This is a genomic window from Agreia sp. VKM Ac-1783 (genome assembly GCF_900177765.1).
In the GTDB taxonomy this organism is placed as follows: Bacteria; Actinomycetota; Actinomycetes; order Actinomycetales; family Microbacteriaceae; genus Agreia.
In genome coordinates this window covers 1-56,679 of the sequence record NZ_FXWI01000001.1, presented here as the reverse complement: position 1 = coordinate 56,679, position 56,679 = coordinate 1, and the positions used below count along the sequence as shown (strand labels likewise).

At 65.4% G+C, this 56,679-nt stretch carries 57 protein-coding genes (1 of these 57 only partly in view); 24 read left to right on the top strand and 33 right to left on the bottom strand.

The window, feature by feature from the left end:
• The 5 genes from CCK87_RS00280 to CCK87_RS00260 all read right to left on the bottom strand — a co-directional run.
• Positions 1-340 carry the 5' portion of an organic hydroperoxide resistance protein gene (locus CCK87_RS00280; RefSeq protein ID WP_086459532.1) on the bottom strand. 83 nt of this gene lie to the left of the window's left edge, so the window shows 340 of its 423 coding nt (coding positions 1-340); it begins with the start codon at positions 338-340; its stop codon lies off the left edge, out of view.
• An 11-nt stretch (positions 341-351) separates the two neighbouring features.
• Positions 352-864, bottom strand: coding sequence for a MarR family winged helix-turn-helix transcriptional regulator (locus CCK87_RS00275; RefSeq protein ID WP_086459531.1), 513 nt, complete (start codon positions 862-864; stop codon positions 352-354).
• A 70-nt stretch (positions 865-934) separates the two neighbouring features.
• The gene (locus tag CCK87_RS00270) at positions 935-1,855 is read right to left on the bottom strand and encodes a 1,4-dihydroxy-2-naphthoyl-CoA synthase (RefSeq protein ID WP_086459530.1); all 921 of its coding nucleotides are present in this window, start codon (positions 1,853-1,855) and stop codon (positions 935-937) included.
• Between the two features lie 131 nt (positions 1,856-1,986).
• On the bottom strand, positions 1,987-2,916 hold the full coding sequence (locus tag CCK87_RS00265) for a hypothetical protein (protein WP_086459529.1): 930 nt from the start codon (positions 2,914-2,916) through the stop codon (positions 1,987-1,989).
• A gap of 29 nt (positions 2,917-2,945) precedes the next feature.
• The gene (locus CCK87_RS00260) at positions 2,946-4,262 is read right to left on the bottom strand and encodes a hypothetical protein (protein ID WP_086459528.1); all 1,317 of its coding nucleotides are present in this window, start codon (positions 4,260-4,262) and stop codon (positions 2,946-2,948) included.
• 77 nt (positions 4,263-4,339) lie between these two features.
• Between CCK87_RS00260 and CCK87_RS00255 the strand changes: the two genes are divergently transcribed.
• Together CCK87_RS00255 and CCK87_RS00250 are read left to right on the top strand one after the other, a co-directional pair.
• Positions 4,340-4,867 carry a ribonuclease H gene (locus CCK87_RS00255; RefSeq protein WP_086459527.1) on the top strand — a complete coding sequence of 176 codons (528 nt, stop codon included), beginning with the start codon at positions 4,340-4,342 and terminating at the stop codon, positions 4,865-4,867.
• Between the two features lie 22 nt (positions 4,868-4,889).
• Positions 4,890-5,888, top strand: coding sequence for an o-succinylbenzoate synthase (locus CCK87_RS00250; RefSeq protein WP_086459526.1), 999 nt, complete (start codon positions 4,890-4,892; stop codon positions 5,886-5,888).
• 93 nt (positions 5,889-5,981) lie between these two features.
• Here the strand turns inward: CCK87_RS00250 and ccsB are convergent, their stop codons facing one another.
• The 5 genes from ccsB to CCK87_RS00225 are packed head-to-tail and all read right to left on the bottom strand — an operon-like array spanning position 5,982 to position 10,667.
• The gene (ccsB, locus tag CCK87_RS00245) at positions 5,982-6,986 is read right to left on the bottom strand and encodes a c-type cytochrome biogenesis protein CcsB (RefSeq protein ID WP_086459525.1); all 1,005 of its coding nucleotides are present in this window, start codon (positions 6,984-6,986) and stop codon (positions 5,982-5,984) included.
• Positions 6,987-6,999: 13 nt separating this feature from the next.
• Positions 7,000-8,670, bottom strand: coding sequence for a cytochrome c biogenesis protein ResB (locus CCK87_RS00240; protein WP_086459524.1), 1,671 nt, complete (start codon positions 8,668-8,670; stop codon positions 7,000-7,002).
• Positions 8,654-9,412, bottom strand: a complete 759-nt coding sequence (locus CCK87_RS00235; protein ID WP_086459523.1) for a cytochrome c biogenesis protein CcdA — start codon at positions 9,410-9,412, stop codon at positions 8,654-8,656. Before CCK87_RS00235 ends, CCK87_RS00240 begins: the two co-directional genes overlap by 17 nt.
• 2 nt (positions 9,413-9,414) lie before the next feature.
• Positions 9,415-10,026, bottom strand: a complete 612-nt coding sequence (locus tag CCK87_RS00230; RefSeq protein WP_086459522.1) for a TlpA disulfide reductase family protein — start codon at positions 10,024-10,026, stop codon at positions 9,415-9,417.
• Positions 10,023-10,667, bottom strand: coding sequence for a histidine phosphatase family protein (locus CCK87_RS00225; protein ID WP_086459521.1), 645 nt, complete (start codon positions 10,665-10,667; stop codon positions 10,023-10,025). The genes CCK87_RS00230 and CCK87_RS00225 overlap by 4 nt, the downstream gene beginning before the upstream one ends.
• A gap of 164 nt (positions 10,668-10,831) precedes the next feature.
• Here CCK87_RS00225 and CCK87_RS18630 point away from each other — a divergent pair, with 164 nt between their 5' ends.
• A complete protein-coding gene (locus CCK87_RS18630) occupies positions 10,832-10,960 on the top strand; it encodes a hypothetical protein (protein ID WP_283160421.1) in 129 nt (42 codons plus the stop codon).
• A gap of 96 nt (positions 10,961-11,056) precedes the next feature.
• Positions 11,057-11,377: a helix-turn-helix transcriptional regulator gene (locus CCK87_RS00220; RefSeq protein WP_086459520.1), complete on the top strand. Its 321-nt coding sequence runs from the start codon at positions 11,057-11,059 to the stop codon at positions 11,375-11,377.
• A gap of 31 nt (positions 11,378-11,408) precedes the next feature.
• On the opposite strand, the gene CCK87_RS00215 is transcribed toward CCK87_RS00220, so the two are convergent.
• From CCK87_RS00215 to CCK87_RS00205, 3 genes are read right to left on the bottom strand one after another with little or no spacing between them, the layout of a single operon-like run.
• Positions 11,409-11,978, bottom strand: coding sequence for a GNAT family protein (locus CCK87_RS00215; RefSeq protein ID WP_086459519.1), 570 nt, complete (start codon positions 11,976-11,978; stop codon positions 11,409-11,411).
• Between the two features lie 5 nt (positions 11,979-11,983).
• Complete coding sequence (locus CCK87_RS00210) at positions 11,984-12,283, bottom strand: Dabb family protein (protein WP_086459518.1); 300 nt, start codon at positions 12,281-12,283, stop codon at positions 11,984-11,986.
• The gene (locus CCK87_RS00205) at positions 12,280-12,561 is read right to left on the bottom strand and encodes a glutaredoxin family protein (protein WP_086459517.1); all 282 of its coding nucleotides are present in this window, start codon (positions 12,559-12,561) and stop codon (positions 12,280-12,282) included. The genes CCK87_RS00210 and CCK87_RS00205 overlap by 4 nt, the downstream gene beginning before the upstream one ends.
• Before the next feature lie 58 nt (positions 12,562-12,619).
• Between CCK87_RS00205 and CCK87_RS00200 the strand changes: the two genes are divergently transcribed.
• The gene (locus CCK87_RS00200) at positions 12,620-13,393 is read left to right on the top strand and encodes an HAD-IB family hydrolase (protein WP_086459516.1); all 774 of its coding nucleotides are present in this window, start codon (positions 12,620-12,622) and stop codon (positions 13,391-13,393) included.
• Positions 13,394-13,581: 188 nt separating this feature from the next.
• Here the strand turns inward: CCK87_RS00200 and CCK87_RS00195 are convergent, their stop codons facing one another.
• Entirely contained in the window at positions 13,582-13,680 is a 99-nt protein-coding gene (locus CCK87_RS00195) for an AURKAIP1/COX24 domain-containing protein (protein WP_003792170.1), read from the bottom strand.
• Positions 13,681-13,803: 123 nt separating this feature from the next.
• On the opposite strand from CCK87_RS00195, the gene gabT reads away from it, so the two are divergent.
• Entirely contained in the window at positions 13,804-15,135 is a 1,332-nt protein-coding gene (gene gabT / locus CCK87_RS00190) for a 4-aminobutyrate--2-oxoglutarate transaminase (RefSeq protein WP_086459515.1), read from the top strand.
• Between the two features lie 190 nt (positions 15,136-15,325).
• Here the strand turns inward: gabT and CCK87_RS00185 are convergent, their stop codons facing one another.
• Positions 15,326-15,523, bottom strand: coding sequence for a helix-turn-helix domain-containing protein (locus CCK87_RS00185; RefSeq protein ID WP_044442490.1), 198 nt, complete (start codon positions 15,521-15,523; stop codon positions 15,326-15,328).
• A 127-nt stretch (positions 15,524-15,650) separates the two neighbouring features.
• Complete coding sequence (locus CCK87_RS00180; RefSeq protein ID WP_086459514.1) at positions 15,651-16,151, bottom strand: metalloregulator ArsR/SmtB family transcription factor; 501 nt, start codon at positions 16,149-16,151, stop codon at positions 15,651-15,653.
• A 142-nt stretch (positions 16,152-16,293) separates the two neighbouring features.
• Between CCK87_RS00180 and CCK87_RS00175 the strand changes: the two genes are divergently transcribed.
• The 3 genes from CCK87_RS00175 (at position 16,294) to CCK87_RS18150 (ending at position 21,042) form a co-directional block, all read left to right on the top strand.
• Positions 16,294-17,736: a potassium transporter TrkG gene (locus CCK87_RS00175; protein ID WP_086459513.1), complete on the top strand. Its 1,443-nt coding sequence runs from the start codon at positions 16,294-16,296 to the stop codon at positions 17,734-17,736.
• Positions 17,729-18,397: a TrkA family potassium uptake protein gene (locus tag CCK87_RS00170; RefSeq protein ID WP_085483067.1), complete on the top strand. Its 669-nt coding sequence runs from the start codon at positions 17,729-17,731 to the stop codon at positions 18,395-18,397. The genes CCK87_RS00175 and CCK87_RS00170 overlap by 8 nt, the downstream gene beginning before the upstream one ends.
• A 143-nt stretch (positions 18,398-18,540) precedes the next feature.
• Complete coding sequence (locus tag CCK87_RS18150) at positions 18,541-21,042, top strand: hypothetical protein (RefSeq protein ID WP_170927082.1); 2,502 nt, start codon at positions 18,541-18,543, stop codon at positions 21,040-21,042.
• Here CCK87_RS18150 and CCK87_RS00160 read toward each other — a convergent pair.
• Together CCK87_RS00160 and proC are read right to left on the bottom strand one after the other, a co-directional pair.
• Complete coding sequence (locus tag CCK87_RS00160) at positions 21,036-21,767, bottom strand: SGNH/GDSL hydrolase family protein (RefSeq protein WP_140162729.1); 732 nt, start codon at positions 21,765-21,767, stop codon at positions 21,036-21,038. The genes CCK87_RS18150 and CCK87_RS00160 overlap by 7 nt on opposite strands.
• A gap of 127 nt (positions 21,768-21,894) precedes the next feature.
• On the bottom strand, positions 21,895-22,743 hold the full coding sequence (proC, locus tag CCK87_RS00155) for a pyrroline-5-carboxylate reductase (protein ID WP_086459511.1): 849 nt from the start codon (positions 22,741-22,743) through the stop codon (positions 21,895-21,897).
• Between the two features lie 22 nt (positions 22,744-22,765).
• Here proC and CCK87_RS00150 point away from each other — a divergent pair, with 22 nt between their 5' ends.
• Positions 22,766-23,719 carry a cation diffusion facilitator family transporter gene (locus CCK87_RS00150; protein ID WP_086459510.1) on the top strand — a complete coding sequence of 318 codons (954 nt, stop codon included), beginning with the start codon at positions 22,766-22,768 and terminating at the stop codon, positions 23,717-23,719.
• Here CCK87_RS00150 and tadA read toward each other — a convergent pair.
• On the bottom strand, positions 23,665-24,138 hold the full coding sequence (gene tadA, locus CCK87_RS00145; RefSeq protein WP_086460300.1) for a tRNA adenosine(34) deaminase TadA: 474 nt from the start codon (positions 24,136-24,138) through the stop codon (positions 23,665-23,667). The genes CCK87_RS00150 and tadA overlap by 55 nt on opposite strands.
• A 90-nt stretch (positions 24,139-24,228) precedes the next feature.
• Here tadA and upp point away from each other — a divergent pair, with 90 nt between their 5' ends.
• From upp to CCK87_RS00100, 9 genes are all read left to right on the top strand, one after another.
• Positions 24,229-24,861: a uracil phosphoribosyltransferase gene (gene upp / locus CCK87_RS00140; protein WP_085483075.1), complete on the top strand. Its 633-nt coding sequence runs from the start codon at positions 24,229-24,231 to the stop codon at positions 24,859-24,861.
• A gap of 397 nt (positions 24,862-25,258) precedes the next feature.
• Positions 25,259-25,966 (top strand): winged helix-turn-helix domain-containing protein, encoded by a 708-nt coding sequence (locus CCK87_RS00135; protein WP_086459509.1) that lies wholly within the window; start codon positions 25,259-25,261, stop codon positions 25,964-25,966.
• Positions 25,967-26,028: 62 nt separating this feature from the next.
• Positions 26,029-27,144: a glutamate--cysteine ligase gene (locus tag CCK87_RS00130; RefSeq protein ID WP_086460299.1), complete on the top strand. Its 1,116-nt coding sequence runs from the start codon at positions 26,029-26,031 to the stop codon at positions 27,142-27,144.
• A 138-nt stretch (positions 27,145-27,282) separates the two neighbouring features.
• Positions 27,283-28,662, top strand: a complete 1,380-nt coding sequence (locus CCK87_RS00125) for an NAD-dependent succinate-semialdehyde dehydrogenase (protein WP_086459508.1) — start codon at positions 27,283-27,285, stop codon at positions 28,660-28,662.
• 680 nt (positions 28,663-29,342) lie between these two features.
• Positions 29,343-30,350, top strand: coding sequence for an ABC transporter substrate-binding protein (locus tag CCK87_RS00120; protein WP_086459507.1), 1,008 nt, complete (start codon positions 29,343-29,345; stop codon positions 30,348-30,350).
• Between the two features lie 40 nt (positions 30,351-30,390).
• Positions 30,391-31,407, top strand: coding sequence for an iron ABC transporter permease (locus tag CCK87_RS00115; protein WP_249273639.1), 1,017 nt, complete (start codon positions 30,391-30,393; stop codon positions 31,405-31,407).
• Positions 31,404-32,144 (top strand): ABC transporter ATP-binding protein, encoded by a 741-nt coding sequence (locus CCK87_RS00110; RefSeq protein ID WP_086459505.1) that lies wholly within the window; start codon positions 31,404-31,406, stop codon positions 32,142-32,144. The genes CCK87_RS00115 and CCK87_RS00110 overlap by 4 nt, the downstream gene beginning before the upstream one ends.
• Positions 32,145-32,178: 34 nt before the next feature.
• On the top strand, positions 32,179-34,260 hold the full coding sequence (locus CCK87_RS00105; protein ID WP_086459504.1) for a cytochrome c oxidase assembly protein: 2,082 nt from the start codon (positions 32,179-32,181) through the stop codon (positions 34,258-34,260).
• A complete protein-coding gene (locus CCK87_RS00100; RefSeq protein WP_086459503.1) occupies positions 34,257-36,524 on the top strand; it encodes a heavy metal translocating P-type ATPase in 2,268 nt (755 codons plus the stop codon). Before CCK87_RS00105 ends, CCK87_RS00100 begins: the two co-directional genes overlap by 4 nt.
• Here CCK87_RS00100 and CCK87_RS00095 read toward each other — a convergent pair whose 3' ends face one another.
• The 7 genes from CCK87_RS00095 to CCK87_RS00065 all read right to left on the bottom strand — a co-directional run bounded on the left by CCK87_RS00095 (position 36,525) and on the right by CCK87_RS00065 (position 42,809).
• A complete protein-coding gene (locus tag CCK87_RS00095) occupies positions 36,525-37,364 on the bottom strand; it encodes a M56 family metallopeptidase (protein WP_086459502.1) in 840 nt (279 codons plus the stop codon).
• Complete coding sequence (locus CCK87_RS00090) at positions 37,361-37,735, bottom strand: BlaI/MecI/CopY family transcriptional regulator (RefSeq protein ID WP_170927081.1); 375 nt, start codon at positions 37,733-37,735, stop codon at positions 37,361-37,363. Before CCK87_RS00090 ends, CCK87_RS00095 begins: the two co-directional genes overlap by 4 nt.
• A gap of 83 nt (positions 37,736-37,818) precedes the next feature.
• Positions 37,819-38,964 (bottom strand): FAD-binding oxidoreductase, encoded by a 1,146-nt coding sequence (locus CCK87_RS00085; RefSeq protein WP_170927080.1) that lies wholly within the window; start codon positions 38,962-38,964, stop codon positions 37,819-37,821.
• 71 nt (positions 38,965-39,035) lie between these two features.
• Complete coding sequence (locus CCK87_RS00080; RefSeq protein ID WP_086459499.1) at positions 39,036-39,734, bottom strand: DJ-1/PfpI family protein; 699 nt, start codon at positions 39,732-39,734, stop codon at positions 39,036-39,038.
• 59 nt (positions 39,735-39,793) lie between these two features.
• The gene (locus CCK87_RS00075) at positions 39,794-41,320 is read right to left on the bottom strand and encodes an amidohydrolase family protein (RefSeq protein WP_212638173.1); all 1,527 of its coding nucleotides are present in this window, start codon (positions 41,318-41,320) and stop codon (positions 39,794-39,796) included.
• A gap of 63 nt (positions 41,321-41,383) precedes the next feature.
• On the bottom strand, positions 41,384-42,445 hold the full coding sequence (locus CCK87_RS00070) for a Glu/Leu/Phe/Val dehydrogenase family protein (protein WP_086459498.1): 1,062 nt from the start codon (positions 42,443-42,445) through the stop codon (positions 41,384-41,386).
• Positions 42,423-42,809 carry a hypothetical protein gene (locus CCK87_RS00065; protein WP_170927079.1) on the bottom strand — a complete coding sequence of 129 codons (387 nt, stop codon included), beginning with the start codon at positions 42,807-42,809 and terminating at the stop codon, positions 42,423-42,425. Before CCK87_RS00065 ends, CCK87_RS00070 begins: the two co-directional genes overlap by 23 nt.
• On the opposite strand from CCK87_RS00065, the gene CCK87_RS00060 reads away from it, so the two are divergent.
• From CCK87_RS00060 to CCK87_RS00050, 3 genes are all read left to right on the top strand, one after another.
• The gene (locus CCK87_RS00060) at positions 42,780-43,295 is read left to right on the top strand and encodes an Lrp/AsnC family transcriptional regulator (RefSeq protein WP_249273638.1); all 516 of its coding nucleotides are present in this window, start codon (positions 42,780-42,782) and stop codon (positions 43,293-43,295) included. The two genes, CCK87_RS00065 and CCK87_RS00060, sit on opposite strands and share 30 nt — an antisense overlap.
• 158 nt (positions 43,296-43,453) lie before the next feature.
• Entirely contained in the window at positions 43,454-44,566 is a 1,113-nt protein-coding gene (locus CCK87_RS00055; RefSeq protein WP_170927078.1) for an amidohydrolase family protein, read from the top strand.
• Positions 44,567-44,579: 13 nt separating this feature from the next.
• Positions 44,580-45,188, top strand: coding sequence for a cupin domain-containing protein (locus tag CCK87_RS00050; RefSeq protein ID WP_212638172.1), 609 nt, complete (start codon positions 44,580-44,582; stop codon positions 45,186-45,188).
• Between the two features lie 2 nt (positions 45,189-45,190).
• Here the strand turns inward: CCK87_RS00050 and CCK87_RS00045 are convergent, their stop codons facing one another.
• From CCK87_RS00045 to CCK87_RS00015, 7 genes are all read right to left on the bottom strand, one after another.
• Entirely contained in the window at positions 45,191-46,870 is a 1,680-nt protein-coding gene (locus CCK87_RS00045) for a thiamine pyrophosphate-binding protein (RefSeq protein ID WP_086459495.1), read from the bottom strand.
• Positions 46,871-46,987: 117 nt separating this feature from the next.
• Positions 46,988-47,953, bottom strand: coding sequence for an alpha/beta hydrolase (locus CCK87_RS00040; RefSeq protein ID WP_170927077.1), 966 nt, complete (start codon positions 47,951-47,953; stop codon positions 46,988-46,990).
• An 85-nt stretch (positions 47,954-48,038) separates the two neighbouring features.
• Positions 48,039-48,998 carry an alpha/beta hydrolase gene (locus CCK87_RS00035; RefSeq protein WP_086459493.1) on the bottom strand — a complete coding sequence of 320 codons (960 nt, stop codon included), beginning with the start codon at positions 48,996-48,998 and terminating at the stop codon, positions 48,039-48,041.
• The gene (locus CCK87_RS00030) at positions 48,995-49,810 is read right to left on the bottom strand and encodes an ATP-binding cassette domain-containing protein (protein ID WP_086459492.1); all 816 of its coding nucleotides are present in this window, start codon (positions 49,808-49,810) and stop codon (positions 48,995-48,997) included. The genes CCK87_RS00035 and CCK87_RS00030 overlap by 4 nt, the downstream gene beginning before the upstream one ends.
• A complete protein-coding gene (locus CCK87_RS00025; protein ID WP_086459491.1) occupies positions 49,807-51,672 on the bottom strand; it encodes a dipeptide/oligopeptide/nickel ABC transporter permease/ATP-binding protein in 1,866 nt (621 codons plus the stop codon). The genes CCK87_RS00030 and CCK87_RS00025 overlap by 4 nt, the downstream gene beginning before the upstream one ends.
• Positions 51,669-52,610, bottom strand: coding sequence for an ABC transporter permease (locus tag CCK87_RS00020; protein WP_086459490.1), 942 nt, complete (start codon positions 52,608-52,610; stop codon positions 51,669-51,671). The genes CCK87_RS00025 and CCK87_RS00020 overlap by 4 nt, the downstream gene beginning before the upstream one ends.
• Before the next feature lie 54 nt (positions 52,611-52,664).
• Positions 52,665-54,089 carry an ABC transporter substrate-binding protein gene (locus tag CCK87_RS00015; protein ID WP_170927076.1) on the bottom strand — a complete coding sequence of 475 codons (1,425 nt, stop codon included), beginning with the start codon at positions 54,087-54,089 and terminating at the stop codon, positions 52,665-52,667.
• A 381-nt stretch (positions 54,090-54,470) separates the two neighbouring features.
• Here CCK87_RS00015 and CCK87_RS00010 point away from each other — a divergent pair, with 381 nt between their 5' ends.
• Together CCK87_RS00010 and CCK87_RS00005 are read left to right on the top strand one after the other, a co-directional pair.
• Positions 54,471-56,066 (top strand): PucR family transcriptional regulator, encoded by a 1,596-nt coding sequence (locus CCK87_RS00010; protein ID WP_140162728.1) that lies wholly within the window; start codon positions 54,471-54,473, stop codon positions 56,064-56,066.
• A 239-nt stretch (positions 56,067-56,305) separates the two neighbouring features.
• A partial coding sequence (locus tag CCK87_RS00005) for an MFS transporter (protein ID WP_249273637.1) occupies positions 56,306-56,679 on the top strand: 374 nt, incomplete at its 3' end.

Below are 56,679 nucleotides of genomic sequence, written 5' to 3'. Positions count from 1 at the left end.
CCAGCTCCTGTGCGTCCGCGAGCGCGAGACCGGGGAGGACGACCTCGAGGAGGACAGCGAGCTGGAATCCGCCTTCGCCGTTCGGGCCAATGTGCACGCGGCCGCCGACGCTCGAGTCGGAGATCTTCACCTTGCGGGCGCGGGCGACGCTCTGCAGTGCGGAGTGGAAGCAGGCCGCGTAGCCGGCGGCGAAGAGGTCTTCGGGGTTCGCTCCGTTGCCCGATCCGCCCATCTCCTTGGGGATGGCGAGGTCGAGGTCGACCTGTCCGTCGCTCGTGCGCACGTGGCCGTTGCGGCCTTCGCCGGTCGAGAGTGCTTCTGCGGTGTAGAGAATCTCCATAGGGTTTCCTTTCATCGACCGGCGTCGGGTGCGCCGGTGGTCTGGGTTGGGCCTGACGACGCAGCGTCGAAGGAACGCGTGTCGTCGGCCAGCTGGTGCAGCATTCCTCGCAGCTGCGCAGCGGTGGAACGGTCGAGTTTCATCGCGCCGGAGACGCAGGCCGGAACGGCCGCGAGCTCCTCGCGCATCCGTTCGCCCTTGTCGGTGAGGCCGATCGTCACGACCCTCGCGTCGTCGGATGCGCGCGAGCGCTCGAGGTAGCCGGCCTCCTCCATGCGCTTCGTGAGCGGCGAGAGGGTGCCGGAGTCGAGCTCGAGCCGGGTGCCGAGGTCGCGGAGCGAGAGGGCCCCCTCGTTCCAGAGAACGACGAACACGAGGTATTGCGGGTAGGTGAGACCCCAGGGCGCGAGCACCGAGCGGTACGTCTGCGTTATCGCGTGCGATGCGTTGTAGAGAGCGAAGCAGACGAGCTCATCGATCACGAAGGGCTGCGGCGCTGCAGGGGCTTTCGTCGATGTGGTCATGACGAAAGCATTGCGCACAATTCAGTTGTGCGCAATCCTTTCTCAGGAAGCCCTCAGTAGGTGCACGGCCTCAGTAGTGATACGGGAACGGCGACCAGTCGGGTTCGCGCTTCTCCAGGAACGAGTCGCGGCCCTCCACGGCCTCGTCGGTTCCGTAGGCCAGGCGCGTGGCCTCGCCCGCGAACACCTGTTGCCCCATGAGCCCGTCGTCGACCGCGTTGAATGCGAACTTCAGCATGCGGATGGCAGTGGGCGACTTGGTCAGGATCGTGCGTGCCCAGTCCAGCGCCTCACGCTCGAGTTCGGCGTGCGGAACGACGACGTTCACCGCGCCCATCTCGTAGGCCCGCTGCGCCGAGTACTCCCGCGCGAGAAAGAAGACCTCGCGTGCGAACTTCTGGCCGATCTGGCGGGCGAAGTACGCGCTGCCGTAACCGGCGTCGAACGAGCCGACATCGGCATCCGTCTGTTTGAATTTGCCGTGCTCGGCGCTCGCGATCGACAGATCGCAGACCACGTGCAGCGAGTGCCCGCCGCCGGCCGCCCAGCCGGGAACGACCGCGATCACGACCTTGGGCATCGTACGGATGAGCCTCTGCACCTCGAGGATGTGCAGCCGACCGGTCGCGGCACCGGCAAGCGGCCCGTCGGGCACCGTGCCGTCGGCGTACTGATAGCCGTCGCGACCCCGGATGCGCTGGTCGCCGCCGGAGCAGAAGGCCCAGCCGCCGTCTTTCGGGCTCGGCCCGTTTCCGGTGAGCAGCACGACGCCGATGCGCGGATTCTGCCGCGCGTCGTCGAGGGCACGGTAGAGCTCGTCGACGGTGTGCGGACGGAAGGCATTGCGCACCTCGGGCCTGTTGAAGGCGATGCGCGCCACGCGCCCGTCGTTCGAGTGGTGGTACGTGATGTCGGTCAGGGCACTCGCCCCGGGCGCTGTGGCCCACTCGGATGCATCGAAGATCTCGGAGACGAACGGTGTTTCAGACATGATGTCAGTCTGCCAGCCCGGCGCCGATCGAGTAGCGGTCGTGAGGAACGAGCACCGCGTATCGAGATCACTCCCGGCGTGGTCTCGATACGGCTGCAGGCGGCCTACTCGACCAACGCGGCGGGCAGAGCTCAGAGCTCGGGAGGCTCGCGGTCGTCGTAGCGGCGGGCCCTGTCGCGGAACTCGTCCTTGAGTTCTGCGGGCAGGGTTCCGCGACTCACGATCTCGAGGTCGACCGAACTCATCGGCCCGCCGCGGAGCTCTGCCCTCGCCTTGGCGGCTTCGAGAAAACGCCCGGTGCGGTCGTGCTTCAGCTCGATGATCGTGAGCTCGAACTCACTGTCCGAGTGCACGGATTCGCGGGCGACCAGCGACCACACCACCTGATCCCGCAGGGTCATGCCGCCGAATTCGTGCTCCATCGCGGCGAGGGCCGCGGCCCCTGATGCGCGGGCCGGGTCGTTCCGCAGAGCCACGTCGTGAAAGCCCTCGGCCTCGAGCAGGCCCGTGACCAGGTCGACGAGCTGCATCTTGACGAGGGGATTCGTGAGCTTCGCGGTGGAGCGCCAGGTTCCGGTGGTGCACGTCTCGAGCAGGCTCTCACCTCCCCAGTCGTTGACCTCCGGCTCGATGCGCGGGATCTCGCCGAACAGCCCCCAACTCAATCCGAACCGCGGAGTTATCGCGTCGCGCAGTCGCGCGAGAAGGGCCTCGTTTCGCTCGATCGTCTCTTCCTGCGAGAGGGCCGCCAGAGCAACGTCGGCATCGCCCGCATGCGTTCCCGGATAGAGCGACCAGTCGACGCCGTCAGAGACCGTCGGCAGATCATCGTCCGGGCCGATGCCGAGGTCGGAGAGCACCGCCTGCGCGCGGTCCTGCACGGCATCCAAGAAGCCTGCGAAGCCGCCGCCGTCGCCCGGATCGGTCTCGACCGCCGGGGCCGGCGCATCCGATGCCGTTCGAGCCTGCCGAGCCGAGCCGTAGACCGGCCCGCCCACGCGAGGCGGCGTGCCACCGGGCGTGCCGTAGTCGGGGATGCCGCCCTCCGCGTCGTCGTGCATGCGTCCAGTGTGCCAGCCGGGTCGCTCTGCTACCCCTTCGGCGGCTCTTTGTCCTCGAACGGCGCCGCCCTTTCGCGGAACTCGGGCGCATCGGAGGCAGCGAGAAGCCCACGACTCGTGAGCGTCATCGCCATCGAGCTCACGGGCGTGTCGAGGTACTCCGCGTTTCGCTCGGCGTCTTCGGCGAATTGGCCGGTCTTGTCGTTCGAGAGGTCGGTGATCGTGAAGGTGAAGTCGACGTACTCGTCTTCGACGCTCGTGGCCTTGAGCTCCCAGATCACTTGGGTGGCGGGCTTCGAGCCGCCATACAACCGCTCGATCGATCTCGGAGAGTAGAACGATGTGTCGGGATCGTTCACTAGCCGCGGATCCTCGAATCCGTGATCGGAGAGCACCTCGCTGACACGGTCGACCAGCCGCTGCTTGAGCTTCTGGCCGGAGATCGGCTCTGTCGTGTACCAGCGGGGCGACGTCCATTCGTTCAGGAGACTCGGCCCGCCCCAGCTGTTCTCGAGCGACCGCTCGGTCGCCGAGCCGTGTTCGATCCACGAGACGGCGATTTCGTCATCGACCGCCGCCCGCAGCTCCGCGAGGAGAGCCGTGTTCTCCGCAACGGCCTCCTCCTGGCGTGGTGCGGCGAGAGTTTTCTGGGCGTCGTCGGCGTATTGACCTGGGTAGCCCGTCCAATCGACCCCGTCTGACACCGTCGATGACGGCGGTGAGCTGTTGGTCACGATGATCGGAATTAAGATCACGCCCGCACTGATCAGAGCTGCGAACAGCAGTTGCGGCCACGTTCCGAACCTCCGGATGCGCTCTTCGGTTCGACCACGACCGGGCATCCGTGACATCCCGCCGAACTGGCGCTCCCGTGCGCGCTGAGAGCTGCGGCTTCCCCTGGTACCGGTGCGCGCGAGTCGAGCCTGTCGGGTCTCCTCCGCGATCCGGGCCGTCCGCTCTTTCTTCGCGGCGTAGGCTGCCCTCGCCGCCTGGGCCTTCGCGGCCTTCTGCGCTGCGCGCTCCTGTGCGCGGACCTTGGCCGCCCGGGCGACTTTGGCCGCGTTCTCTTGGCGCGCGGCGGCTGCCGCCTTTGCGGCGGCGTCTGCTGCCTTGGCCGCGGCCGCCTTCTCTTCGGCACGGGGATCGAAGTCGTGCTGTGCCGGCTCGATCGGCTTGGCCGAATCGCGGCTGCCATAGGCCGGCAGTGTCGGATCCGTTCCCGGCGGAGTTCCGTACACCGGCGAGTTCGACGGCTGGGCGGGCGCTGCGGGGCGCGACCGTTTCGCCTCCGCGGGTCTCGATCGACGGACGACCTTCTTGGTGACCTCCTCGTCGTCTCCGTCCATCTGTCCAGTGTGTCAGCCGGAGTCGCCTACCCTCGATAGTGCGCATTCCCGCTTCGTGCGCCAGAAGGAGTTCCCCCGTGACGATCGTCGCTTCCGCAGACGGCTCAGCCCTCGGCAACCCCGGCCCCGCAGGCTGGGCCTGGTACGTCGACGACGAGCGCTGGGCGGCGGGCGGATGGCCGCGGGCCACGAATAACATCGGCGAACTCACCGCGGTTCTCGAGCTTCTGCGCGCGACGGAGGGCGAATCCGAGCCCCTGCACATCCTGTGCGACAGCCAGTACGCCATCAAGGCGTGCACCGAGTGGCTCTCCGGCTGGAAGCGCAAGGGCTGGCGCAAGGCCGACGGCAAGCCTGTGCTGAACGTCGAGATCATCAAACAGCTCGACGAGGCTCTGCAGGGCCGCGTCGTGACCTTCGAGTGGGTCAAGGGGCACGCGAACCACCCCATGAACGAGGCGGCCGACGCACGTGCCCGAGCGGCATCCACGGCGTACCAGAACCGCACGGCGGTGCCGAGCGGTCCGGGATGGCCGGGCGTCGCGGCATCCACCCCGGTCGAGGCCGTTCTGGCTGAAGACACCGCCCCGCCCTCGCTCTTCTAGGCGCGCAGAGCAGAATGGGCAGATGGCCTCTCCCGCACTCCCCCCTCTCGCCGATCTGCTCGCCGCCGCGCACGTCGTCTCTCTTCCGCTGACCACCCGGTTTCGGCGCATCGACACCCGCGAGGCCGTGGTGTTCCGCGGACCCGAGGGCTCCACCGAGTTCTCGCCCTTCGTCGAATACGGCGACGACGAGGCCGCCACCTGGCTCGGCGCGGCCATCGACTTCGGTTGGCGCGCGCAACCCTCGCCGCTGCGCGACCGCATCCGCGTGAACGCGACGGTTCCCGCGGTGGATGCGTCGCGTGTGCCCGAGATCCTCGCTCTGTATGACGGGTGCCGCACTGCCAAGGTAAAGGTCGCGGAAGCAGGGCAGGTGCTCGCCGACGACGTCGCCCGTGTGCGCGCCGTGCGCGCGGAGCTCGGCGCCGAGGGACGCATCCGTGTCGATGCCAACGGCGGCTGGAACGTCGACGAGGCCGAGCACGCTATCCATGCGCTGGCCGAATTCGACCTCGAGTACGTGGAGCAGCCGTGCGCGTCGATCGCCGAGCTCGCCGAGCTGCGTGTGCGACTGCACGACTGGGACATCCCGATCGCGGCCGACGAGAGTGTTCGCCGAGCCGAGGATCCCCTCGAGGTGGCGCGCGCCGGCGCCGCGGACCTCCTGGTGATCAAGGCCCAGCCACTGGGCGGTGTGCACTCCGCACTCGACATCGTTCGCGACGCCGGGCTGCCCGTCGTCGTCTCGAGCGCGCTCGACACGTCGGTCGGACTCTCGATGGGCGCCTGGCTCGCCGCCAGCATCCCCTCACTCGACTTCGACTGCGGGCTCGGCACGGCGTCGCTGCTGGCCGCGGATGTGACCGCGCGGCCCGTGCGCGCCGTCGGCGGTTTCATCGAGGTGGAACGCGTGGAACTGGGCGACGCCTTGCTGGCGCAGCACGCGGCATCCGCCGAGCGCGACGCCTGGTGGCGCGCCCGAATCACCCGCTGCTACGAGCTGCTGTCTGCGCGCTCGTGACCCCGAGGCCCGCGCCACGACTCAGGAAGAACGCGCCTGCCGTGCACGAAAGTACGCGGTTTCGGCCGTTCTTCCTGAATTCGAGCGAGCGGCTTACAGGCCCGAGTAGGCGTGCAGCCCCTTGAAGAAGACGTTGACGACGCCGAAGTTGAACAGCACCGCCGCGAAGCCGATCAGCGCCAGCCAAGCCGACCGCGATCCGCGCCAGCCCTTCGTGGCCCGAGCGTGGATGTAGCCGGCGTAGATGACCCAGATGATGAAGGTCCACACCTCTTTGGTGTCCCAGCCCCAGTAGCGACCCCACGCCCGCTCGGCCCAGACGGCGCCGGCGATGAGCGTGAAGGTCCAGAACACGAAACCGACGATGTTGATGCGGTAGGCCAGGTTCTCGAGGCGCACCGAGTCGGGCAGCGTGTCGAGCAGGCGGAAGTTGAGGAAGCGCGACTTCGGCGACGCCTCGCGACGGTTCTGCAGCAACTGGATGCCGGAGAGCGCACCACCGAGCGCGAAGAACGCGGTTCCCAGGCTGGCGACGAACACGTGGATGACGAGCCACGCGGACTCGAGCGCCGGGGGCAGCGGTACGACAGCGACGTAGTAGTTGACCGTCGAGACACCGAGCAGGATCAGCACGAGGCCCGTGATGAACGTTCCGAGGAAGCGCAGGTCTTCACGAATCAGCACGACGAGGAAGACGGCCATGATCAGCAGCGTTCCCGTGATCGAGAACTCGTACATGTTGGCCCACGGCACCCGCCCTGCGGCGATGCCGCGCAGCACGACACCGACCAGCTGCAGCAGGAACCCGAGAATGGTGAGCGCCACACCGATCCGCAGGGTGACAGACCGCTTGCGGCTCGCATCGACACCGGATGCGTCGCCAGCTCCAGCGGGCGCGGCGGGCGCGGCGACGGCGCCACCTCGGCCAGACACGGATGCGCCGACGAGTTCTGCGGTCACGGGTGCGGCAACGGCCGCCGCCGCCTTCATCTGCGACGACCGCTTCGCCAGGTCGAGCGCGAAGGAGATGAACGCGAGCGCGTAGATCGCCATCGCCGAATAGACGAGGAGAATCGAGTACTGTTCGAGCGTTTCCATCACGGGGGTAATCCTAAGCGTCGTCTGGCGTATTCGCGCCGGGGTTTGTGGTTGTCGTCTTGCCGGCGGGCGTCGGAAGGCTCTTGATGTGTTTATCGGCTATCTCGGCGACAGCGTCGTCGAGTCTCGGGTCGTCACCGCGGGCCAGTCCTGCGTACTCGAGAGTCACGCCCGTGCCGTCGGCGTTCTCGATGAGTTTCACCCACACGCGACGGCGGGGAATGAACAGCGACGTGAGCAGACCGCCGAGCACCAGGATCGCGAACACGAGCACCCAGGCCTGCGTCGGGTCGCGATGGATGTCGAACGACGCGAAGCGTTTGATTCCGTCGAGCGTGACCGTGCCCATACCGTTCGGCAGCTCGGCCGTCTCGCCCGGCTTGAGCTCGATCGAGTCGATGCCGGTCTTGCCACCGGTGAGCTGGGTCATCTTGTCGGTGGCCAGAGAGTAGACGGATGTCGGCACACCCTTGTCGAGGCCGAGGTCGCCCTCGTAGACATTGAGGGTGACGACCGGGTATTCCGCCTCGGGGAATGACGAGAAGTAGGCGCCGTTCGAGCCCACGTCCTGCGTCGGGTAGAAGAACCCGATCATGCCCACCTGTTCGGGCAGACCGTCCGTGATCTTAATGACTCCGAGAGAGGTGAGGTTCGCGTCTTGCGGCAGGAACGGAACCGAGTCGGTGAACACGACATCGCCCTGGGCATTCTTGACGGTGAGCGTCGGCGCATAACCGTTTCCGAGCAGATAGACATCGGAGCCGCCGATCTTGAGCGGGCTGTTGACCTTGACCTCGCCGTCGGATTCCTTGCCGTCTTCGGCGGTCGTCACGTGCGCGGAGTAGTCGATGGGCTGACCGAACGCATTGAGGTTCTTCGTCTCGTAGGTGGCGTCGAACTTGTCGAGCCGCAGAGTGAACGGGGCGAGCGTGTCGTCGGAGAAGAACCGCCCGGGGTTGAACGAGTCGAAGGCGAGCAGGGTGTTCACGAACGTCTGCCCCTCCACCACCACGCGCTGACCCGCGTAGCCGAAGCCGCCGCCGATTCCGACGGTGACGAGGATGCCGACGAGTGCCGTGTGGAAGACCAGGTTGCCGGTCTCGCGCGCGTATCCCCGCTCGGCCGAGACCGACGTGGAACGCGCATCCTGGAACAGACGCACCCGGTAACCGGACTTCTTGAGGATCGTGCGCGCCGACTCGAGGATCGCAGAGGAGTCACCCTCGGCCTGCCGGGTCGTGAAGCCGCCGAGCCGTTCGAGCCTGGCCGGCGTCTTCGGCGGGGCCGAGCGCAGCGCGTCGAAATGATGCTTGGTGCGCGGAATCACGCAGCCGACCAGCGAGATGAACAGCAGCAGGTAGATGCTCGAGAACCACACCGAGCTGTAGACGGAGAACATCTGCACGCTGTCGAGGATGGGTGCCAGAGTCGGATTGTCGACGAAGTACTGCGTCACGCCGTTGGGGTCGCTCGATCGCTGGGGAACGAGCGATCCGGGCACCGCGGCCAGGGCGAGCAGCAACAGCAGGAACAGCGCCGTGCGCATGCTCGACAGCTGCCGCCAGAACCAGCGCAGCCAGCCGACGACGCCCAACTTCGGTTGAGTGATGGATGCCGAGCCGCCGTCACGCGCGGACTCGGGCGTCGGGCTCGGGGAATCGAAATGATCAGACGGGCGAGACAAAGGAGAACATCACCCCCTGCAGGTTGTTCATGACGATGGTCCAGATTCCCGAGACCATCAAGAGGCCGACGGCGATGAGCAGCGCTCCGCCGATGATGTTGACCGCGCGAATATGCCGCTTGAGGAATGCGACGGATCCGGTGACCCAGTTGAAACCGAGAGCGACGAGCAGGAACGGAACTCCGAGCCCGATGCAGTAGACGAGGCCGAGCAGCGCGCCGCGCCATGGCGAGGCGCCGTTGAGGCTGAGGGCGAAGATGGCCGAGAGGGTCGGGCCGATGCACGGGGTCCAGCCCAGCCCGAAGACGAGGCCCAATAGAGGCGCTCCCGCAAGGCCCGTCGCGGGGGCCCACGAGGGTTTGAATGTGCGCTGCATGAAGGTGAACTGCCCGACGAAGACCAGGCCGAGCACGATCACGACCACTCCGAGGATGCGGGTGATCAGGTCCTGCCACGTGGTCAGCCAGGCGCCGACGGCACCGAAGGCCGCACCGTAGGCGACGAAGACCAGCGAGAACCCGAGCACGAACAGGGCCACGCCGAGCAGGAGCCGGCCGCGTCCGCGTGCGCGATCCGTCGCATCCGGAGCCGAGGCGAAGCCGCCGATGTAGCCGAGATACCCGGGAACGAGCGGCAGAACGCAGGGCGACGCGAACGACACGAGGCCGGCCAGCAGGGCGATCGGCAGGGCGAGCAGCAGCTGCCCGGACAGCACCGCCTCCGCGAAGGGATTGTTCACCAGTGCTAGCTCGACTCAGCAATGGTGTCGCGGATGAGCGTGTCGAGAATCGACGGCTCGCTCACCTGCCCGAGGATGCGCGCGGCGACACGGCCCTCTTTGTCGATCACGAGGGTGGTCGGCACGGCATTCGGCGACACCTCTCCGCTGAAGGCGAGCTGAAGAGCACCGTCGGTGTCGATGACCGAGGGATACGTGATGCCGTAGTTCTTCTCGAAGCTGATGGCCTGAGGCGCCTGGTCGCGCACGTTGACCCCGAGGAAGCTCGCACCCTGTCCGTCGTACTTGGCGCTGAGCTTGGCGAGCTCGGGAGCCTCGACCCGGCACGGCGCGCAGCTGGCGTACCAGAAGTTCAGCACGACGACCTCGCCGGAGTAATCGGCCTGGCTCACCGAGGATCCCTCGGCCGTCGTACCTGCGAAGTCGACAGCCTTCTGGCGCGCCTCGGGCTTGATCTCGGTGACCGTGCCGTCGCCGGCGATGTAGTTCTTGCCGTCGCCCGACAGGTACTGGTCTGCGAGGGGGTCGTTGGAGCAGCCCGCAAGCAGGAGGGCGCTGGCCACGACGAGGCCCGCCACGCCCGCTTTCGCCGCGCGGCGCATCCGGATGCCGTTCATACGGCACCCACGTCTGTCGCGTTCTCGGCCAGATCGGCGGCGGGATCGACGTAGCCGGTCTCGACCCAGCGATTGCCGACGCGCTCGAAACTCGTGATGCTCGAGAGTTCGCAGCGGCGACGGCGCGGATCGTGGAAGAGGGGTTTTCCGGCGATCGCGAGATGGGTCGTCCAGATGGGCAGCTGATGGCTCACGAGAACCACGTCTCCTGATTCGACAGAGTTGTAGGCGTCACTCATGGCAGCGAGCATCCGGATCTTGATGGATGCATACGGCTCGCCCCAGCTGGGGATGGTGGGATTGCGGAGCCACGGCCACGTTCGGGGGTTCTTGAGCGCGGAGCTTCGGCCGCGCATGTTCAGCCCCTCGAAACGGTTCGTGGGCTCGATGATGCGCGGATCGGTGATGATGGGCAGCTCGAACGCCTGGGAGACCGGTTGCGCCGACTCCTGTGTGCGCTGAAGCGGCGATGCGTAGAGGGCGCTGATGCTGCGACGCCTCTCGACGAGCTCGGCCGCGGCGGAACGCGCCATCTCATGACCGAGGTCGGAAAGACCGAATCCCGGGAGTCGCCCGTAGAGCACACGTTGGGGATTGAAGACCTCGCCGTGACGCACGAGATGGATCTGGCTGGCTACCACGGAGTCCAGTTTACGGAGCGGCGGTCGGGGAAAAGCTGATAGCCGATCTATGCGCTTACAGACCGCGAGAACAAAGTAGCGAAAATACTTCTCGGCCATAGAAATAGTTAGTTGTGCTTCCGGGTTGAGAAGTTGAGACTTAGAACAAGAAAGGTTCCCAACTCATGCTTATCGCCATCGTCGTATCGTCCATCTTCGCCGTCATCTCCGTCGCCGGAATCGCCGCCACCGTGCGCGCCGTCGCCACCGACGGGTACCGTCGCCAGCCCACGCGCGAGTACCTCGCCCGCTGATCCGGCGCCCTGCTTCGACGCCGTTCGACGCAGGGCACAAACGCATTGAGCCTCGGCGCTCTGGCTTCGCTTCTCTTATGCGCGACATCATGACGCGTGACCAAAACGCACTCGGATGCCGCCGCGATTTTAGGCGAGCGAGTGCGCGAGCAGCGCCTCAAGTTGGGTCTCACTCTCGAAGACCTCGCCTCGCTGTCGGAGATGCACTGGACCAGTGTCGGCAAGATCGAACGCGGTCAGGTCCATCCGAACGTCGAGACGCTCGTCCGCCTCGCGACGGCGCTCAATGCCGACCCGGGTGTCTTCGTCGAAGGCCTGAACGCGTCGATGTACTCCAAGCGCGTGCACGGCCTCACGGCGGCAGACTTCATCCGCGAGCGAGAGCGCGAGGAATCGCGGCGCTCCGAGGCGTCCTGACCCAGCACGCTGCGCGCGGCCGCAAACACCGTCAGGAGTCCGAGCGCGACCGCATCCATTCGTCGCGGCTGAGTATGTAGCGCACGCACGCCCTGACGGGCGAGCCTTCGGGCACGCCCGGATGCTCGAAGTCGTCGACGTGACGCATGCCCAGACGGCGCATTACGCCGCGCGAGGGCTCGTTGCCGACGGCGGTGATGGAGTTCACCTCGACAAGCTGCGGCGCAGCGTCCGGCGCGAATGCGGCATCCAGCGCCGCGGTCGCGGCCTCGAGAGCGAATCCTTGCCGCCAGTGTGCGCGCGCGATCCGCCAGCCGACCTCCATACCCCCAGCACCGGGCACTCCCTCGGGCATGGGGCCCACCCCCGTGAACCCGATGAACTCTCCGGTGTCCCGACGCTCCAGCGCCCAGCGGCCGTGGCCGTGGAGGTCGAACCCGGCGTCGAGCCGGTCGGCGGAGACATCACTTCTCTGCCTGTCGAGCACCGACGGAAAGTAGCGCATGACCTCGGGATCGGCGTTCATCGCGGAGTAGGGCTCGCGGTCGGAGGAACGCCAGCGGCGAAGGATCAGCCTGGGCGTCTCGAGCTGTGTCGTCACAGCTTCTAGAGTTCGAAGTCGACGCTCGCCCGCGTCGACACGAGCGGCCGGACGACGTCGACGGCCTTCAGGTGCTCGGGGTGCACCTGGTAGGTCTCGAGCCCCTCGAGGTCGTCGTAATCGGCGACGAGGCAGATGTCCCAGTTCTGATCGGGGTAGGCCACGTTGGGCCCGATCGAGAAGCTCTTGATCTCGGGAATGATCGCGGGCAGGGGCGCGAGGGCGGCCTGAATAGCGGCGGCAGCGGCGACCTTCCCCTCTTCGTCCTCAGCGGCGAGCTTCCATGCGACAACGTGACGGATCATGCCAACTCCTCGAGTTCGGTGGTGAGAGCGTTCGTGAGGCGCGCCGGGTCGACGCGCCAGATCGTGTGCACGCGACCATTGATCAGCACCACGGGAATCTCCTCGACGTACTCATCGAAGAGCTCGGGGTCGTCGAGGATCGACTTCTCATCGAAGACCACCGAAGGCACGCCGTCGCGTGGCGGAATCGTCACCAGCACGTCGGACACCACCTGTCGGGCGTCATCGCAGAGATGGCACCCCGGCTTCGAGAGCAGGGTGAGCTGGATGGCGGGCACTCATTCACCCTAGACCCCGACGCCGTCGCGTAGCCCGGGTGGGTACCATGGGGAACCCATGCCGAATACCGAACTGCCGCCGGGCAGCGACCTCGAGTCGCCCGCCGCAAATCGCCCTGTCATCGCCTTCTTCGATGTCGACAACACGCTTCTGCGCGGAGCGAGCGTCTGGCACGTGGCGATCGGTGCGTGGCGTCGGGGCATGCTCTCGCCCCGCGACATCTGGCGCTTCTTCTGGCAGCAGCGTCACTTCATCAAGGTGGGCGAGAACATGGGCCACCTCAGCGACATCAAAGAGAAGGCCCTGCGCCTGATCGAGGGCAAGACCCAGGCCGAGATCCGCTCGCTGAGCGAGGACATCTTCGATCGTCGCATCAGCCAGCGGCTCTGGCCCGAGACGGTCGCCCTCACGAAAGAGCATCTGGCCATGGGCCACCAGGTCTGGATCGTGTCTGCCACCGCCAGCGAGGTCGCCGACGTCTTTGCTCGACGGCTCGGTCTGACCGGCGCGCTCGGCACGCGGTTCGAATCGAAAGACGGCGTCTACACGGGCGTACTCGAAGGCCCGGTGATGCACGCGCAAGACAAGGCCGATGCATCCATCGCCCTCGCCAACGGCATCGGCGTCGACCCTGCGGAGTGCTGGGCCTACTCCGACTCGAGCAACGACATTCCGCTGCTGACGTTCGTCGGGCATCCGGTCGTGGTGAACCCTGACCACGCCCTGCACGCGCACGCGACGAAGCACGAGTGGCCCGTGATGCGGCTGAACCCGTCGAGCATCAAAGAGGCTCGCAAGCGCGTGCGCCGAGAGGCCCGCCGGGCTCGCTGAGCGCCTGCCCGCTGCGCCGGTCGAGTAGCGAGGGACGAGCGTATCGAGACCACCGTTACGGTGATCTCGATACGTCGGCTCCTTCGTCGCGCGACTACTCGATCAGCGCTTTCCGGGCACAGCAAAAGCGCCAGACCTGAGGCCTGGCGCTTGTGCTACTTCGGCAGCGCACAGCGCTGCGCGAGATGCTACTTCTTGTTGCGGCGCTGGTGACGTGTCTTGCGAAGCAGCTTGCGGTGCTTCTTCTTCGCCATACGCTTGCGACGCTTCTTGATTACTGAACCCACAGGGACCTCACGATTTTGAGCTTCGCTGCGCAGATCGCAGCGGAAGAGAATTTTGCCTCGGAGCAGTCTACAAGGCCGAACGCTGAACGACTAATGCGGGCACCAGGCGCCTAGGCTGAAGGCATGATCCGCGACTTCGACATCACCCAGCAGCGCTCTCTCGTCACAGAACTTCCGGGCCCGAAATCAGTCGCGCTTCAGGAGCGTCGAGTCCGTTCCGTCTCTCGCGGCGCCGGCACCCTGGCGAACATCTACATGGAGCGCGGTGACGGGGCGATCCTGGTCGACGTCGACGGCAACCAGCTGATCGATCTCGGCTGCGGCATCGGTGTCACCACGATCGGCCACGCGCATCCGGATGTCGCGGCCGCGGCCGCCGCGCAGGCCGGCAAGCTGACCCACACCCTCTTCACGGTCACGCCCTACGAGAATTACGTGCGCGTGGCAGAGAAGCTCGCCGAGATCACGCCCGGCGACTTCGAGAAGCACTCGATCCTGGTGAACTCGGGAGCCGAGGCCGTGGAGAACGCGGTGAAGATCGCCCGCAAATACACCGGGCGCCGCGCGATCGTGAGCCTCGACCACGCGTTCCACGGCCGCACCAACCTCACGATGGCCATGACCTACCGCCCCTGGCCGGAGCGCGCCGGCATGGGTCCGTTCCCCGGCGAGGTCTACAGCGTTCCCACGAGCTACCCGTTCCGCGACGGACTCTCGGGAGCCGAGGCGGCCGAGAAGACCATCGACTACATCACGACCCACATCGGAGCCAGCGAGATCGCGGCGTTCTTCGTGGAGCCCATCCAGGGTGACGGCGGCATCGTCATTCCGGCGCCCGGCTACTTCGCCCGCATCGCCGAGTTCTGCCGCGAGAACGGCATCGTCTTCGTGGCCGACGAGATCCAAGCCGGCATCGCGCGCACGGGAACCTGGTACTCCATCGAGCACCACGACGGCGTGATCCCCGACCTCATCACCACGGCCAAGGGCATCGCGGGCGGCTTCCCGCTGGCCGCCGTCACCGGCCGCGCAGAGATCATGGATGCCGTTCAGCCGGGCGGCATCGGCGGCACGTTCGGCGGCAACCCGGTCTCGACCGCGGCCGCCCTCGAGGTGTTCGACATCATCGAGCGCGAGGGCCTGCTGGCCGAAGCGCAGCGCGTCGAGGCTTCGCTCTGGGCGCGCATCGGCGACTGGCCAGAGAAGTTCGACGTGGTCGGCGAGGTGCGCGGCAAGGGAGCCATGTTCGGCGTCGAGCTCGTGAAGCCGGGCACGCGCGAGCCCAACCCCGAGGCACTGACGGCGATTCTGAAGTACGCCACCACGCACGGCGTGATCGTGCTCGACGCGGGCAGCTGGGACTCGGTGCTGCGCATCATGCCGTCGGTCGTCATCAGCGACGAGCTCATCGACGACGCGGCGACCGTCCTCGAAGAGGCGCTGGCGTCGCTCTAGCCGCCCTGCGCCGATCGAGTAGCCGCGCGAGGAACGAGCACGGCCCTGCGTTGATCGAGTAGCCGCGCGAGGAACGAGCGCGGCGTATCGAGATCACCCCGCGGTGGCCTCGATACGCTTCGGCCGCGGGCTGCCTCGGGCTACTCGACCAGCGCAGAACACTCCGCACTCGACCAGCGCAGAAGCGGGGCTACGCCGTGTCTGCTGCGTGCTGCGTCAGCGCCTCGGCCACCGCGGTCTCTGGCACGCGGAAGCTGCGTCCGAAGCGGATCGCCGGCATCTCACCCGAGTGCACCATGCGATAGACGGTCATCTTGGATACCCGCATCATGTCTGCGACCTCGGCCACGGTCAGAAAGCGCACATCGGGCAGGTCTGAACCAGCCATGGCGTCTCTTTTCTGTACGAGCATCTCTACGAGCACTGCAACGAGTCACAGGAGTGACGAATGAGACTCCGTGATGATTCGCAACTCTAGGGGGTGCACCGGATGCGGGGCAACCGGGTCACCGGCGCTATTTGCGCAGTCGCGACACCAGCCTGGTTGCGTTGGCCTGCAGATCCTCGACGACAGCCCGCGCCTGGTGGCTCGAGGTCGCGACTGTGCGCCCGACGTTACGGGCGAATTCCGAAGCCGAGCCCGCGGCATCCGGGGTCTGGCCGGCCGTATTCGTGTCTGCCCACTCGGCGTCGTCGTCTTTGAGCGAACCGTCGAAATCGGCCGAGAGAAAGGGGATGGCCCAGTCTTCTACCTCTTCAAGCGGCGAGGCGTCGAGCTTGTAATAGCGGTGCTGACCCTCTTCGCGAACGGCGACGAGGCCGGCGTCGCGCAGAACCTTGAGGTGCTTCGACACCGTGGGCTGGCTCAGGTCGAGCGCGTGAACCAGCTCGGAGACGCTCGACTCACCGGCGTGCGGCGTGACCTCGGCGGAACCAGCCGCCGTGTAGCGCTCGAGCAGCAGCTCGAGCAGGTGGCGTCTCGTCGGGTCAGCGATCACGGAGAAGATGTCGGCCATGGCACAAGGGTAGTCAGTCGATGGCTGATTACTCCTCAGCCGCGGGGCTTGGCGCGCCGACCGGATGCCTCTCCGGAGTACCATGACGGGAATTCAATCGGCCGGCCGAGCACCTGTCGGCCTTGTCTACGAAGGACGCTCGATGCGCATACCCGCACCCACGCGGCGCTCCGTCTACGCCAGCCGCACGCCCATCGGCCGCGTGCGAGACATGATCGACGAGTTCTCCGAGCAGTCACCCTCGAGATTCGCGATCCTCATCTTCACGGCGATGATCCTGATCTTCACCGTGCTCTTCTCGCTCCCCATCTCCCAGGCGAAGGGAGCAACCACCCCTCTCGCCGACGCGCTCTTCACCGCCGTCTCTGTGATCTGCGTCACCGGACTCTCGACCGTCGACATGGCCACGCACTGGTCTGTCGCCGGCCACATCTTCATCTACATCGGCGTGCAGATCGGCGCCCTCGGAGTTCTGACCCTCGCGTCGATCCTCGGCCTCGCCGTATCGCGCAAGCTCGGTCTGAAGAGCCGGCTCATGGCGGCGGGCGACACCAACCCGATGCGGATGCGCCACGGTGCCGTGTCGGAGGGCCAGGCCGTGCGGCTCGGCGAGATCGGCGGGCTGCTGGCCACCGTCGCGGTGAGCTCCCTCGTGATCCAGCTCGTGATCGCCCTGCTTCTCATCCCCCGCATGATCATCGACGGCGTCGCCCTCGGGCCGGCCATCACCGACAGCTTCTACTACTCGGCGATGGCGTTCACGAACACCGGATTCTCGCCCAACGCCGAGGGGCTCACACCGTTTGCGAACGACTACTGGTTCCTCAGCATCCTCATGCTGGGTGTCGTCATGGGCAGCATCGGGTTCCCGGTGATCTACGTGCTGTCGCGCAATATCAAGAAGCCGCTGCGATGGTCGTTGCACGTCAAGCTCACCCTCCTCACGTCGCTGATCCTCATCCTCGCCGGGGCCGTTCTCTACATCATTCTCGAGTTCGACAATCCGAAGACCTACGGCGGTCTCAACGCGGGCGACACGATCTTCCAGTCTCTGTTCCTGTCTGTCATGACGCGATCCGGCGGATTCTCGACCGTGCCGATCGACCAACTCAACGGCTCCAGCCTTCTCGTCACCGACATGCTGATGTTCATCGGCGGGGGCTCGGCATCCACCGCTGGTGGAATCAAGGTGACGACGCTCGCCGTGCTGTTTCTGGCCGCCTTCGCCGAGGCACGTGGCAACGAGTCGATGGAGGCCTTCGGACGGCGCATCCCCGGCGACGTGCTGCGACTCGGGGTGAGTGTGGTGCTCTGGGGCGCCACCACTGTGGCCTTCGCGTCGATCGTGATCCTGCAGATCACCAAGGCGCCGCTCGACTTCGTGCTCTTCGACGTGATCTCCGCCTTCGCGACGTCCGGCCTGTCGACCGGACTCACGGCATCCCTGCCAGACTCGGGCATCTACGTGATGGCGGCCACGATGTTCATGGGCCGCGTTGGTACAGTGACTCTCGCCGCGGCCCTGGCAGCGAGCCAGCGCCGGCAGCTGTTCAGACGACCCGAAGAGAGGCCCATCGTTGGTTGATCGCATCAAGCACGACGCCCCCGTTCTCGTGATCGGCCTCGGGCGCTTCGGCGCCGCCACGGCCGGCCAGCTCGACCGCCTCGGCCGCGAGGTTCTGGCCATCGACGACAACGACACTCTTGTTCAGAAATGGTCCGAGCGCATCACCCACACCGTGCAGGCGGATGCGCGCAACATCGATGCGCTACGGCAGATCGGCGCGGGCGAGTTCTCGATCGCGGTCGTCGCCGTCGGCTCCTCGATCGAGGCCAGCGTTCTGATCACCGCGAATCTCGTCGACCTCAAGGTTCCCCAGATCTGGGCCAAGGCCATCTCGAAGTCGCACGGCAAGATCCTCGAGCGCATCGGTGCGAACCACGTCATCTACCCCGAGGCGGAGGCCGGCGAGCGCGTCGCCCACCTCGTGTCGGGTCGCATGCTCGACTTCATCGAGTTCGACGATGACTTCGCGCTCGTCAAGATGTTCCCGCCCAAGCCCATCCGCGGAAAGAACCTCACAGAGTCGGGCGTGCGCTCCCGGCACAACATCACCGTGGTCGGCGTCAAGTCGCCCGGCAAGCCGTTCACCTACGCTACGGAAAAGACCGTCGTGACGGATCACGACATCATCATCGTCTCGGGCACATCGAGCGACATCGAGAAATTCTCCGCCCTCGAGTAGCGAGGCCCTCGAATAGCAAGACGGTCGCTGCGAGTGTCGGCATAAATGCGGACACCGAACACCCTCGTTCGGGCGCCATCGGATGCTAGACAAGGTGAGGGGAAAATCCCACGCCGCATCCAGGCCAACTCGAGGGAATTCCAGTGACCGACGAATCAACCGCGCCCGAGGGCCAGCCCAGCAGCCCGCCGCCGTTTCCACCGGCTCAGCCGCAACCCGCCGCCGGGGCGCAGCCACCCGCAGGGCCGCCATCCGTTTTCGCTCGAGCATTCGGTCCGCAGCGCCTGGCGGCGATGCTTGTTCCCGTGGCGATCACGCTGGTGGCGAGCTACGCGCTCGGGCTCCTGACGACGATCCTCACCGTGCTCTCGATCGACGAGCCCCGACCCTGGTCGTTGGTGGCCAGCCTGCCCCTGCAGCTGATGGGCGCCGGGCTCTTCGGAACGATCACCGGCTCGGTCTCCGCCGGCGCCATGGGCCTGTCTATCAGCGGCTCCGTGTTCGTGTTCGTCGTGCCGCTTCTCTTTCTGCTGGTGCAGGCCGGGGCTCTCGCGGTCACTTCTCACGTCGCCGAGCGGCGCGTGCCGAGCGACACGGCGTCGGTGCGCTGGATCACCGCACTGGCCCAAGGCCTGGTCTACTCCCTTCTGATCACGATCCTGACCCTCGTCGGCTCTATCGCCTACTCGGCGGAGGGCACGACGTTCTCGGTTACGACGGCATCGTTCAGCCTCATCGCCGGTGCGCTGGTGATCATGACCCTCAGCGCTGTGATCGGTCGTGCGACCACGCCCAGCGCCCGACTCGAGGCGAAGCCCTTCGGTGTCACCCTTCGACTTCCCGCGTCGCTCAGCTCGGCGCTCTGGATCGCCTGCGGTTACACCGTCGTCGCATCGGTGATCGTCGGCATCGCGCTCATCATCGGGGTCTCCGTGCAGTCGGGGCCGCGCGCACTCTTGAGCGCACCGCTCTGGCTTCCGACGGCCGCGGTCGACGCACTTGCGGTCATGCACTTCGGCCAGCTCTCGGCCGGCGGAAGCCTTATGCAGACGATGGGAACCTCGACGCCCAGCTCGATCTGGATCGGGTCTGCCGATGCCTGGGTCGTCATCATCGATATCGTGCTGGTCATCGCACTCATCGCGACCAGCGGCACGCTCCTGCGGATTCTCCGGGCCTCGCGACCTGCGAAGCCGGTAGCGGCCTGGAGCTCGACCATCGGCGCCTTCGCCTTCGTCGGTCTGCTCATCTCGATGTTCGGATCGGTCGCGGCAAGCGGTTCCGTCGGCGGTTTCGTCTCGGGCTCGATCACCGCTGGCCCCGCGCCGTACACGGTTCTGCTCTTCGCCGCGCTCGGAGCCCTCGTCGAGGTCGTCTCGCGCTACGTCGCAGGGTACGTGCTCGGGGTTCTGCCCGCCAGCCTCGTCGCTCGTCTGAACGGGCTCGCGCTGCGATTCGGCGGCTCGACTCCCCCTCCGTCTCCCGCTCAGCCCGCCACGGCCGCCGCCGCCGCTACGTCAGCGGCGACAGCCGCGACGGGCGTCGGGGCGCCCTCGGTCGTCGAGCCGGTCGCCTCGCCGACACCGGATGCCGGGCCTCCCGCATCCGGATCGGCCCCGGCCGCCACCCCGCTCGACCCGCGCACGAAGAAGCGCATCGTGATCGGCTCGATCGTGGCGGGCGGCGTGATCGTCGTCGCTGTGCTCGCCTCGGTGGGACTCTCGATCGCCAACGGTGTCGTCAACGCACCGCAGGCGAAGGTCACGGAGTACCTCGACGCGCTGAAGGACGGTAACGCCTCACGCGCGCTGGAGCTCAGCGACGTCGACGCACCCAACTCCGAGCGAGTGCTGCTCACAGACAAGATCTTCGCCGCCGCCGCCGAGCGCATCACGTCGTACGACATCACGTCGGTGACTACCTCCGGCGACTCCGCGACGGTGACCGCCGAGGTCGACCAAGACGGAAGCAAGGCCACGATGCAGTTCTCGGTGCTCTCACGCGGCAAGCAGTGGGTCTTCTTCGATGACTGGAAGCTCTCGCGCCCCGACCAGACGTCGCTCCCCGTGTACATTCCCGACACCCTCGACCAGGTCGAGGTCAACGGGGTGCCGATCGAACTGAGCGCAGAGCAGCGCGGTACCGTCGTGAACCTCCCTGCATTCCCGGGTCGCTACGACTTCAGCATCTCGAAGTCGAGCAAGTGGATCACTGCGGAACCCCGTTCCGGTACCGTCATGGCCGGCGGCCCGGTCGGCGGCACCAGCGACGGCGTCGAACTCGAGCCCAAGGCCACGCCGAGCCTGAGCGAAGAGATCAGCAAGCAGGTCGACGCGTACCTCGCGGAGTGCATCGCGTCGACGTCGCTCGAACCCGACAACTGCCCGAACGATCTGTACTACTCGTACGGCAACCCCACCAACGTGGTGTGGACCCTGACCGAGGCTCCGGTCTACGAGGTCGGCATCGACTACGAGGGCACGCTGCAGGTGACGACCACCAAGACCGGCTCTGCCTCGGTCACCTACACGTACACCTCGGGAGGCGTGCGCGACGGCTCGAACAAGTCGAGCATCCGGGTGAACGGTGATGTGAAGATCGACGGCGACAAGGCGACCTTCGTGCCCAACTCCAGGGGCTACTGAGTCGGCGAGGTCGCCTCGCGAGCCCGGACGCGTCGGGCTCGCGACGCGACCTCCGGCAGAAACGCCGACGCCCAGACCCTGTATCCGCGGTCGTTGGGGTGGAAGAGATCGGCAGCCGACTGGTAGACGGCCTTCACGATTCCCTGCCGCTTGGTCACCGCGTAGAGCGGCGCGACGGTCAGGCCGTGGCGCTCGGCGGTGGCCCGCACGATGCGATTGGCGACAGCCACCAGACGCTCGCGCTGGGGGATGTGAAAGCACGGCAGGTCTGCCACGATCGCGGTCGACGGCAGTTGCGAGTACAGCTCTTCGAGCTCGCGGGCGAAGCGCTCTTTCTCGAACGAGTTGATGTCGTTGGCCCCGATCGACACCGTCATCAGGTCGGGTGTGGCGTCGCGTAGCAGCTTGGCGAGCTTCGGCATCTGGATGGCGAGGGCCTCGCGAAGTCGGGCACCCGCGACGCTGAGATTGACGATGCGCACCGTGCGCCCCGTCTCTGCAGCGAAGTGGTTCGCCACGACCTGGACGTAGCCGCGATAGGGCTTCGATGCGCCGATTCCCTGCGCCGCCGAATCTCCGATGACCACGTAGAGCAGCTCGCCCGCCTTCTTCTGACGAGCACGCCAGAACGCCGAGTTCACCGGGATCGTGAGGTCTATGCGCGCGGCCGCCGTTTCGCGATGCCGCACGATCAGGCTGATCGGCCAGAGCGAGAGAAGGTTCACTCTGAAACGCTATCGCTGCGCCCCGACATCGTGCAGGGGCTTGATCTCGATACGGTCGCTGAGCGACCTACTCGATCGACGCACAGAGTGCGCTGGTCGAGGAATGAGTGTATCGAGACCGGCAGCCTCAGCCGGCGGCGAGCTCACGCGCGCGGGCGAGCGCCGCATCCGTCGCCCTGGCGAACAGCTCGTCGACTCCCCCGTCTTGCAGCACAGCGACGGCTCGCTCTGTCGTTCCGTTGGGGCTCGTCACCTGGCGACGCAGCTCAGACGGGGTGCTGGTCGATGCGGCGAGCAGCTGCGACGCACCCAAGAACGTGCCGTTCACCAGAACGGCCGCCTCCTCCGGAGTGAAGCCCTTCTCGACCGCCACCGCGGTGAGCTGCTCGATCAGAAAGAACACGTACGCCGGGCCCGAGCCCGAGATCGTCGACAGCGCATCCAGCTTGTCTTCGGGCACGACCACGACCTCGCCGACCGTCTCGAACACCCGTGTGACCAGGGCGAGATCCTCGGGCGTCGAGCGCGTTCCCGCCGAGAGCCCGGTCACGGCACTGCCCACGATGGCGGGCGTGTTCGGCATCGACCGCAGAACCGACACCGCCTCGGGCAGGCGCTGCTCGAAGGTCGCGACGGTCACGCCGGCCGCCACGCTCACGACGATCGCGCCGGGCTCGAGCGCATCCGCGATCTCGTCGAGCAGGGCCGGCACCATGGGCGGCTTCACCGCCACCAGAACGATGGATGCCCCGGCGACGGCCCGGCGATTCGCCTCGGGATCGTCGTCGGTCGCCCAGGCCGTGACCGCCTCCACGTCATCGAACTCGGCGGCCCGCGCGGCCGAGCGATTAGTCACACGGATGCCGCCGGATACGTCGACCGTGGGCGCGAGCAGACCCGAGAGGATGGCGCGCCCCATCGATCCGGCGCCGAGGATGGCGATGGCGGGCAGTGAAATGGCAGAGGTGTCGGTCACGGGTCCATCCTAGGATTGAGGCATGAGCGCATCCGGTGGCAGCAAGGCGATCTTCGCCGCACTAGCGGCCAATCTGGGCATCGCTCTGACCAAGTTCATCGCCTTTCTCTTCTCGGGGTCGTCGTCGATGCTCGCAGAGAGCGTGCACTCCGCCGCCGACTCGGGCAACCAGCTGCTGTTGCTGCTCGGAGGCCGCAAGTCGCGCAAGCAGGCCGACCGGGCGCATCCGTTCGGCTACGGCCGCGAGCGCTACGTCTACGCCTTCGTCGTGTCGATCATCCTGTTCTCGGTGGGTGGCGTCTTCGCCCTGTACGAGGGCATCGAGAAGATCAACAACCCGCATCCGCTCGAGGTGTGGTGGTTACCGATGCTGGTTCTCGTCATCGCCATCGGGCTCGAGGGGTTCTCCCTGCGCACGGCGATCGGCGAGTCCAACCCCACTCGGGGCAAGCTGAGCTGGTTGCAGTTCATCCGCCGGGCGAAGGCGCCGGAGTTGCCGGTCGTGCTGCTGGAAGACACCGCCGCGCTGTTGGGCCTCGTCTTCGCGTTCGCCGGAGTCGGTCTGACCGTGCTCACCGGCAACGGGGTGTGGGACGGCATCGGCACGGTCTTCATCGGCGCCCTCCTCGTACTCGTCGCCGTAATCCTGGGCATCGAGACCAAGAGCCTGCTGGTCGGTGAGGGAGCCACCGACGAAGACCTTGCCAAGATCGAGAACGCCATCACCTCGAGCCCCGAGGTCGAGCACCTCGTGCACCTGAAGACGATGTATCTCGGGCCAGAAGAGATGCTCGTCGGCGCCAAGATCACCCTTCCCGCGGTCACCACGCTCACCGACATCGCGTTGGCCATCAATGCCGTCGAAGCGCGCATCCGCGAGGCCGTGCCGATCGCCCGGGTGATCTACCTCGAGCCGGATGTCTACGCGCCGAGCGTGTCCGACGCGGTCGCCGACTCGCCCGAATCCCTGCGCTGATCGAAGAACGCGGTCAGCGCTGACGCGCAGGCGTCGGCCTCGACTCCAGCCCACACCTCGACCCGGTGGTTCAGCCGAACATCGCGCAGCACGTCATACACAGAGCCGACGGCGCCCGCCTTCTCGTCCCACGCGCCGAACACCACAGTGGGAACGCGAGCGCCGAGGATCGCCCCGGCGCACATAACGCACGGTTCGAGGGTGACGATCAACGTGCAGCCCTCGAGACGCCAGTCCCCCGTCGCCGCGGAAGCCTCGCGGAGCGCCAGCACCTCTGCGTGCGCGGTGGGGTCGTGCAGCAGCTCGCGCTCGTTGCGGCCTCGTCCGATGACCCGGCCCGAGGCATCCAGAACTATGGCCGCCACGGGCACATCGCCCGACGCCTCGGCGAGCCGGGCGTCTGCGAGGAGCTCGCGCATCCGCTCGCCGTAGGCGGCAGGCCATGGATGCGCGGGGTGCGATCGATCGGACATTCCGCCGGTCCCCTTCCGCTCCAGTAGATTGAGCCTATGCGAGTACACGTTGCCGACCACCCGCTCATCACGCACAAGCTCACCGTGCTGCGAGAGAAGTCGACGCCGTCACCGACATTCCGCGCGCTCACCGAAGAGCTCGTGACGCTGCTCGCCTACGAGGCCACGCGCGAGGTACGCACCGAGGTCGTCACCATTCAGACGCCGGTCGCCGAGACCCAGGGCCTCGCCATCTCGGAGCCTCGCCCCCTGATCGTTCCCATTCTCCGAGCCGGACTCGGCATGCTCGAGGGCATGATGAAGCTCGTTCCGAGCGCCGAGGTCGGCTTTCTCGGCATGGTGCGCGACGAAGAGACGTTCGAGCCGACCACCTACGCCGAGCGTCTGCCCGACGACCTGAGCGACCGCCAGTGCTTCGTGCTCGACCCGATGCTCGCCACCGGTGGATCGCTGAGTGCGGCGATCGAGTTCCTCTTCGACCGCGGCGCCGTCGACGTGACGGCCATCTGCCTCCTCGGAGCCCCCGAGGGCGTGGCTGCTCTCGAGAAGGCCGTCGAGGGTCGCGAGGTGCACCTCGTCCTCGGAGCGCTCGACGAGCGGCTCAACGAGAAGGGCTATATCGTTCCCGGTCTCGGAGACGCGGGCGACCGCCTCTACGGGCTCGTCTGAGGCGTTGCGAGGTCACGATCGACCTCGCGACGAAAAAAGTTCTTGACACGCGGAGTCATATTCCGCTTAGCTTTCATTTATGACTGACAACGCGCTCGCCCTTACCTCCTTTGAGGCACTGGGGACTGCTGGCATGATGATGCCCAGCAGCGCTGTCATGTGTTGCCGAATGTGTGCCTAATCCAGACACTGCGCCTGACAATCAGGTTCGCTCGGTTCTGAGGTCTGCTTCTCTCTGACGCAGAGACCTCCGTTCCTCCCGCATGGTTCTGACTCCTCAGAACTCTCCGCGGTCTCCGGCTCCCCGCCGCACCATTCGCACAACCCGCCCCAGGGCATCCGCTTCGTCGCCGAATCCGGCCGGAGCCCTCGGGCACATCATCGAAGGATCTCCCCCATGTCTCTTGCACACCTCGACACCCGCCCCGCCGCCGCCGTCACCCCGATCACCCGCTCCGAGCAGGTCGCTCCAGAGTCGTCGTCGGCTCATCTTCGCGCCGTGCCCACCGGCACCGAGGCTCGCGGCTTCGTTCTCTACGTCGGAATCGACGAAGACAAGGCTGCCGCCGACGGCACCGACCTCTCGGAGATCGTCGCTCAGCTGCGAGCACTCGCCGCCCAGCTGTCGCCGTCATCAGAGACCTACGCCGCGGTCGCCCTGGCCCCGCGCGGCGCCGGCGGACGCGACGTCGACGTGGTGCGCCTCGCGCTGCAGGATCCCGCAGCGCTCGCCAAGCACCGCCACACCCCCGAAGACGAAGACCGCGCTCGCGACGGCGTCGTCATCGACCTGTCGCGCAAGCGCGTGCTGCTCGACAACAACGCGGCGAACCTCACGTACAAGGAGTTCGAGCTGCTGCAGTACCTCGTGCTGCGCGAGGGAAAGACCATCGACCGCGCCGAACTCATCGCGTCGCTCTGGTCGGCCGATGACAGCGACATTCCGAACGAGCGCACGATCGACGTGCACGTGCGCCGCCTCCGCGCCAAGCTCGGCGACTACGAAGACATCGTGCGCACCGTCCGCGGCGCGGGCTACCGCTTCGATCGCCACGCCGACGTGTCGGTGCAGCACACCTCGACGCCGTCGCCCGACCTCTTCTAAGCCGAGGCACTGCTCCGCGGCAAGGGCTGCCACCAGCGACCTCGTACCAGTAGGTTGTGCTCATGAGCGCGGAACTGACGCTAGGCGCAGAAGAAGAGCTTCACCTCATCGACCTCGATTCGTGGCACCTCTCCGCATCGGCTCCGCACCTGCTGAATCAGCTGGCGAGCGAGAGCTATGCGGCCGAACTGCAGCGCACCACCGTCGAGACGAACAGCCGCGTCGTGCAATCGCTCGGCGAGTTGCGCGACGAGCTCGTGCGGTTGCGCCGGGGCGTGATGGATGTCGCGGGGCCGCTCGGCGTCGGGATCGCCGCGGTCGGCACGGCGCCACGTTCCGAGATCTCCGACTTCGAGCTCACTCCGTCGCAGCGCTTCGGCGCCATGCAGGAGAAGTACCGGCTCTTGGTCGACGAGCAGCTGATCTGCGGCTTCCAGGTGCATGTAGGAGTCTCCGACCGCGACCTCGCCATCCAGCTCGCCCAGCGCGTGGCCGAGCATCTGCCCACTCTGCTCGCCCTGTCCGCGAGTTCGCCGTTCTGGAACGGACATGACACCGGCTACGCGAGCGTGCGAAGTCTGGTCTGGCAGCGATGGCCCAGCGCGGGCGCGACCGGGCCCCTCGCATCCGCCGCCGAGTACGACGAACTCATTGCCGATCTGATCGCGACCGGCGTCATCTCCGACGACGGCATGGCCTACTTCGACATCAGACCGTCGGCCCATGCACCCACGCTCGAGTTGCGGGTGTGCGACGCGCTGCCGCTCGTCGATGACGCGGTGCTCATCGCCGGGCTTTTCAGAGCGACCGTTCGCGCCGCCGAGATCGACATCGAGAACGGCGTGCCCCTGCAGCCTCGGCGAGCGCCGGTGCAGAGGGCCGCCCTGTGGCAGGCCGCGCGTACGGGGCTCTCATCTGAGCTGCTGAGCGCCGGTCCCAGGCCGCGTCCCATCCAGGCTGGCGAGGCGGTTCGCAGTCTGATCGAAAGCCTCAGACCCGTGCTCCACGAGTTCGGCGAATACGAGGTCGTGCGCGATCTGGCGGAGCAGGCTCTCGCCCGGGGCAATTCCTCAGACCGCCAGCGTGCAGCATTCGCGAGGCGACAGAGCCTCGACGATGTCATGCGGCTGGTCGTCGACGAGACCGAATCGCTCGGAGCGCCGCCACGGCGAGCCTGACACGCGTCGAGATGCCAGTTGACGTCGACGCACGTGGCATCTCATCGGCGCGAAGCAACCGCTCGTGGCATCTCGGCGAACGGCACACCGCCTCTTAGAATTCGAAGACTGCATTCCTCAGATTCAAGGAGCACACCCGTGAGCGACTACGCCGTCATCAATCCTGCAACCGGAGAGACCCTCCGCGACTATCCGACGATCAGTGACGAGGAGCTTCGGCAGGCAATCTCTTCGGCCTCGGCAGCGCACGAGGAGTGGTCTCGACGCGTCGCGGTCACAGAGCGGGCTGCTCTCGTGGCGCGGGTTGCCCAGCTCCACACCGAGCGCCGCGAGCAGCTGGCCGAGATCGCTGTGCGCGAGATGGGCAAGACTCTGGAGCAGGCGCTGGGCGAGGTCGATTTCGCCGCCGCGATCTACCAGTACTACGCCGACAACGGCGAGGCCTTCTCTGCCGACGAGACGATCGAGCTGAGCGACGGCACCGGCTCGGCGTTCGTGCGCCGCGCTTCGCTCGGCGTGCTGCTCGGCATCATGCCGTGGAACTTCCCGTACTACCAGGTGGCCCGATTCGCCGGCCCGAATGTGGTCAACGGCAACACCATCCTGCTGAAGCACGCGCCGCAATGCCCTGAATCGGCAGCGGCGATCGCGCAGATCTTCGATGACGCCGAGGCCGAGCTGAGCGCCCACGACTCGGTCTACGTGAACATCTTCGCGACCAACGAGCAGATCGCGACCGTCATCGCCGACCCGCGCGTACAGGGCGTCTCTGTCACCGGATCCGAGCGGGCCGGTTCGGCCGTCGCGGAGCTGGCCGGCAAGCACCTCAAGAAGGTCGTCCTCGAACTCGGCGGCTCCGATCCGTTCATCCTGCTCTCCACAAATGACCTGGATGCCGCGGTGCAGGACGCGGTCAACGCGCGCCTCGACAACAACGGCCAGTCGTGCAACGCGGCCAAGCGCTTCATCATCATCGACGAGCTCTACGAGGAGTTCGCAGAGAAGTTCACGTCGGTGTTCACCGCGAACACCCCCGCCGACCCGATGGCAGACTCCACGCAGCTCGGACCGCTGTCGTCGAAGGCAGCCACCGAGCGGCTGAGCGAGCAGCTGGAGCGCGCTCGATCGCAGGGCGCGACGATCCTCGCGTCCGGTGACCCCGACGGCAACTTCTTCCCGCCCGCCGTGCTCGCCGATGTCACGCCGCAGATGGATGCGTTCCACGAGGAGTTCTTCGGACCGGTCGCGGCTCTGTACCGCGCAGCGAGCGAAGAGGAGGCCGTCAGGCTCGCGAACGACACTCCCTTCGGCCTCGGCTCCTACGTCTACACGACCGATCAGGAGCAGGCGCTCCGAGTCGCCGACGCGATCGACGCGGGCATGGTGTGGATCAACCTCGTGCTCGGCGACGCCGCCGAGCTGCCGTTCGGGGGCGTGAAGCGCTCCGGCACCGGGCGAGAGATGGGTCGCCTGGCGATGGACGAGTTCGTGAACAAGAAGCTCATCCGCATCGCGTAGCGAAGCTACGCTCTCAGCATCCTGCGAATTGCGCGATCGTCGCATCGGAGGGGCGGTCGAGAGTTCCGGGTGGTGTGCATCCCCAAACGGCTAGGAGGATCACCGAGCGACACGTCGCTCGGTGAACACCGACATGATTGGTCTTGGTGAAGATCTGCACATTCAACTGGATCGTCATGGCTCTAAAACCCATCCGCTGTTGCACTGATGACGGCACTCGGGAATCCTCATTACTGACGTTTGACTATGAGCCTTCGCCTAGGCGCGACCTAATTCGTCAAGAAAGGCACCGAAAAGCCCCAGTCCGATTCTCAAGGTCTCGCTGTCGTCAGCAAAGCCAATGCGGACGGTGCCTTCGATATCGAAGGCCGCGCCTGGAGTGAATAGCACCCCTGTTTCTTCAAGGAGCTGACGACAAAGATCGTACGAGCCCAGGGGAGCGCTATAGCGCAAGGTCGTCGATGCGACCAACGCTGATGGTGTTGAAGTCCCGGTGGATGCTTACGGAGTCCGTAATCTCGATCGGAGCGGCAATCCACCCCAATCGAAGCCCAGCAAGCCGACTACTCCTGGTACGAAGACAAGACATGGAGAACCCCGACGGGTACTCGAGGGACATGATCTACGAGCTCATCGCCGCGACCACGCCATAGTCGCTCTACATGAAGTAGAGTGAATGAGTGAATCCCCGTCGTATATTGATTCCGTTTGCCCTTGCCCTCCCGATCGCACTGTCGGGTTGCGCCGCCAGCGCCGCTGGAACGGCTTCCCTTGCGACACCAGGCGCATCAGCCCCGACCCAGGTCACAACAGACCCGTCATGCCCCGGCGCAGCAGAACTCAAAGACGCGCCCAAGCGAGTCGTCACGATGGATGCCGGTGCAGCCGCTTTCATCGTGGAGCTCGGTTTCGGCGACACGATCGTGGGCACCGCAGCCCCTGATTTCGCGGAGGACTTCGACGGCGATCTCCGAGCGAAGCTCGATGCGATTCCCGTGCTCGACAGTGCACGGGGCTCGGCGGAGGCAGTCGTTGCCGCGGAACCCGACCTCGTCGTAGGCATCTCGCCCTATGAATTCGGAAAATTCGATGGCACACCCTCGGTCCAACAACTGCATGACGCCGGCAGCGCAGCTCTTTCCGCCTGCGGCGCCATGCAGGACGGGCCGATGGACAACATCGACGAGAGATACAGATACATCGCTGCGCTTGCCGATGTCTTCGACGTGCCTGAGCGCGGAGAGAAGCTTATCTCGCAGCTCCGCACCGAGGTGGACGCGTCTGCGTCGAACGCGGCCAGCGACGAGGTTCCCGTATTGGCACTTTCGCGCGTTCCGGATGCCGGAACGGGCATCGCGACCAACGGCGGCTCCAGCTTCGCGAACGCCATCATCACATTGGCCGGAGGAACGAACATCGCTCGAGACCAGCTACAGGACTTCGCCACATTGTCGGCCGAAACGGTCGCCGCCGCTGACCCGAAGGTCATCGTGGCCATATCGGGGTTTTCGGCCGATAGCGACGCTGAGCTGAAAGCCCAGATTGCAGCAACCCCTTTGCTGGCAGGCACAACCGCTGCACGATCCGGCAACATCGTCGTCATTCCCCAGCGCACGCTTATGTCACCGAGCATGCTCAACGCAGAGGCCGTAAGGATGATCGCGGATGCTGTCGCCAAGGCGTCCTGAGCGGCCACTTAGAGCCCGACGCACAGGGCTCCTTCGTCGCGTGCCGACGTCCGTGGTCGTCAGCACACTCCTCGTCTTTCTCCTGGTTATGACCGTACTGAGCGTCGGCGCCGGTGCAATCTCGATCGATCCCCAGCGCATCGTGCGGATCATCGCCGATCGAATGGCAGGCTCCGGAGCATCCGGCCCCATGGACTTCATCATCTGGGATCTGCGGATGCCCCGGGTCGTACAGGCCGTCGTCGTCGGCGCCGGACTCGCGGTGGCAGGTGCGTGCGTTCAGGTGCTTGTGCGCAACCCCATCGCCGATCCTTACGTTCTGGGATTGTCTTCCGGCGCGGGTGTCGCGGCCGTTCTGATCATCACCACGGTGGGCGTTGCAACGGTGGGGGCCTTCCTCCTTCCGATCGCGGCGTTCATTGGTGCCGCCGCCACCGGAGCCGTCGTCGCAATGACTGCCGCATCTCGCTGGGGCCTCTCAGCCGGGCGCCTCATTCTTTCGGGAGTAGCCGTCGGGCAGCTGCTCGGAGGCGTGATGTCGTTTCTTCTCATCCGATCCGGAAATTCAGACGCCACCCAACAGGTCATCTTCTGGCTGCTCGGCAGCCTCGCCGGTTCGCAGTGGAGCCTCATCGCAATCATCGCGCCGGTGATCATCGCCACTATCGCCGCCACCCTGGCGCTCGCGGGCAGGCTCGACCTGCTCGGCCTCGGAGACGCGCACGCTGCCGCATCGGGGGCGAACCCAGGCCGCACCCGGCTTGTCGTCTTCGCCCTGGCCTCGCTTCTGACGGGCGCAGCTGTGGCCGCCTCCGGAACCATCGGATTCGTCGGCCTGATCATTCCCCATATCGCCCGCCTGCTCGTGGGAGGTATGCACCGCCGCGTGATCCCCGTCAGCGCCCTCCTCGGCGCAATCCTCCTCGTCGTCGCGGACCTTGCCGCGCGGACCGTTCTCGCACCATCGGAGTTACCCGTGGGCATCTTCACCGCGGCGATCGGCGTTCCGATCTTCATCTTCCTTATGCGCCGGAATCGAACGACGGCCTTCTCATGACCGCGCATGTGAGGTTCGAGAACGTCTCGGTTCGGTTCGGCTCTCACGACGCTCTGCGAAATGTATCCGCCGAGATCCATCGCGGTCACCTCGCCGCCATCATCGGACCCAACGGCAGCGGAAAAAGCACCCTTCTCAACCTGCTTACCGGACACCACGCGGCCTACAGCGGAGAGATCACGGTCGACGGCGTCGACATCGCACGGCTGAGGGGCGCCGATCGCGCACAGAAGATAGGGGTCCTCCGCCAAGACTCGGGCCCCCTTCCTGACGTCACGGTCGCCGAACTCGTATCGCTGGGTCCCCGGACACTTGACCGGTCAGCTGTCGAGCAGGCGCTCGACCGGGTGGGACTCTCGGCGCTCGCCGACCATCCCCTGCCCTCCCTGTCGGGTGGCCAAACCCAACGAGCCCTCCTCGCCCGCGCCATCCGGCACCGACCCTCGCTTCTCGTTCTCGACGAGCCGACCAACCACCTCGACGTGGAACACCGGATCGCGATCCTCGACATGGTCGAAGACATGGGCATCACGGTCGTCTGCGCGCTCCACGATATAGACCTCGCCAATCAGTATGCCGACGACGTACTCGTCCTCGCCGCGGGTCGGCTCCATACACAGGGAAGCGTGACGCACACGATCACAAGAGAAGTCCTCCGCGAGGTCTTTCACGTCAACGGAGAGAGCGTCATCACGGCGGCGGGAGCCAGACACATCATTCTCAGCAGACTTGACTGAACCCTTTGCTCTACAACATGTAGAGTGATGCTTGATGATTGATGCAGGAGTGTCCCCACCCGTGTCACGGTCGAGGCTCACAGGCATCGGACTCACCGCCGCGACCTTGCTCTCGGCAGCGATCGTGCTCACGACGGTGATTCTTCTCGGCAGCTCCGGCTACGACGCGGTGAACCGAAACTACCCCGGCATCGCCACGTCGACAACGAGCGCATTGCTCCGTTTGACGGCCGAACTCGCCGGCGCCCTCTGCATCGGCGCCCTTTCCGTGACCGCCTTCGTCGTACCGCGACAAGGCCGTGGCCGGCTCGAGGTCGTGAACGGCGCCGACCTGGCGCTCGTGCGCTGGAGTGCCGGCGTCTGGGCGATCGCAGCGACCGCGCTTATCTTCGTGGACTCGGCCGACGCCAACGGGGTCCCCTTGTCCCGACTACTCGAACCGGGCAAGCTCGGTGACCTCGCTCAGGCGTCGTACCTTCCCGGTGCGTGGACCGTGTCGGCGCTTCTGGCCTTCGTCATCTTCTGCGCGGCGAACGTCGTCCGAACCTGGATGGCGACCGCTGCCATGGTGGCACTGTCAGCCGTAGCACTCCTCCCTCCGGTGCTCGTGACTCAGGTTCTCGTGGGACCGAATCACGATCTCGGCGGCGATGCTGCGGTTCTGGCGACTCCAGCGTTGGCGCTCTGGGCGGGGGCGACCGCCGTGATGGCTCTCGGCTGGACGAGCGGCCGCACGTCTTCTGCTGTCGCCCAGAAGCGATTTGTGCGCCTGAGCATCGGCTGCGCAACCGTCACCGCCGCCGGCCAGGTGGTCATCGCCGCATTCGAGTTGGCTGGCGACGTGCCGTTCGCCTCTCGCACCGGATGGCTGTTCCTCGCCGTCTTCGGCATCCTGGCAGCGCTTGCAGCCCTGGGTTTCATCTGGCGCCCCGGCACAAAAGGTCCGGATGCCGCCCGGCCAGCTCCCACGGGTGCTGAAGCCCCGCGGGTGCTCATCGCGGCATCTATTCTGTTTGCGATTCTTCTCGGCGCACTTGTCGCCATGACTCGAATACCCCCGCCCCAATATTTTGTGCCGACCTCGATCATGCAATTGTTTCTCGGCTTCGATGTGACGCCGGCACCGACGCTGGGCGTTCTCGCCACCGACTGGCGACTCAACATCCTCTTCGCCGTCATCTCGATCCTCGCAGTAAGCCTCTACCTCGTCGCGGTCGTGCGACTCAGGCGCCGCGGCGACTCCTGGCCGCTGGGAAGAACGGTCACCTGGGTTGCGGGGTGGTCGGTCATCGTTCTCACCACCTCATCGGGGCTAGGCCGGTACTCGACCGTGTCATTCAGCCTGCACATGGTTCTGCATATGAGCCTGAACATGCTCGGTCCACTCCTTCTCGTGATGGGCGGCGCGGTCACTTTGGCACTCAGGGCTATTCCTCCGCGCCGCCGTGGTGAGGCCGCCGGAGTGCACGAGTGGCTCACGGGCCTTCTGATCTGGTCGGTCACCCGCTCGATGTACAACCCGCTCTGGGTGTTCATCACTTTTGTGGGCAGCTACTACCTCATATACCTCACCCCCATTTTTCAAGAGGCGATGCGGTACCACTGGTCGCACCAGCTGATGAACCTTCATTTTCTGGTGGGCGGCTATCTCTTCTACGGCCTCGTCATCGGAGTCGACCATCCACCCCGCCCGCTTCCGCACATCGGAAAGCTCGGCCTTGTGCTTGCGGCTATGCCGTTCCACGCGTTCTTCGGCGTGGTCGTGATGACGTCGAGCACGATCATCGCGGAGACCTTCTACCAGTACATCGACGCCCCGTGGATGACGGATCTGGCCGGAGACCAATACCTCGGGGGAGGAATCGCGTGGTCTGCCGGCGAACTGCCTCTGATCGTGGTGGTCATCGCCCTCGTGACTCAATGGTCGAAGCAGGATTCGCGATCCGCTAAGCGCACCGATCGTCATCTCGACAGCGGCCTCGACGACAGCTTCGACGCCTACAACGAGATGCTCACGGAACTGGCCAAGCGCGCCGTCGGACACGCTGCGCCAGCGTCCGCGTCCGCATCACGCCCATCGGAATCGCAGAAAGTCGACCAAGGAGAACAGCGATGACCACCACACCGGCGCCACACACATCGACATCCAGCGACGAGTATCTCGAGCTCGATGTCGGGGGGATGACCTGCTCTGCCTGCTCGAGCGCAGTCGAACGCAAGCTGAACAAGCTCGACGGAGTCACTGCCTCAGTGAACTTCGCGACGGAGCGGGCACTTGTCACAGGCATCCCGCCGGAGCGCGCACAGCTAGCGATCGATGCGGTGAGACGGGCCGGATACTCTGCCGCCGTTCGATCAGGTGACGACGACAGCTGGTCTCTCCGGGCGACCGAGATGCGCATATCATCACTTCGTCGCCGGCTGGCCGTTGCTGCGCTTCTGACGATTCCGCTATGCGATCTCACGATCCTTCTCGCTCTCGTGCCCGGTTTTCGGTTCCAAGGCTGGCAGGCGGTCTGCGTCCTCCTCGCCCTGCCGATCGTCACGTGGGCAGCCTGGCCGTTCCATAGGGCAACCGTTCGTGGCCTCCGCCGCGGAACAGCGAGCATGGACACGCTGGTGTCTCTCGGCAGCATCGTCTCATTCGGGTGGGCCGTCTACACCCTGCTCTTCGCACCCAGCGACAGCCCCGGCTATTGGCTGGGGTTCGGAGTCACGCCCGCCGGTGCAGACTCCATCTACCTCGACGTCGCCGCCGGCATGATCACGTTCCAGCTCGGGGGCCGCTACTTCGAAACGCGCTCCCGTCGCCGTGCGGGCGATGTATTGAACGCGATCGGCAACCTCGCCGTGCGCACAGCTCGCCTGCGGCTTCCCGATGGAACCGAGGAGGTCGTGCCGAGTACCTCTCTGCGCATCGATGACGTGGTCGTCGTTCTGCCGGGTGAACGGATGCCTGTGGACGGCGAGATCGTCGAGGGGCGCTCCACGCTCGACACCAGCTCCATGACCGGCGAGTCGGCCCCGACGGAGGTTGAGGTCGGCCACGCGGTCATCGGTGGCACCACGAATATCGCAGGACGCCTCTGTGTGCGCGCCACCGCCGTCGGCGCTCACACGCGTCTTGCCCAGATGGCTGCTCTCACCGAAGACGCGCAGCGCCGCAAGGCTCGCGCCCAAACCGTGGCCGACAAGATCTCCTCCATCTTCGTGCCGGTCGTCATCGCGCTGGCGATCATGATCACGGCCATCTGGATTGTGAACGAAACAGAGCCCGGCAGAGCCGTCGGCATCGGTATTGCTGTGCTGATCATCGCCTGCCCGTGTGCGCTGGGGCTTGCGACGCCCACAGCGCTCATGGTGGGAATCGGCAGAGGAGGCCAGCTCGGCATTCTGATCAAGGGGCAGGATGCCCTGGAGGCCAGCGGCGTCATCGATACCGTCGTCTTCGATAAGACCGGCACGCTCACGACAGGACAGATGAAGGTTGAGCGGATCATTGCGATCGGCACGGTCGACGTCGATGACGCGCTTCGTATCGCGGGCGCTCTCGAGACGGGCTCCGAGCATCCGGTCGGCCGCTCGATCGTGGAGCATGCGAGGACCCGACACGCCGAGCTGCCCGGGGTCGCCGACTTTCGCGCACTGACCGGCATGGGCGCATCCGGCGTCGTCGACGGCAGGTCGTGCGTCATCGGCAACCAGCGACTGCTTGCCGAGAGCGGCGTCGTCCTCGACGACGCCGCGGAAGCGGCCCTCGACGAAGTGCTGTCCTCGGGCGCGTCTGCAATCACTCTCTCCGTCGACGGCACAGCGGTCGTCGTGCTGGCGGTCACCGATACTCTCAAGGAAAGCGCAGAGCCCGCCGTGGCGACCCTGAGATCCCTCGGACTGCGCACCGTGCTGCTCACCGGAGATGCTGCGAGGATTGCCGAATCCATAGGTCGACAGGTCGGCGTCGACCGGGTCATCGCCGAGGTGCTGCCGGCTGACAAGGTGCGTGTGATCGACGAGCTGAAGGCATCCGGACACCGGGTTGCAATGGTCGGAGACGGGATCAACGACTCCGCCGCCCTCGCCGCCGCCGACCTTGGCATGGCGATGGTTCAGGGAACGGACATCGCCATGAAGGCCGCCGACATCATCCTCGTACGCGACGATCTGCGGGTGGTCGTCGACGCCGTGCTGCTGTCGCGCAAGACGCTGCGCACTATACGCGGCAATCTCGTCTGGGCTTTCGGCTATAACATCGCCGCGATTCCCATTGCCGCCCTGGGCTTTCTCAACCCGCTGATCGCAGCGGCCGCAATGGCACTGTCTTCGGTGTTGGTGATCTCCAACAGCCTTCGCCTTCGCACCTTCGGCGCATCCCGTCGTTGATCAGTCGGCGAGGGTGGCGAGCGTACGACGAACGCGCGCGGACGAGCTGAGACTTCCGCGGGGAGGCCGGGCCGCGATACGACGAGCGCGCAGCTTCATCGCTTCGTCATCGCTGAGTTGTGCCGTGGCCAGGAGCGCATTCGCGGTATTCACGGCGCCGACCTGTCTGGCCGCCTCGTCGTCTGCTATGAGTTCGACGAGGAGTCCGGTCGTGCGATTCAGCTGTCGAGCCGCGGGGAGCATGGGCAGACACACCCGGTTCAGATAGGCGATTCGGCTCACCAGGCGATGGTGCTGCACGAGATGAGCTCTTTCATGTTCGATCACGGCACGAAGCTGGGAAGCCGAAAGCGCGCGTGTGAGGCACGAGGAAACGACGATCCGCGATTCCCGCCCCGACAGACTAAGCGCGATCGGGGCACTCGACTTCACGACGACGACATCGAAGCCGTGAACCTGCTGGCACGTCGATGTCGACTGTGCGGCGAGCCGGCTGAACTCTGCTTGAAGTCGTCGATCGTCACGGCCGATGGGTTCGGTATAGGTGAACAAGAGCGCCAGCAGGCCTCCGACCACGGCCAGGCCCACCCAACCGAAGAAGACCAAGACTGTCGGCTCGAACCAATTCGACAGCTGCCCCGGGCGTTGCGCCACAGCAGCGAGAATCGACACCGCCAGGCTCGCCGCCAAGCAGAGCACTCCTAACAGGAGGGCGGTATGCCATGCTGCCAACGCCAGACGCGGCCATCTCGTTCGCCATGCCCCATACGAGAGAATGACGGGCGCCGCGACTGTGAGAATGATGGCCGCCAGGATCAGGCTGCCGACGAGGCCGATCATTCTGAGGGCTCGTCAGTTCCCAGCACCGAGCGCAGAAGCTCGATGTCCTGACGGTCGAGCTCCCCCGCGAACTGCAGCAACGCCGCTCCCCTGTCGCTGCTCGCGCTGAGCGCAGAGACCATTGCGTCAGCGGTGAAGCTCGATTCGGGAGCTGAGGCAGCAAAGACGAAGCCGTTGGCGCCGTTGGAAATCTTGGTCACGGTCGTCTTTTTCACAAGGCGATCGAGCACCGTCAGCATCGTCGTGAGAGCCGGAGCGGCACCGGCCGGAAAGTCATCCATGATCTGCCGCGCGGAAAGCGGACGCTCGGCGCTCCAGAGGATTCTCAATACAGAGGTCTCAAGCTCTCCCCGATTGCGCCTGACGGCCATGCACACCTCCTTTCCTGCGATTCTAAGGCGCAATCGAGGAGCCAGCTGGCATGGCACGAATGGCCGCACTCTAGCGATGAGCATCAGGCGAAGCGGTTCGGAGTCATGCTCTCGAACGCCTGCTGGTCGTCTCCGGTCAGCGGGCTCGCCTCGCGAAGGATGGCCGCGGCAGCCAGAATCGAGATCGCCGCAGAGGTCTGGATACCGTATCCGCCCTGTCCGGCAAGCCAGAAGAACCCGTCGGAGTCGTGATCGAAACCCACCGCAGGCACATCATCACGCGTGACGGTTCGAAGTCCTGTCCAGGCTTCGCTGGCTCCCGCTACCTCAAACGAGGTCAGCGCGTTGAGCCTCGCGAGGGTTCGCTCGATGACGTCCTCTCTTGGGCGTGCGTCCTCTGCGAGGCTCGCCTCGTCCTCGAGTGGTGAGGCAAGAACCTGACGCCCGTGCGGCCTGAAATAGAGCGACCCGGCTGCGTCGTAGATCATCGGCCACATCGGCCCGACCGGAGTGCCGGTGGGCGCTGTAAGGATCACCGTGCGGCGCAGGGGGGCGAGGCCCAGAGGCCGCGACCCGGCCAGAGCGGCGACATCATCCGCCCACGCCCCGGCAGCATTGACGATGATCGGAGCGGTGACAGTTCCGGCCGTCGTTGTGAGCCGATAGCTGGAGCCGACCCTGGCCACCGCGGTCAGTTTCGCCCGGGACACGAACTCGACCCCGTGCGCCTGCGCGCGTTTCGCATATCTCGTGAGAAGGAGCTTGACCTTCACCTCGCTTGCGTCATCGTCTGCCGCGACCTCGCGAACGAGTCCAGGAAGGAGTCCCGGTACGGCATCCTCGACCTCGGAGTGGCTCGTCAGGCGCAACCCCGTGCCCTCGCTCGCCATTTGCGAGACTTTGGACGAGTCATCCAACCCGATGACGTACAGAATTCGAGACGAGAGGACGGGAGCGGGAGCGTTCTCGTCGAGCCGACGGAGGATACTCAGAGTGGTGCTCGTCAGCTGCCGGACCGCGGGCGGGCCGTAGCTGGGCTGCACCTGCTGCGCAGAGCGACTGCTCGTGTGCCGGAACAGCGCGTCGTCTGCTTCGAGCAGGACTACTCGAGCTCGATCGCCGATCTCGGCGGCCAGGGAGACTCCCGCGATTCCACCTCCCACGATGACGACATCGGCGGTCGGGGGGACTTCTGACGAGGTGGCGGGGCTGGCCATATCGGTGTACATGGCAGCTATTGCACCAAGGGCTGAGCCTCTAAACATCGTCGGATTGGACAACGATGTTCACTTCGATTGGTTCAGTTGTCCGTGCCGTTCACGTTTGCTACTGCGCGTGCCACGGCACCCGCACGATACGCCCGCATGGGCGCGATGCGCTCAAGGTAAGGCTCGAGAACCTCCTTCGGCGCCGTGTCGGGCGATCCTGAAGTGAACGGCGGGGCCGGGTTGTACTCGAGCCTGAGCTGAACAGCCTCAGCAGTCGGACGATCGAAGATCTCCGCGACCAGAGTCAATGCGAAGTCGATGCCCGCGGTCACGCCGCCTCCCGTCACACGGTTGCGGTCGACACACACACGGGTCTTGACCGGGATCGCTCCGAACGGTTCCAAGCTGTCGATCGCCGTCCAGTGGGTCGTCGCCCGGTATCCCGAGAGAAGTCCGGCGGCTCCGAGGATCAGCGCACCCGTACATACGGAGGTGATGTAGCGGGCGCCCTCGGCCTGGGCGCGGAGGAAGTCGAGAACCTCAACATCGTTGAGCATCTCGTCCGCGCCATACCCACCCGGGACACAGATCACGTCGAGCTGAGGACACTCGGCAAAGGTGGTGGTGGGCAGGATCTTCATCACGGCGTCGGACTGCACCGGCTCGAGATCCTTCCACACCAGATGGACTGTCACGCCCGGTACCGACGTGAACACCTGCAGCGGTCCGGTGAGATCGAGCTGCGTGACGTCCGGGAATACGAGAAGACCGATAGTGAGCGGCGTGGACATGAATTGCCTCCTGGGTGGGTACTGGGTGGGGAACAAGTACTGGTGGGGGTGCCGTTGCACTAGCGCACGACGCTACGAATCGCGCGACCTGCACGGCTCGCGGCAATGGCGATGCCATCGCGGACGACGAAGGTGCCCGCCACGAGCACGTGCCTGAATCCGGTCGACGGTCTCGTGGTCTCGAAGGTGGAGCGATCAGAGATGGTCTGGGGATCGAAGATCGCGAGATCGGCGTCGGCGCCCACTTGCACGCGACCCTTCTTCTTCATTGCGGGAACCGAGTCTTCGAGGATGGATGCAGGGGCGTACGTGACCCTCCTGAGCGCATCCTCGAGGGTGAGCACGCCGAGCTCCCGAACGAGCCACCCGAAGGTGCGCGCAAAGCATCCGGCGCTGCGAGGATGCGTGAGGGCACCTTCCGGGGGCGGCCACTCGTTGTACACCCGGTGAGGTCCGTGTGTGAGCGGCATCGAGTCGGAGGCGATGACCCCGCCGGGCATGGTGAGCCCGCGGATGAGCATCGCCAGCTGCGTTGGATCATCGGTGTCCAGGAAATCTATGATGCACATGCCGCCTGGATCCATCTGCCGCAACTCGACCAGCCGATCCAGGGAGGCGATGCGCTCGCCCGTGGGAAGGTACTTGATCGAGCGCGTCGTGATCCCCAACCTGTCGAGTTTGTCGGGTTCGAAGAACGCGGCCCCGACTCCCGTCGAACCGGCCGCGTAGGGGTAGGCCTCCGTGGTGACACGGGTGCCGCGCGCTTGAGCGATCTCCACCGCCAGCCCGACGTCGTCGATGCGTTGCAGGGAGGTGCTGTTGATGTGGCAGATGTGCAGCGCTGCGCCCGTTCCCGCCGCCGCACCGATGATTTCGAGAGCTCCGTCCAGCGACGAGCCCGGTTCGATGTTGGACATCTGTCGGGAGTGGGTGAATGCGGGTACGCTCAACCGCTCCGCCAGTTGAGCGGTGCGGTAGAACTCCTCGCGACCCGACAGAGGGGAATAGCCGAGGAGCACACCGATACCGATGCCGCCCTCATGAACCCCCTGCTCGACACGATCCAAGATCGCGTCGACCTCCCGATCGCTTGCGGGGGTGTTCCACCTCGCTCGCGTCTGGTTCTCCTCGAACACGTGAATCGGCTCCGGCAGAGGGTCTGCGGTGTTCTCATCAGGCAGCTTCACATCGTCGAGAACCTGCATCCGGGCCAGCGCCCAGGATGACGAGAAGCCGAAGTTGATGGGTCGCCCCTCGGCTTCGGCCCGCTCGTACACCACCGACACGGGCAGAGCGCCGGCCTCGAGGTCGAGCGCTGTCGTGACGCCGTCGAGAGCTTGCAACAAGAGGCCCGTAGGGGACTGCGCGTGGCTGTGCATGTCAATGAACCCGGGCGCTACTACCAAGCCAGCGACGTCGACGATCAACTCCGACGGCGGGCGCCCCGAACCGATGTAACTGATCGAGCCATCGCAAAGACCGACGTTGCGCACGGCGTCGAGGCCGGTCTCAGGATCGATGACCCTTCCTCCGACGAAGAGCGTCTGGCACGGACGCTCCGGGAAATCGCCATCAGGTGTCAGCACGGCTATCAAGTTACCTTTCGAGGACGGACGCAATCTTGTTCGGGAATCCACAATTGCTACACGTTAGCTGTGCGAACGGCCAATCGCATCGGCCAACCGCGCAGCAGCGATCCCCTCGGCCGCGGCGAGGGGCGTGATGCCCTTCTCGTCGGCATCTCGGAACGCCGCTCGGAGCGTGTCACCGATGCCTCGCACACGATCGTCGATGATCGACCGGTCAGCGCCTTCCGCCGCCATAGTCAGGTAGATGACTCCCCCCGCATTGACGACGAAGTCGGGCGCGTAGAGAATCCCCCGCTCGGCCAGACGATCAGCGCCCTCCCTGTGGGCAAGCGGGTTGTTGGCCGGGCCGACGACGGCGCGAACGGGTAGCGCATCGATCACATCATCGGTGAGGACTCCTCCCAAGGCGGCAGGAACGAACACGTGCGCCCGGGTCACCAGCACCTCCTCGATGGAGACCCATTGTGCGCCGAGTTCGTCTGCCAGAGCTCGGCACGCGGGATTCACATCGGCCACAATCAGCTGCGCACCATCGGCGGCGAGCAGCTTGGCAAGGCGACCACCCACTTGACCGAGGCCGGAGATCGTTATCGTCTTGCCTACAATGCCGGGGGCTCCCATCGCCTCGAGCGTGGCGCCGATGCTCGCGTAGACGCCGAGGGCGGTGTCGTGGGCCGGGTTTCCGGTGCCACCGCCCTGTGCCGGCAAGCCCACCACATGCGGGGTGCGCTCGGCCACGACACCCATATCCGCCTCGTTGGTTCCGACATCTTCGGCCGTGCGGTATCGACCGTCGAACGTTTCGACGAGGTCACCCAGGTCGAGCAGGGCATTCCGTCGTCGCTGCGGATCGAGGACCTCGCCCCGTCGGAGCGCGATCACAGATTTTCCTCCGCCAGCGTTGAGGCCCGCCGCAGCGTTCTTGAGGGTCATAGCCGACGACAGACGCAAAGCGTCTACGACTCCGTCGAGCCAGCTGTCGTAGTTCCACAAACGGCAGCCGCCGAGCGCGGGGCCGAGCCGGCTCGAATGCAAGGCAACGGTTATCGTCGCGCCCGAGCGCTCTCCCACCACGGTTGTCACACGTTCATGGTCGAAATCAGGCAGTCCTGGGTATGTCATTTCTGTTCTTTCGTCGTGGGGAGAGTTCTAGCGGATCGAGTAGACGCACACGCAGCACCGGCACAATGCGGTTCAACCTCTTACTGAGCAGATCGCAGCGACCGTTCGCAACGACGTCCATCAGGACCTGACGGCTCTTCGTGGCGGTGACTTTCGAGAAGCGCAGCCTCTCCAGCGAGAAGGGAGGTGTTGAGACCACGCGCACGATGAGGCCGAGGGCCGTCGAATCGTCGCTGACGATGATCTCAACGGTTGTCACATCCGCGGCGTTCATGCATAAATTGTCGTTGTGACCGTTCAAGATATGGAATAGTCGTTCGACATAATGATCGATTTGATCGATGATCTGCAGACGTTGGGACATGCCGTGGCGAATATGGCCAAAAGGATCGATGAAGCGAGCCAGAGAGTCATACTCGCTCTCGACGTGGAACCCCGGGCGACGGTCGGGTGGCTGTCCGAGCGCCTACGCCTTGCCCGTGGCACAGTGCAGGCACGGATCTCACTTCTATTCGGCGAGGGAGTTCTTCGCCTGACCAGCACGCTCGTGCGACCAGAGTCGCTCGGGTATGGCACGCGAGCCTTCGTCACCGCAGAGGTGGGCCAGAGTGAATTCGAGAAAGCCATGAAAGAACTGTTGACCATTCCTGAAGTTCTTGAATGTAACGCGGTGTCCGGGGAGACAGACCTCATCTGCCACGTCGTGGCGATCGACGCGGATGACCTCTACCGGGTGGGCCAGCGAATTCTCGGCTGCACGGGCATCCGACGGACCTCGACGTCGATCATCCTCAAGGAGTTGATCCCCTATCGAACCGCCCAACTCCTGCGAAGCAAGACTTCCGTATAATTCAGTAGATAACCGTGCACTATAGTGAATATTTTATGATCACTCACCAGCTCCAACGACAACCCTCAGCACGCTGGCTCGTGCGGAATGGTCGAATCTTCGACGGTAACGATGGGCGCACAACTGACGCTGGTCGATCGATCCTCGTCGATCATGGAGTGATCGGATGGATCGGCCCCGATGCTGAGGCTCCTCCCGTCGACATCGTGATCGATGCTGCAGCCGGAACGATTATGCCCGGCCTGATCAACTCGCACGTGCACCTCGCCAACGATGGAGCAGCCGACCTCGGCGCCCAGGTGCGCAGCGACTCGACGGCGACGGCGGCATACCGTGCGGCCGCGAACGCGCTCATCACGCTGAACGCAGGAATCACGACGGTGAAGGACTGCGGGGCCGCCGACAACGTGGTGATCGATCTCGGCCGCGCGATCGACACGGGCATCGTCCCCGGTCCCCGCGTCGTCGCTGCCGGCCGCGTCATCACCATGACCGGCGGACATTGCTACTTCATGGGCGTCGAGGCGGATGGAGTCGACGCCGTGCGGACGGCTGTCCGCGGGCAGCTCAAGGAGGGAGCGAGCTTCATCAAAGCCATGGCGACCGGCGGAGTGCTCACATCGGAGGTCAAGCCCACGCAGACGGCGCTGCTGCGAGAGGAGCTCGCGGTGATCGTGCAGGAGGCGCACAATGCGGGCCGTCGAGTATCGACTCACGCGATCGGCCGAGAGGGCATCGAGAACGCAATTCTTGCAGGCGTAGACACGATCGAACACGGATTCCACCTGGACGCGGCCCTTTTCGACCTCGCGCTCGATCGAGGCACCTACCTCGTCCCCACCCTCGCGGCGATCGGCAATATTGTCGCCGAGGGCGCGAACGGCACGATCCCGTCGTGGATCGTCGACAAGGCCAGAGCGGAGGAGGACCGCAGCATCTCGATGTTCCGAGCCGCGGTCGAAGCGGGAGTGAACATCGCGGCGGGCACGGATGCGGGCACACCATTCAACCCGCACGATGGGCTCGTCGACGAGATTATCGCCATGGTGAGGATCGGGCTCACCCCGGCGCGAGCGCTTCTCTCCGCTACGCGCGACGGTGCCGTGAACGCGGGCCTGCACGCAACAACCGGAACGCTCGAGGTCGGTAAGGCCGCCGACCTCATCATCGTTGACGGGGATCCTCTCGAGGACATCACCGCGCTTCGCGCGATTCGTTTCGTGGCTAAGGCAGGCACGGTCTACCGCAACGATCTAGCCCTGCAAGCGTGAGCGTGAGGACGAGATGAGCGAGATGAGCGACGAGCCAGAGCTATCCGCGACGCAGGACCCTACAGAAGCCCCTCAGGAGCTCGGAGACATCGTGCGGTCGCTGCGGTCGGCCTCCGGCATGAGCCTCAACGCCCTTGCCGGCGCTGCCGGCGTAAGCTCCGGGATCCTCAGCCAGATCGAGCGCGGCAACGGCAATCCCTCCTACAGCACCCTGATCAAACTCGCCCAGGCCCTGGGGGTAGGCGTCGGCGAATTCTTCGGTGGCCCAGACCCCCAGCCCCAGCATGTCGAACTGGTTCGTGCGGGATCCCACCGTCGACTCCTGTTGTCTGAGCGCGATCTGGTCTACGAACTCCTCACGCCGAGTCTGAACGGCCAGCTCGGAATGATCCGCGCCGAAATCGGCGCGGGCTGGAGCAACGAATCGGCGCCGTTCCGCCACGACGGCGAGGAGTGCGTGATCATCGTCGAGGGTGAATTGATCGTCGTAGTGGGAGACGAGAGGCACGAACTCGCCGCGGGTGACACGATCACCTACGACGCGTCGATACCGCACTGGTACGCGAACGCCACCACCGCGGCGGCCGTCCTGATCGGCGCCATGACCCCGCCATCGTTCTGAGCTCAGTGCTTGTTGACCTCCGAGATGCCACGCGCGAGCACCTCCAGTAGACGAGGAGCGTCGTACTTGGGAAGAACCACCCGGATGAAAGCGCCGCGATCGGCGGCGCGGGCTCTGGACAGTGCTGTCTGCAGCTCGGCCGAAGTACTGGCGCTGAGCACGGAGATATCGTCGGCGCCGAATGCAGCCGGCACGAGATCCCAGTTCCAGCGCACGATGTCCTGATAGCGCGCATCCGGGCTCTGGATCTTCCGTTCGACCGTATAGCCGTCGTTGTCGAGGAGGAAGACCACGGGATTGCGACCGTATGCGTAGAGGTGACCCAACTCCTGAATCGTGAGTTGAGCCGATCCGTCTCCGATGAACAGCACGGGGCGGCGATCGGGACGTGCGAGCATGGCGCCGAAAATGGCGGGCAGAGTGAACCCGATCGACGACCAGATCGGCTGGCCCATCAGGTCGCTGCGCTCGGGGAGGTCGAGATCCAACACGCCATAGAATGCCGTCCCCGCCTCGGCTGCAATGGTCGTGTCGGGTTCAAGCCAGTCTTGGATCTCGGGCCAGAACGAGTCGTGTGCGAGAGCCGAATCGCCTTCCACGGTCACGCGAGAAGCAGCGGCGACGGGCTCGATCACCGGCCCAACTTGAAGCGGGGCCAACTCCGCGGCGTGACGTAGGGCGCGCACCGCGTCGTCAAGACGAACGCCCGGGTAGACAGCATGCCCGATGCGCGCATGATCGAGCGCCAGCTCGACAGCAGACGCGGGGTCGTAGCCATGCGTGAAGAATCCCGTCGTGAAGTCGCTGAACGCCGTGCCGATCATCACGAGGTGTTCCGCGTCGTCCACGCGTGCACGCGATTCGGCGTTGCGCGTCGTGGCCCCGAGGTAGGTGCCCAGACTGGACGGGTGACTCTCATCAAGGATCGCCTTCGAGCCGCTCTGCGAGGCGATGCTGATGCCGGGGAGTTCGGCGAGTTCAGCAACATCGCGCTCGATCCCGCGTCTGTGGATGTCTGGACCCGCCAGGACCACGAGCGATCGAGCGTCCGCGAATTCGCGCGAGAGCGCCACCGCGAAGGCCGAAAGAGCATGCGGGTCGCTTGCCAGCGGCGCGAGCGGAACGTCGAGCGATCGGGCCGAGACGGGGGCCTTCGCCACATCGAGAGGCACCCCGAGGTAGACGGGCTTGCTCGCCGAGATCATGGCCACGAGCAGTCGATCGATCTCGCCGGCCGCGGTGGCCTCGTCGATGATGGCATCGGCCACGGTCACCTCGCGGAACATCCGAACGAAGTGTCCGTAGTCGCCGTCGAGGAGAGTGTGGTGGAGAGGAGCGCTGGAGTCCATCGACGCACGCGCGGGCAGGCCACCGATGTGGATGACCGGCACGTGCTCGGCGAAGCTGCCGGCGATGCCATTGAGCGCAGAGAGCTCGCCGACACCGAACGTGGTGACGAGCGCGCCCGCGCACCTGCCGACTCGTGCGTAGCCATCGGCCGAGTACGCGGCGTTCAGCTCGTTGGATGAACCGACCCACTCGATTCCTTCGACAGTGGCCATCTCGTCGAGAAGGTTGAGATTGAAGTCGCCTGGCAGGCCGAAGACGTGGCGCACGCCGAGCTGCAGGAGACGGGTGGCGAGGTACTGGCCTACAGAGACAAAGCCATCAGTGATCGTCATGAGGTCGATTTCACCACCGGCGTGACTGCGGCGAAATAGAGCGCTCCGCTCTCGGTCGGAATGATCAAGTGCTCGGCGGCACAGACGTGATTGTCCTCCATAGTGACCGACTCGGCCTTAGAGCGGCGCGGCGGGGTTGCGGCGCAGGCCGCGCACGGCCTCCGTGACCATCCCCCGCCATGCCCGCGACGAGGGCGACACAGAAGCGAGCTGAGGCGAGAAGTGCACCTGCCCGCCGAAGACCACCGACACGCACGTGACACCCGCGAGCCGCAAGCGATCGGCGTAGGCCTCGCCCGACGGACGGATGACGTCGAATTCAGCCGACAGGATCAGAGCGGGCGGCAGGCCCTCGACCGAGGGCGTGTCTGCCGGCGAGACGTAGGGATCGTCGGCCGGTACTCCGTCTGGAAGATAGAACTTCTGGAACTCGAGGAAGGTCTCGAGGTCGGCGTCGGTGAACTCGGCAGGCGGGCTGGCGCTCAGTGACAGTGCGAGGTCGATGCCGGGCACCTCGAGTATCTGCAGGCGCACGAGTGGTGTTCCGCTGTCCCGGTCCATGAGTGCCACCCCTGCCGCAATGGCGCCGCCTGAGGAGATGCCTCCTACTGCGAGTCGCGTGGGGTCGATGCCGTACGCGTGCCCGCTTTCCGCCATCCATCGCAGCACCGCCGCGCCCTCGTTCAGGGCCACAGGGTAGGGATATTCGGGGGCAAGCGCGTAGTCGATCTCGACGACGACGGCATTCGCCTCAACGGCGAGCTGGCGGCAGATGGAGAGCATGTCCTCGGTGTCGTATGAACGCATCCAGAAGGCGCCGCCGAAGAAGTACAGCACCGACGGCAGGGCTTCGGCGGTTCCGGACGGACGGAAGATCCGGATCGGGATCTCGCGATGCTCACCTGCGACCGTGAGGTCGGTGATCTCCACCGCATCCCACCGCGGATCGCGCGGGAGGCTCGTCATGAACTGCTGCAGGTCGTCGGCGACGATGTCGCGACGCTGGGCCGGGGTTAGCGCCGGATCCGAAGGCTGCTGGGCCAGGGACGACAGTGTGTCGAGGGCGATCGGGTCGATGTGCATGGTGTCCTCTTTCTTGGGACGAGGCGGATGATGTCGGGATGGTTTAAGGGGTTGCGCTACAGCTTCGGAAGACGGCCGGTCCGTGTCAGCGTCCGACCATGTCGCGCAGCACTGCCGATACCTCCTCGTGCCACAGCCGGGCCTGCCGCACTCGCCCGGTGATTCCCGGTGTGCCGTGCAGCATCCCCGAGTGCCGCGTCGAGGAGACATCGACGCCGGCCTCGCGCAAGGCGACGACGTACTTCTCTGCGCCAGCAGCGATGAGGTCGTACTCCGCAGTCATCACGTGCGTCGGGGGCAGACCCTCGAACGATCCTGCGATCGGCGACAGGTACGGGCTGTCCAAGGACTGACCCGGCGCATAGAACGCCGCCACGCCGGCCAGATCCAAGCTTCCGACGATGTCAGCGCCTTCCCCCGACCACTCGAGAGCGCCCCGAAAATCGACCAACGGCACTTCGAGGATCTGACCTGCGAGCCGTGGCCCTCCTCTGTCTCGAGTGAGCTGACTGAGTGCGGCCGCGAGATTGCCGCCCGCGGAGACTCCTCCGATGACCAGGCGATCGGGATCGACCCCGAGACTGTCGTGGTTCTCGTGCACCCACGTCAGCGCCGTGAATGCGTCTTCAAGACCGGCGGGGAAGGGATGCTCGGGCGCCAGCCGGTAGTCCACGTCGAAGAGAGACACTCCCGCTTCCGCCGCACGCTGAGAAGCCAATGCTCGATTGATCGATTCGTCGATGCTCCCGAGCCAGAAGGCTCCGCCATGAAGAAGCAGGTATCCCGGCAGAACACCCCTCACACGGTTCGGCCGGTACTGCCGCACCCGGATCTCACCTCCGTGCACCGAGACCAGATGATCCTCGACGGACACATCCCAGTCAGCGTGGAGGCCGAATTCTGCAAACAGCTGGTCGCTCAGATCTCTATTCGACGCACGCCCTGCTTCGCTCGGTGCATCGTCGTCGAGACCGAGGGCCGACGAGAGTTCCTCGTTCCGTGAGAGCCACTCACGAATCGCTTCCTCCAGCACGACGCGGCTCATGGCGCAGTCCGCTCTCGTCGACGCGCTTGCTGGATACGGGGATCAGGCGAGGGGGCAGCAGCGAGGAGCGCCTGGGTGTACTCAGCGGTTGGAGCATGCACGACATCGCGGGCAGATCCCTCCTCGACGACCACTCCCCTGTGCATCACTGCGACGCGATCTGCCATGTGCTCCACGACAGCCATGTCGTGAGTGATGAAGAGATAGCTCACGCCGAGACGATGCTGGAGGTCGAGCAGCAGATTTAGAATCTGAGCTTGAATGGAGAGATCCAGCGCGCTGACAGCCTCGTCGCATACGACAAGTTCGGGCTCGACGAGCAACGCTCGGGCGATGGCGATGCGCTGACGCTGCCCGCCCGAGAAGTCGCGAGGATAGCGCTTCGCCGCATCGGCTGGCAGTCCAACGACTTCGAGCCACTCTTCCACGCGTGCTGTTGCCGCGGCGCCGCTCGCGATCCGATGGGCGACGAGCGGCTCGAGAAGAGTCGCGCCGACGGGCTTGGCGGGGTTCAGTGAGCCGTAGGGGTTCTGGAAAATGACCTGGATGTTCTTGGTCAGTTCGCGACGACGGGCCGCCGAGGCACCGACCAGCTCCTCGCCATCGAAACGGATGCTGCCGCTCGAGACGGGCGCGAACCCCAGGATGGCATCCCCCAGCGTCGATTTGCCCGAGCCGCTCTCCCCCACGATGCCGAGAGTCTTGCCTCGGGAAATGGAGATCGATACCCCGTCATTGGCCAGCAGCGGGGGATGACGGAAACCCCGTCGGTAGGACACCGTCAGGTCAGTCACCTCGAGTAATTTGCTCATGCCTCACCTACCAGTGCGTCAATACGGATACATCGGCTGCCGCGGTCGGGCTCGGGAAGCACGAACGGTATGGGGGCCTCGCGGCAGGCGTCCGTCGCCAACGCGCACCTGCTCGCGAAGTGACAGCCCTTCGGCCACGCCGTCGGCGGCGGAACCTGACCCGGGATGCTCGGCAGCGGTTCCCCTGGCACCGCGCCATGCGGATTTGCCGCGATCAGCGCACGGGTATAGGGGTGCAGGGGCCGCTCGTACAGCTCGACCACCGCGGCCTCTTCCACGACTTCCCCCGCGTACATCACGGCCGCGCGATCGCAGACGTCCGCGAGCACGCCCCAGTCGTGCGTGACGAGCACGAGAGCCATTCCGAATCGATGGCGGAGTTCGACGAGCAGATCGAGAATCTGCTGCTGCACAGTCACGTCGAGGGCAGTTGTCGGCTCATCGGCGATCAGAAGCTTCGGCCGTCCGGCCAGCGCCAGAGCGATGCCGATGCGTTGCGCCATTCCGCCGGAGAGCTCGTGGGGATACTTCCGCAGCACCGCCGCCGGGTCGTGGATGCCGACAAGTTCCAGCAGCTCGACAGCGCGCTCTTCGCTCGCCCGCCGCGAGGATCTGTCGTGACGGCGAATCACCTCCCGGAGTTGGGAGCCGATGGTGAAGACAGGATCGAGAGTGTTCATCGGCTCCTGCGGAATGAGCCCGATGCCCGATCCTCGTAAGCGCGCCAAAGCGGAGCGTCCGAGCGTGCCGAGACTGACACCGTCGAAAGTGATCGAGCCTCCGAGAACACGGCCGCCGGAACCCAGCAGTCCGATCAGCGCTCTCGCCGTGACGGTCTTGCCGCTGCCGGATTCGCCCACGATGCCGAGCGCCTCGCCGCGCATGACGTCGAAGTTCACGTTACGCACGACAATGGTCGTGTCGGAGCCGCGACCGAAACCGACCGAGAGGTCGCGCACGCTGAGAAGTGCGGAGTCGTTTGTCTCGGGCACATCCCTGTCTGGGAGTGCTGCGCGGGCTCCGGTGTTGCGCGCCGGTGCCCTGCCATCGCGTGACATCGAGTCGCGCACACCGTCGCCGACGAGTCCGAGGCACAACACGACGAGAGCGATGGTAGCCCCCGGCGGCACCAGCAACCACGGGTAACGGGTCAGGGCCTGCGAGGCATCACTGATCATCGAGCCCCAACTCGGGTCGGGGGCCTTCACCGAGAACCCGAGGAACGCCAGTCCGCTCTCGACGAGTACAGCAGAGGCCGCGAACAGCGAAACCTGCACGATCACCGGCCCCCAGACGTTCGGGAGTATGTGTCGCCACAGCACCTTGCCATGGCTCAATCCGGAAGCGCGCGCTGCCTTGACGTACAGTTCGCCGCTGGCGGCGAGCGTGGTGGCGCGCACGACCCGGAAGAGCCCGCCGAAGCCGAGAACGCCCAGGGTCACCATGGCCACCACGAGGTTCTGGCTGAACACCGACAGCACGACGAGAAGGATGATGATCACCGGCACCGCGTACAGTACTTCGACGATCTTTGTCAGAACCACGTCGAGCACACCGCGAACGTAGCCCGCGAGCATTCCGAGGGTGAGGCCGAAGACCAAGAACACCAACACCGCGACGAGCGAGCCAGAGAGCGTCACCTGCCCACCGAACAGCAGTCGACTCAAGATGTCACGACCCAGGGTGTCCGCACCGAGGAGGTGAGCAGGGGTGGGCAGGGAGTTCGCCGCCGCAAGGTCCTGAGCGATGGGATCGTAGGGCGCCAGTACGTCGGCGAACAGACACGCGAGCACCACGACCACAAGGAAGACAAGAGCGGCGACCGCCAGCGGTTTGCGCAGAAAAGCGCGTACGGAATTCATGCGAGTCTCGCCTTCGGATTGAGCAGGCCGTTGATGATGTCGACGACGAGGTTCGTGAGCACCACGACGAGTGCGAACACCAGTGCCACCCCCTCCACGATGGGGATGTCATGCGAAGCCGTCGCCTGCACGATGAGACCGCCGAGTCCCGGAAGCGCGAAGACGTTCTCGACAAGCACGGTTCCACTGAAGAGGCCCGTGAACAGGATTCCGAGGACCGTCGTGATCGGAATGGCCGCATTCTTGAGCACGTGCCTGAAGACGATCGAGCGCTCGGACAGTCCCTGCGCCCGCATGGCGTCGACGTAATCGAGACTCAGCTGCTTGCTCATCGCGTCGCGTGTCTGCTTCGCAATGAGGGCGACGCCCCCCACGCCGAGCGTGATGACGGGAAGTACCAGACTGCGCGCCCATTCAGAGGGCGAGCTGGCGAAGTCGACGTAGCCCGTTGCGGGGAATAAGGGGAGGGCGACCGCGAAGGCGGTCACGAGGATGAAGCCCAGCCAGAAAGGCGGAATCGATACCCCGAGGAGCGAGATCACGTCTGTCACTTTCGACAAGCGACCACGACCGCGGGCACTCGCGATGCCCAGCGCTATGCCCAAGACCGCCGAGAAGATCAGGCCCCCGACCACCAGGGCGAGCGTGGGAGCCAGGCGTCCACCGATGATGTCGGTCACGCTCTGCTGACTGTAGATGGACACGCCCAGATCTCCGTGAAGGGCACCACTCAGCCAGTTCCAATACCGAACCGGCAGGGGCTCGTCGAGGCCGAGCTGTAGCCGAAGGGCCTGATACTGCTCTTCTGTTCCGTTCTTGCCCAGGATGACCCGGGCCGCATCTCCGGGCGCGAGCGCGGTGAGCACGAAGGTGAGGGCAGATACAACGAAGAGGAGTAACGCTGAGGTACCCAGCCACCTCGCCAGGAGGCGAATCACGACGAAACTCCCTCGGAAAGGTGGCTGGACCTCATAATTGCTTGCTCCTCAGCTTCAGTCAGCGGGCTTGACGTCGATGATCGCGGCGCTGGGCGAGAGACCCGTCGTTGCGTTGAGCTCGGTCGAGTCGACCTTGTCCGACCAGTAGTAGCCGAGCGGGGCCCAGCCGACCGGAGCAAACCATGCGAGTTCGACGACGCGCTTCTGAAGCTTCTCGCTTACGCTCTGCACGTCGTCCGGTGCGGCGACAAGCAGCTGTCCGTAGAGATCGGTGAGCTGCGCGTCCTCACTGTGGAAGGCGTTGAAGAAGGCGGTCGGCAGGAACAGTCCAGGACCTTCGACCGAGAGCGGAAGGCTGCCGTACCCGATCGAGGCTGCCGGGAACTCGCCGGACGACATACGCGTCGCCCACTCACTGGTGTCTGCGATGCTCTCCATCTTCAGCGTGATGCCCACCTCTGCCAACTGGCCGGCGATCGCCTGCACCATTGTGTCGCCGTTGAAGAACGGTGTGGAGGCGACAGTGAACTCGAATCCGTCGGGGTAGCCGGCCTCGGCGAGCAGTTTGCGCGCTTTGTCTGGGTCGTAGGCGTAGTAGTCGTCGAGATCCTCCTGGAAGCCCGTATCCTGAGTGGTCTGCGTAGTGGGGTCGGCGAAGTCGCCGTAGAGCGCTTTTCCTACGGCATCGCGGTCGATCGCGAAGTTGATCGCCTGTCGAACGCGAACGTCACCGAGGGCGGGCACCAGGGTGCCGGCTCGGTCGAGCAGGTTGAGGCCTGTGAACACGTTCGGCACGGAATGCACGTTCATGCCTGCGGCCTCGGCGTCCGCTGCGGTGGTGTAGTCGAACGGAGCGATATCGATCTGTCCCGACTTCATCGAGTTCAGGATCGAACTCTGGTTCGCGATGACCTTGATCGTGACTTTGTCCCAGTGCACGTTCTCGGCATCCCAGTAAGTGGGGTTCGCGGTGTACACGTAGTGGTCACCCGTGACAGTCGCAGCCTTGTCGAGAACATAGGGGCCGGCTCCGTGAGTAGTCGTGCCGAGCGACGCGGGATCGGCGAGGCCGTCGGGGCTGATCACATCAGCGAGGCCTGTACCGAACTGGCTGAAGAAGAACTCGACGTTGGGCACCGGGCTGGCCAAGGAGACCTGGACGGTCATGTCGTCGACGGCAGTGAAGGTCGCGCCGCTGAGCCAGGTGGAGGGAGTGGCGCCCGCGGACTGCACATAGTTCAGGTGATCGACGACGCCTTGAGCGGTCAGCTTGCCGCCATCCGAGAACTCGACGCCATCGCGCAGCTTGAGCTGGAAGGTGGTGTTGCCGTCACCGATGTATCCCCACTCCGTGGCCAGACCCGGTCGCAGCGTTCCGTCGGAACCGCGGATGATGAGGGGCGTGTACGCCAGGTCGGCGAAGTAGGTGAGGCCGGGGTCGAGCAGTGCAGGGTCGAGCGAGGCGGGGCTCGTCTGCATGCCGATTGTGAGTTCCTTGGAACTGGAGGTCGAGGGTGCCCCGCTACAACCTGCGAGGGTGAGTGCTGCTACAGCGAGTGAGACCCCAAGGGCCAGCGCTCGACGAGCATGTGACGAGAACATGGCTGTCATGATTTCAGCTTTCGTAGGTGAAGGGTGAGCGTCCGTGATACATCTGCTGGAGACGCCCGTGGGATCCGGCGAACCCTTGGAGTAGAAGGTATCCGGCGCGAAACACCGTCACTATGTTGCGTTCACCAGAAAGTACGGCCCGGCTATGTCCGGTTCACCAAGCCTCCTCACCCGTCGATCGGATCGTCCGCTTGTACACTCGAGCACGAAGCCGGGAGTCATTCACGGCGTCGGAGAGCGTGGTGTTTCGTGGCAGTTGTCCTGGGAGAGATGCTCGGCGAGCTCGGACCGTCGGTCCTCGAACTCGTCGCCGGCAGGATCGCCGCTTCCGCGCCCGTCGCGGACATCCACTACTACGACCCCGTGGAATCCATCGAAGCGGCTGAGGGCACCGTCCTCCTCTGCCCGGGTGTGGGCGGTGCGACGGCCCTCGCCGAACTGCTCGCAGAGGCGAGCCTCCGCGGGGTCATCGCGGTGATCGTGCGCAGCGCGGCCGCAGCACCCCGCGAGGCTGTGCGTGAGGCCGTCGAGGGCGGCATCGCCGTGTTCGAGCTCGCCGAGGGGTACACCTGGCGGCAACTCATCGTCTCCGTGCACCAGATCCTCGGTGACGCGCTGTCGCCGGGGCAGACCACGGGCCGACAGGGTGGAGTGGACCTCTTCGCGCTCGCCAACGCCGTCTCCCAGATGGTCGACGCACCCGTCACGATCGAGGATCTGGGATCGAAGATCCTGGCCTTCTCGGATGACCAGAACCGGGCGGACGAAGCCCGCAAGGCCACCGTGCTCGCTCGCCAGGTGTCACAGCACAACACCGACTTCCTCCGTTCCGAAGGGTACTTCAAACGCATCTACGGGCGTGACGAGGTGGTGCACGTTCCGACCGAGGGCGTCGGTGGCACAATCCCCCGCGCGGTCGTGCGCCTTCATCACAAGGGCCACACCCTGGGGTCGATCTGGGCAGCCACTGCGGCTGGGCCGAGCGCAGAATTGCACGAGGCCCTGCTGAGGGGTGCCGCGATGATCGCTCCCAACGTCGCCGAGCTTGCTGCGGTGGAACGCGCAGCCCAGGGTGGTGCAACGGCCCAGGTACTCAGCCTCATGCGGGGCGGGCCGGCCGCGCGCGAGGAAGCATTCAAACTCGGGATCACCCGGTCCCGGTGGGTAGTCGTGGTCATCGCCTCGCAGGAGCCGGGCGCCATGGACACCGCCATGCGCGAGGCGGCCCTCGTCTTCGGCTCGCACATGCAGGCCACCTTCCCCAAGGCGCGCAGTGCGCTCGTCGACGGTCACGTCTACGCTGTGGTACCGCTCGGCAAGAACGGCGACATCACCGTTACATCGACCGTGCAGATGTTCGTACAGAAGTGGAGCGCTCAGGCGCTTCTGGCTGTCATCGGCGATACCGTGGCAGACGCCGCCGACACCCCAGACAGCCGGAGGTCGGCCGACCAGGCGCTGAGAGCGTTCCTCCTGCAGTCGGCCCGACCACAGCCAACCGTACCGCTGCTCGTGCACGCAACCGAGCTTCAAGACGCGGTGCTTCTGCAGCGCCTCACCGACATCATGGCGGCCGAGCATGTGCAGCCGACCGGCCCTTTGGATCGCCTGATCACATACGACGCTCGTCACGACACCGACCTGGTCGACACGCTCAGGGCGTGGCTCGACGCGTTCGGCGATGTGTCAGCGGCCTCGGTGTCGCTACACGTCCATGCCAATACCTTCCGGTACCGTCTGCGCCGAGTCGCTGAGATCGGCGGGATCGATCTGGGCAACAGCGAGTCCAGATTCTCCCTCATGCTCCAGTTGCGCACCTTCCAGCACTCTTCCAAACGCGAATGATCGACTCGGCGAGGCGACTTGGAGCCGCACACCTTGTCAGATGCTCGCACGCCGAAAGATTTGGGGAAATGCACTGACGGTCGAAGTCAGAAATAGATTATGGTCGTTGTCTGGCCGATTCTGATCGGAGCGGTTGACTGAGCGCTTTGCGCGGTCGATCCGAGGCTCGAAACCTCCGGCGCCCTCATCTAGCCCCGGAGATTTTTTCTATGTCTATGCCCTCGCGGCCTGTGTCCGCAATGTCCGCCTCTCCCCAGCGCTGGTGGGCGCTCGTCGTTCTCGCGCTCACTCAGCTCGTCGTGGTGCTCGACGGCACCATCGTCAACATCGCTCTCCCGCAGGCCCAGCAGGAGCTCGGCCTCAGTGACGTAGAGCGCCAGTGGGTTATCACCGCCTACGCCCTGGCATTCGGTGCTCTGCTGCTGCTCGGCGGCCGAGTTGCCGACTACTGGGGCCGCAAGCGCACCTTCCTCGTGGGCATGCTCGGCTTCGGTATCGCCTCCGCTATCGGTGGTATGGCCCAGAACGGCACCGAACTCATCATCGCGCGCGGACTGCAAGGCGTGTTCGCAGCGCTCCTCGCCCCGGCCGCCCTGGCCCTGCTGACGGTGAC

Bases quoted from the DNA above. Each gene is read 5' to 3' on its own strand.
- CCK87_RS00180 (WP_086459514.1), bottom strand. From the start codon at position 16,151: ATGGCCGACATCTTCTCCGTGATCGCTGACCCGACGAGACGCCACCTG.
- CCK87_RS00135 (WP_086459509.1), top strand. From the start codon at position 25,259: ATGTCTCTTGCACACCTCGACACCCGCCCCGCCGCCGCCGTCACCCCG.
- CCK87_RS00025 (WP_086459491.1), bottom strand. From the start codon at position 51,672: ATGAATTCCGTACGCGCTTTTCTGCGCAAACCGCTGGCGGTCGCCGCT.
- CCK87_RS00250 (WP_086459526.1), top strand. From the start codon at position 4,890: ATGGCCTCTCCCGCACTCCCCCCTCTCGCCGATCTGCTCGCCGCCGCG.
- CCK87_RS00090 (WP_170927081.1), bottom strand. From the start codon at position 37,735: ATGGCCGTCAGGCGCAATCGGGGAGAGCTTGAGACCTCTGTATTGAGA.
- CCK87_RS00185 (WP_044442490.1), bottom strand. From the start codon at position 15,523: ATGGCTGGTTCAGACCTGCCCGATGTGCGCTTTCTGACCGTGGCCGAG.
- CCK87_RS00260 (WP_086459528.1), bottom strand. From the start codon at position 4,262: ATGGACGGAGACGACGAGGAGGTCACCAAGAAGGTCGTCCGTCGATCG.
- CCK87_RS00150 (WP_086459510.1), top strand. From the start codon at position 22,766: ATGAGCGCATCCGGTGGCAGCAAGGCGATCTTCGCCGCACTAGCGGCC.
- CCK87_RS18630 (WP_283160421.1), top strand. From the start codon at position 10,832: ATGCTTATCGCCATCGTCGTATCGTCCATCTTCGCCGTCATCTCCGTC.
- tadA (WP_086460300.1), bottom strand. From the start codon at position 24,138: ATGCGCGAGCTCCTCGCAGACGCCCGGCTCGCCGAGGCGTCGGGCGAT.
- CCK87_RS00210 (WP_086459518.1), bottom strand. From the start codon at position 12,283: ATGATCCGTCACGTTGTCGCATGGAAGCTCGCCGCTGAGGACGAAGAG.
- CCK87_RS00015 (WP_170927076.1), bottom strand. From the start codon at position 54,089: ATGCAGACGAGCCCCGCCTCGCTCGACCCTGCACTGCTCGACCCCGGC.
- CCK87_RS00230 (WP_086459522.1), bottom strand. From the start codon at position 10,026: ATGAACGGCATCCGGATGCGCCGCGCGGCGAAAGCGGGCGTGGCGGGC.
- CCK87_RS00100 (WP_086459503.1), top strand. From the start codon at position 34,257: ATGACCACCACACCGGCGCCACACACATCGACATCCAGCGACGAGTAT.
- CCK87_RS00050 (WP_212638172.1), top strand. From the start codon at position 44,580: ATGAGCGAGATGAGCGACGAGCCAGAGCTATCCGCGACGCAGGACCCT.
- CCK87_RS00270 (WP_086459530.1), bottom strand. From the start codon at position 1,855: ATGTCTGAAACACCGTTCGTCTCCGAGATCTTCGATGCATCCGAGTGG.
- CCK87_RS00035 (WP_086459493.1), bottom strand. From the start codon at position 48,998: ATGAGCCGCGTCGTGCTGGAGGAAGCGATTCGTGAGTGGCTCTCACGG.
- ccsB (WP_086459525.1), bottom strand. From the start codon at position 6,986: ATGGAAACGCTCGAACAGTACTCGATTCTCCTCGTCTATTCGGCGATG.
- CCK87_RS00095 (WP_086459502.1), bottom strand. From the start codon at position 37,364: ATGATCGGCCTCGTCGGCAGCCTGATCCTGGCGGCCATCATTCTCACA.
- CCK87_RS00265 (WP_086459529.1), bottom strand. From the start codon at position 2,916: ATGCACGACGACGCGGAGGGCGGCATCCCCGACTACGGCACGCCCGGT.
- CCK87_RS00085 (WP_170927080.1), bottom strand. From the start codon at position 38,964: ATGTACACCGATATGGCCAGCCCCGCCACCTCGTCAGAAGTCCCCCCG.
- upp (WP_085483075.1), top strand. From the start codon at position 24,229: ATGCGAGTACACGTTGCCGACCACCCGCTCATCACGCACAAGCTCACC.
- CCK87_RS00065 (WP_170927079.1), bottom strand. From the start codon at position 42,809: ATGTCCCAACGTCTGCAGATCATCGATCAAATCGATCATTATGTCGAA.
- CCK87_RS00030 (WP_086459492.1), bottom strand. From the start codon at position 49,810: ATGAGCAAATTACTCGAGGTGACTGACCTGACGGTGTCCTACCGACGG.
- CCK87_RS00200 (WP_086459516.1), top strand. From the start codon at position 12,620: ATGCCGAATACCGAACTGCCGCCGGGCAGCGACCTCGAGTCGCCCGCC.
- gabT (WP_086459515.1), top strand. From the start codon at position 13,804: ATGATCCGCGACTTCGACATCACCCAGCAGCGCTCTCTCGTCACAGAA.
- CCK87_RS00275 (WP_086459531.1), bottom strand. From the start codon at position 864: ATGACCACATCGACGAAAGCCCCTGCAGCGCCGCAGCCCTTCGTGATC.
- CCK87_RS00080 (WP_086459499.1), bottom strand. From the start codon at position 39,734: ATGTCCACGCCGCTCACTATCGGTCTTCTCGTATTCCCGGACGTCACG.
- CCK87_RS00045 (WP_086459495.1), bottom strand. From the start codon at position 46,870: ATGACGATCACTGATGGCTTTGTCTCTGTAGGCCAGTACCTCGCCACC.
- CCK87_RS00110 (WP_086459505.1), top strand. From the start codon at position 31,404: ATGACCGCGCATGTGAGGTTCGAGAACGTCTCGGTTCGGTTCGGCTCT.
- CCK87_RS00130 (WP_086460299.1), top strand. From the start codon at position 26,029: ATGAGCGCGGAACTGACGCTAGGCGCAGAAGAAGAGCTTCACCTCATC.
- CCK87_RS00070 (WP_086459498.1), bottom strand. From the start codon at position 42,445: ATGACATACCCAGGACTGCCTGATTTCGACCATGAACGTGTGACAACC.
- CCK87_RS00105 (WP_086459504.1), top strand. From the start codon at position 32,179: ATGATTGATGCAGGAGTGTCCCCACCCGTGTCACGGTCGAGGCTCACA.
- CCK87_RS00040 (WP_170927077.1), bottom strand. From the start codon at position 47,953: ATGCACATCGACCCGATCGCCCTCGACACACTGTCGTCCCTGGCCCAG.
- CCK87_RS00175 (WP_086459513.1), top strand. From the start codon at position 16,294: ATGCGCATACCCGCACCCACGCGGCGCTCCGTCTACGCCAGCCGCACG.